The following is a 54,544-nucleotide window of genomic DNA, read 5'->3' as shown; positions in this document are numbered from 1 at the left end:
GCCGGACTTTCCGGCTTTCACGCTGCCGCTGTTCAAGGATTTGAAGAAGGCGTTCAAGACCGAGAAGGGCCAGGTCTTCCTGTTCCCCGGCTCCGGCACCGGTGGCTGGGAAGCCGCAATCACCAACACGCTGTCGCCCGGCGACAAGGTGCTGATCGCGGTGTTCGGCCAGTTCTCGCATCTGTGGGCCGACCTCGTCACGCGCCACGGCCTCACCGCTGAAGCCGTGCAGTGCGAATGGGGCGAAGGCGTTCCGCTCGATGCCTACGAGCAGCGTCTGCGTGAGGACAAGGCGCACGAGATCAAGGCCGTGCTGGTCTGCCACAACGAAACGGCGACCGGCGTGACGAGCGACGTCGGCGGCGTGCGCAAGGCGATGGACGCGGCGAACCACCCGGCCCTGCTGATGGTCGACGGCGTCAGTTCGATCGCCAGCATCGACTTCCGCATGGACGAATGGGGCGTCGATGTCGCGGTGTCCGGCTCGCAAAAGGGCTTCATGCTGCCGACCGGCCTCGCCATCGTCGCGGTCAGCCCGAAGGCGCTCGAGGCGCACAAGACCGCGAAGTGCCCGCGCTGCTTCTATGACTTCGCGGACATGATCCGCACCAACAAGGACGGCTACTTCCCCTATACGCCGGCGACGACGCTGATGCGCGGCCTGCGCGCTTCGCTCGACATGCTGCTCGCCGAGGGCCTCGACAACGTGTTCGCCCGGCATCACCGCATGGCGGAGAGCGTGCGCAAGGGCGTTGCCGCGTGGGGTCTGACGCTCTGCGCCAAACATCCGAAATGGTATTCCGACACGGTTTCGGCGGTCTGCGTGCCGAAGGGCTTCAACAGCGACGACGTGGTGAAGGCCGCCTATCACCGCTATCGCCTGTCGCTCGGCGTTGGCCTGTCGAAGGTCGCCGTCCGCGTGTTCCGCATTGGGCACCTCGGCCACATGAACGAAATCATGATCCTGTCGGCGCTCGCAGGTTGTGAGATGGCGCTCCGCGATGTCGGCGTGCCGGTCGAAGCGGGCTCCGGCGTCGCGGCGGCGGAAGAGTTCTTCCGCGCCACCGCGCCGCAGCTCCAGCTCGATCGTGTCGCATAACCGCATCGGGGAACGCTCATGAAGATATGCATCTATGGCGCAGGCGCCATCGGCGGTTATCTCGCCGCCGGCCTGAGCAAAGTGGACGGCGTCGAGTTGTCGCTCGTCGCGCGCGGCGTGCATCTCCAGGCGATCCGCGCTCGCGGCCTCACGCTGCAGATCGGCGGCGAGGAGCGCGTCTGCCACCCGCGGGCGACCAACAATCCCGCAGAACTTGGGCCGCAGGACTACGTCATCGTTTGCGTCAAGGCGCATCAGGCGTGGGAAGCGGCCGAGCAGATGACGCCGCTGCTTGGCGACGGCACAGCTGTCGTTACCGGGCAGAATGGCGTGCCGTGGTGGTACACCTACGGCCTCGACAAGCGGTTCGAAAAGCTGCGGCTCGAAAGCGTCGATCCCGGCGCGCGCCAGTGGAACACCATCGGCCCGCAACGCGCGCTCGGTTGCATCGTTTATCCGGCGACCGAGATCGTCGGCCCCGGCGTCATCCGTCATACCTACGGCGACCGCTTCTCGCTCGGCGAGCCGGACGGCAGCGACTCGGAGCGTTGCCGGCGGCTGTCGCAGGCGCTCAAGACGGCGGGTTTCGACGCGCCGATCGTCGACAACATCCGCAACGAGCTGTGGCTGAAGCTGTGGGGCAACCTGTGCTTCAACCCGATCAGCGCGCTGACGCGGGCGACGCTTGACGTCGTCACCACGCAGCCCGACCTGCGCGCGCTTTGCGTGCATGTGATGACGGAAGCGCAGGAGGTCGCGACGGCCTTCGGCGTGTCGTTCCGCGTCGATCTTGAGAAGCGCATCCGCGGCGCGTCGCGTGTCGGCGCACACCGCACCTCGATGCTGCAGGATCTCGAAAACGGCCGCCCGCTCGAGTTGGACGCGCTGCTCACCGCCGTCAGCGAGATGGCCCGCTTCGCCCGGATCGAGACGCCTTACATCGACGTCATTCTGACGCTGACGCAGCAACTCGGCCGTGCGCTCCGGATTTATCCGGTCTACCCGCAGCAGCGCTCCGCCGCCGAACCGGCGCGTGCCGAGGCGCGCCTGGAGGTTCCCGCATGACGGCAAAGCCGCTCATCGTCTTCCTCGACCGCGAAACCATCGGGCCGTCCGTCGAACTGGCGCGGCCGCGTTTCCAGCATGACTGGGTCGAGCACGGCAGGACAGCGCCGGATGAGGTCGTCGCGCGGCTCGCCGGCGCGACCATCGCGATCACCAACAAGGTCTGCATCCGCGAAGATCATCTGGCGCGCCTGCCGCAACTGCGCATGATCGCGGTTGCGGCCACCGGCTATGACGTGATCGACCACGAAGTCTGCCGCCGCCGTGGCATCGTGGTCTCGAACGTGCGCGGCTATGCCGTCAATACGGTGCCGGAGCACACGTTCGGTCTTATTCTCGCGCTTCGCCGCAACATCGTCGGCTACCGGCAAGCGGTGATCGACGGCGAATGGCAGAAGGCGAAGCAGTTCTGCTTCTTCAGCCATCCGATCGGCGAACTCGCCGGCGCAACGCTCGGCATCATGGGCGAAGGCGCGATCGGCCAGGCGGTCGCGCGGCTCGGCCAGGCGTTCGGCATGACGACGCTGTTCGCCGCGCACAAGGGTGTCGAAGGGCTGGGTCCGCTTTATACGCCGTTCGATGAGGTGCTCGCGCGCAGCGACATCATCACGCTGCATTGCCCGCTGACGCCGAAGACGCGCGACATGATCGGCATGGCGGAATTTCGCAAGATGAGGAGGAAGCCGCTGCTCATCAACACGGCGCGTGGCGGGCTCGTGGTCGAGCGCGACGCCGTCCGTGCGCTGGACGAAGGGCTGGTGTCCGGCCTCGGCTTCGATTGCCTGACGTCCGAGCCGTTCGTCGCCGATCACCCGTTCGCCGCGACCCTCGAACGGCCGAACGTGATCGTCACGCCGCATGTCGGCTGGGCCGGGCAGGGCGCGATGGAAACGCTGTGGGCGCAACTCGTCGGCCACATCGAGAATTTTCAGGCCGGGCAGCCGAGCAACGTCGTCGCTGCGTGATCCTCAGCGTGCACGCTTTCTGATCCGGAATGTGAGTACGCCGTCGGCGGTCTCCGAGCCTTCGAGCGTGTCGCCGGTTTCCCGCAGCAGGTTCGGAATGTCGATCGCCGCCAGCGGATCGGTGCATTCGATGGTCAGCGCCTCGCCGGCCGCCATTTGCGACAGCAGCTTGCGGGTGCGCAGCGCCGGCAACGGACACTTCAGGCCGCGCAGGTTGGCGGTCTTGTCGGGCATCGTCTCTGATCGGCTCCGGTCCGGCGGGGCGCCGCTCAGGCGAGCGGCACCATCGAGATCTTGCGGTCGGTCGCCGGAATATGAGTTTCCGGCAGGCCGAGTTCCTTCTTGACCATATTCGTTCCGCGCACCAGCGCCACCATTTTGTAGAAGGCGTGCATGCGGCTGATGCCCTGGCGCCCGAAGCCGCAGTCGCTGGTGAGGATCAGCCGTTCCGGCTCGACATATTTCAGCGCGAGGCGGATCAGGTCGGCGATTTCCTCCGGCCGTTCCACCTGCAGGGTGCGATGGCTGATGACGCCAAGCGCAATCTTCTTGTCTTTCGAAACACCTTTGCCGATCGCCTCGAAATCCATGCCGCGGTTGAATGCGCCTTCGAAGGTCAGCACGTCGACGTCGAGCTGGTCGAGATAAGGCAGCGCGGCCTTGTAGGACTGGTCGCGGCTCGCGACGCGCTGCGCGGCCGGCGAGCCCCAGCAGGTGTGGCACCACACTTCCGTCTTCTTCCGCAGTCCCGCGACCTCGCGGTTGAACGCTTCGACCCACTTGTCGAGCTTGATCGGCTGGTTGGGATCGGAGATCACCTGATGGATCGCTGGCTCCTCGATCTGCACCAGCGGCGCGCCGGCATCGGCGAGCGCGTGATAGTCCTTGTTCAGCGCATCCGACATGTCGTTGAGCAGCGCGAGACGATCCTTGTAGTAGATGTCGGTCAGCATCAGCGCGAGGATCTGCGCGGAAATCGAGCCGACCTTCACCGGCTTGTCCGTCATCGGCGCCATCGCCTTGTAGGCGCGGTCGAGTTCCAGCCAGCTTTTCGTGATCTTGCCTTCGACCGGCGGCGTCATGCGGGTTTCGATCACCTCCCACATGATGTCGCCGGGGCCTTTGTCCTTCATGAAGCCCGCGGGCGGCACCTCGACGCGCGGCTGGCCGACGCCGCTCATGCGCTCGGTCGCATAACTGACCCAGCTGCGTCCGGCGACGTCGTCGTCGAGCCGGGTGTCGCCGTCGACGAAGATGTCGATGCCGGCGCGCTGCTGCGTCGCGCAGTGGCAGGCGAGGCAGTCAAAATGTTGTTCGCGGTAGGCGAGGCGGGAGAAGCCGTGCGACAACGGCGCGCCACGCAGGTTCTCGGTGTACCAGGATGGGCGCGGCAGCGCGCCGGTCGTCGTCGTCACCAGTGACTTGTCCTTGGTCGCGATAAACATGCTAAACCTCTGATTTCATAAGCTGAAACTGGCCGCGCCTCAGGCTAGAATTGGATCGCCCGCTCGTCGCAAGGTCAAGCACACCGTTCAAGAATTCGATGCCGGACTCGAAACAAGTCATCACAAAGCTGACACCGCTCGCGGATGTTTTCGCCATGCTCAACGAAATGGCGAAACCGGTCGCGCCGCACGACATTGCGGTGACCGACGCGATGGGTTGCGTACTTGCCGTTGATGTCATGGCGGCAGCGCGTCCTGCGCGCGCGATAGCTTTGATCGACGGCTGGGCCGTCGTATCCGCGGATGTCGCCGATGCCGGCGGCTACGCGCCCGTGCCGCTCGCGAAAATTCCGCCGCGTGTCGAGACCGGCGACGACATGCCGCCGGGTGCCGATGCGGTGTTGCCACTCGACGCTGTTGTTGTGCGCGGAGCGAGCGCGGAAGCGGTTGCTGCTGCCGCCGGGGGTGAGGGCGTGTTTGCGCCGGGCGGCGATGTCGATGCGACAAAGCCGCTTTATGCTGCGGGCCATCGCTTGCGCGCGACCGATCTCGCAGCGCTCATGGCGGCTGACATCTCGACCGTGAGCGTACGCGCGCCGCGCGTGGCGATCGTCACGGCGCGCGAAGATTTGCGGCTGGTTCCCGCCGCGCAGGTCATCGCGCGCGACTGCGCCGCGCAGGGCGTCGTGGCACAATCGCGCAACGGCGCGGACGTCGCCGACGTGCTGGCGGCGAATGACGCCGATGCGGTCGTGATTGTCGGCGGCACCGGCACCGGCGCGCGCGACAACAGCGTGACTGCGCTTGCTCAAGCTGGCCGTGTCGCCTGTCACGGTATCGGCATCGCGCCGGGCGAAACCTCGGCGGTCGGTGCCGCGATGGGCAAGCCGGTGCTGATCGTGCCGGGGCGGCTCGATGCGGCGCTGGTGGCCTGGCTCACCATCGGCCGTCATCTGACGGGCAGGCTGACGGGCGGGGTCGAAGCATCGCCCGCCGCGCGTGGCCGGTTGACGCGCAAGATCACGTCCACAGTGGGCCTGTGCGATGTCGTGCCGGTACGGCAGGAGGGCGGCAATGTCGAGCCGCTGGCCGGCAAGGTTCTGCCGCTGTCGGTGCTGGCCCGCGCCACCGGCTATGTTGTCGTCCCCGCCGATAGCGAAGGCTATGCCGCAGGCAGCGACGTCGCGGTTCACGGCTGGCCGTAGTAGACATCTGCCATGAATGATCCGCGCACGCCGCAGAAGGTCGAGGCCGATCTGGTCGCCCGCATCCGCGCAGCGGCGCGGCAGGAGCAGTTTCTCGAAGTGGTCGCCGCCGACGAGGCGACGCGGCGCTTCCATGCGAAACTCGATCTCGCGCCGCTCAGCGGGGAGGACGTTTCGCTTGCCGATGCGCTGGGCCGCGTGCTGGCGGACGACGTTGTCGCCGCCGTCGATGCGCCGCCGTTCGACCGCTCGAATGTCGATGGTTTTGCGCTGCGCGCGGTCGATACCAACGGCGCGAGCGACACGGCGCCGAACACGCTGACGCTCAATCATGAAGTAATCGCCTGCGGTCACGCGCCGGCGGTCGAGGTGCGGCCCGGCACTGCGACGGCGATTGCGACCGGCGGCGTGATCCCGCGCGGCGCCGATGCCGTGGTGATGATCGAGCAGACCGAACTGGTCGATGGAGGCGCGCAACATAACCAGCCTGCCATCGAAATCCGCCGTGCGGTGATGCCGGGGCAATTCGTCTCCTATGCCGGATCCGACATCGCGCGCGGCGAGACGCTGCTCCGCCGCGGCGCCAGGATCGGCTCGCGCGAGATCGGCATGCTGGCCGCTTGCGGTCTTGCCTCGGTCGCGGTGGTGCGGCGGCCGAAGGTCGCGGTGCTGTCGACCGGCGACGAACTTGTCGCGCCCGGCAAGCCACTGCCACCTGCCGGTGTCTATGACAGCAATGGCGCCATCGTCGCCGCCGCTGTCGCCGAAGCGGGCGGTAAGGCCGTGTCGTTCGGCGCTTTCGCCGACGATCAGGCCGCGCTCGAGCAGGCGGTGCGTGCGGCGCTTGCGGACTGCGACATGGTCGTACTGTCCGGCGGCACCTCGAAAGGCGCCGGCGACCTGTCGCACCGCGTGGTGTCGCAGCTCGGGCAACCCGGCATCGTCGTGCACGGTGTTGCGCTGAAGCCCGGCAAGCCGCTGTGCCTTGCCGTGATCGGCGACAAGCCGGTGATCGTGCTGCCGGGCTTTCCGACTTCTGCGATCTTCACCTTCCACACTTTCGTTGCGCCGGTGATCCGCGCCCGCGCCGGCCTGCCAGCCGACACGGTGGAAACCGTGACCGCGCGCGTGCCGGTGCGCATCGCCTCCGAACTCGGCCGCAAGGAATTCGCGCTGGTCGCCTTGGTGCGCGGCGAGGACGGCGCGGTGGCGTTCCCGACCGCGAAGGGCTCCGGCTCGGTGACGAGCTTCTCGCAGGCCGATGGCTTCATCGAGATCGACGCGCTCGCCTCATCGCTCGATGCCGGCACCGAAACGGAAGTGACGCTGATCGGCGGCGCGGCGCGCGCGCCCGATCTCGTCGTGATGGGCAGCCACGACATCGCGCTCGACGTGGTGACTGGTGCGCTGTCCGAGCGGGGCTTTCTCGCGCGGGTCATCGCGGTTGGCAGCCAGGGTGGCGTCGCGGCGGTGCGGCGCGGCGAATGCGACGTCGCGCCGGCGCATCTCGTCGATCCACAGACCGGTATCTACAACAAACACCTTTCCGAAGACGGCATCGACCTCGTGCCGGGCTGGCAGCGCAGCCAGGGCATCATGTTCCGCGCGGGCGACGCGCGGTTCGAAGGCAACAGCGGAACGGAAGCGCTCGCCGCGGCGCTGGCGGACCCGTCCTGCCTGATGGTCAACCGCAATGCCGGCGCCGGCACGCGCGTGCTGATCGACAAGCTGCTCGATGGCGCGCGTCCGCCGGGCTACGCCAACCAGCCGAAATCGCATAACGCCGTCGCCGTCGCGATCGCGCAGGGGCGAGCCGACTGGGGCGTTGGCATCGAGCCGGTGGCACGGCTTTACGGCCTCGGCTTCATTCCGGTCGCGCCGGAGCATTTCGACTTTCTGATTGCCCGCGCGCGGCTGGGGCGGCCGGCGGTGCGGGCTTTCCTCGAAACCCTGCGGAGCGCCCCGGTGCGGGCGAAAATCACCGCGCTCGGCATGCGGTTTGCCGATTAAGACCGCCCCGCTCGACGCCGGACATTTTGCTATAAGGGCGGCATGAACGGGACTATGCGCGTCATCGGACTGGCCGGCTGGAGCGGGTCCGGCAAAACCACTCTCATCAGCAAGGTGCTGCCCTGCCTGATCGGCCGGGGCCTGCGCGTCTCCACCCTGAAGCACGCGCACCACGGCTTCGACCTCGACAAACCGGGCAAGGACTCCTTCGTCCACCGCGCGGCCGGCGCGACCGAGGTCATCATCAGCTCGGCCAAGCGCTGGGCGATCCTCCACGAGCTGCGCGAGGAGGAAGAGTGGGATCTCGGCGCGCTGCTCGCGAAGATGTCTGCGGTCGATCTGGTGCTGGTCGAGGGCTTCAAGCGCGACGCCTTCCCGAAGATCGAGATTCATCGCGCCGAAAACGGCAAGCCGCTGCTGCATCCGGAAGACCCGCACATCGTGGCAATCGCCGCCGACACCGCGCTGCCGCAGGCCAGGGTGCCGGTGATCGACCTCAACGACATCGACGTCATCGCTGACGCGCTGCAGCGTTACGCCATGCCGCTGGCCGAAACGCCGGTGATGCGGAGCGCGCGATGACGCAACTCACCGACGATTGCTTCGCCTTCTCCGGTCCGCTGATGCCGCTGGCGGAGATGGAAAAGCTGATCGTCGAGCGTATCGCGCCGGTGGCCGAGACGGAGCGGGTGGCGCTCGCGAAAGCCGGCGGGCGCATCGCCGCCGCCGATATCGTCGCGCCGCTGCCGCTGCCGCCGTTCGATAATTCCGCTGTCGACGGTTACGCTGTGCGTCACGCCGATCTCAAGCCGGATGGCGACACGCGGCTCAAGATTTCCGGCCGTCTTACGGCAGGCCGCAGCGCGAATGCCACGATCGGCGCCGGCGAGGCGATCCGCATCTTCACCGGGGCGCCGATGCCGCCCGGCGCCGACACCGTGTTCATGCAGGAAGACACCGAGGTCGACGGCGAGATGGTCGTGCTGCCGAGTGGCTTGAAGAAAGGCGCGAACCGCCGGCTTGCCGGCGAGGACACCCGCAAGGGCGAGGTTGTCATCGCGGCGGGAACGCGGTTTGCGGCGCGGCACGTCGCGCTCGCCGCCGCGCTCGGCCTGACCGAACTCGATGTGCGCCGAAAGCTGCGGGTCGCGGTGTTTTCGACCGGCGATGAGGTGGTCGAGCCGGGCGGCATGCTCGGCAAGGCCGGTATTTACGACGCCAATCGGTTCCTGCTTGCCCAGTTGCTCGGTCAGTTCGGCGCCGAGGTGACCGATCTCGGCATCCTGCGCGACGAGCCTGAAGTCCTGTCGCACGCCATTCAAAAAGCTGCGGCGGACCACGATCTCGTTCTCACGTCCGGCGGCGTCTCGACCGGGGAGGCCGATCACGTCCGCGACGCGGTGGAGCGGGTCGGTCGGCTGGTGTTCTGGCGCGTCGGCATCAAGCCGGGCCGGCCGGTGGCGATGGGCGTGATCCGCAACGGCGAGAACAGCGCGGCTTTCGCGGGCCTTCCCGGCAATCCTGTCGCGGTGTTCGTCACCTTCGTGCGCGTGGTGCGTCCGCTGCTGATGCGGCTGTCAGGCGCGGCGTTGCAGCCGATCATCGCGGTGCCGGTGCGCGCCGCCTTCGCCTACAGGAAAAAGAAAGGCCGCCGTGAATATGTCCGCGTTTCGTTGCGCAAGGCGGCGGACGGCGAACTCGAGGCGGTGAAGTTTCCGCAGGACGGCGCGGGCGTCTTGACCTCGCTCACGGCGACCGACGGCCTGCTCGAATTCCCGGAGGACGTCACGGAAATCGAAGCAGGCGCGCGCGTCGGCTTTCTATCCTACGCGGTGCTCGCGAGTTAAAGCCCCGGGTTCTGCGCCGCAACCTTCTCGGCCGCCGCTGCATCCTCCGGGGTGTTCACATTGAAGAAGGGATCGACCGGCTTGTCCGGCCAGTCCGCGATGGCGATGCCGTGCCGCGCGGTCCACACCTCGATCTTGCGCAGGTCGTCGACGGTCAGCGCCTTGCGCAGGTCGCCGCGCAGCGCGACCGGCCACAGGCCGACGACAGGATGACGCCACTCGCCGGAGCGCGCGCAGGCGAGCGGCTTGCCTTCGGCGCGGCGCGCTTCGTGCAGCCGCTCGGCCAGATCGTCGGGGAGGAACGGGCAATCGCCCGGCACACTGAGCATCCATGCGACGTCGGGACGGTTCTCCGCCAGCCAGTCGAGCCCCGCGAGGATGCCGGCGAGCGGGCCGACGAAGCCCGGCACATTGTCCGCCACCACCGGCGCGCCGGTGTCGGCAAAGCGCGCGGGATCGCCGTTCGCGTTGATGACGATGCCGGCGCATTGCGCGGAGAGGCACGACAGTACGCGGTCGAGAATGGTCGAGCCGCCGACCGTGAGCCGCGCCTTGTCGCCGCCGCCCATGCGCCGCGCGAGACCTCCCGCCAGAACGAGGCCGAATGTCGGCGGCAGCTCAGTCGTCATGCATCGCCGCTTTGCGCCGGTGCTTGGCGCTCTCGTCTTCGACGTAAGCGAGATCCTGATCGAACACGATGCGCTGCTCGCCGGCGAGTGCGATGAAGCGCTTGCCGCGCGCGCGGCCGATCAGCGTCAGGTTCGCCTTGCGCGCCAGCTCGACGCCCCAGGCGGTGAAGCCGGAGCGCGAGATCAAAATCGGAATGCCCATCCGCACCGTCTTGATGACCATTTCCGAGGTGAGGCGGCCGGTGGTGTAGAAGATCTTGTCGTGCGCCGGCACCTTATCCTTGAACATCCAGCCGGCGATCTTGTCGACCGCGTTGTGGCGGCCGACGTCTTCCATATAGACCAGCGGCTTGTCCTCGCGTGCCAGCACGCAGCCGTGAATCGCGCCGGCCTCGAGATAAAGCGACGGCGTGGTGTTGATCGACTGCGTCAGGCTGTAGAGCCACGAGGTGCGCAGTTCGGCGTCCGGCAGCGTGACGTTCTCCAGCGCTTCCATCAGATCGCCGAACACGGTGCCCTGCGCGCAGCCGGAGGTCTGCACTTTCTTCTTGAGCTTCTTTTCGTAGTCGGTCTTGCGCTCGGTGCGCACCACGACGACGGCAAGTTCCTCGTCGTAGTCGACGCCGGTGACCACGTCGTCCGGCATCAGCATGTTCTGGTTGAGCAGATAACCGATCGCCAGATAGTCCGGGTAATCGTTGATGGTCATCGCGGTGACGATCTCCTGCGAATTCAGGTAGATCGTCAACGCGCGCTCGACCGTCACCGAAGTCTCGATGCGCTGCCCGGTCTGGTCCACGCCGGTCACGCACTCGGTCAGCCGCGGATCGTGCGGATCCGGCTTGATGATGTAGCCGTCGTTGTTGGAGTCTTGGTTCGCATCTTGGCTCATGAGCCTAATCTATAGTGGTGGCAGCGGAATTTCACCCCGGCAGGAACGCGGTTCTGCCCCCGGCGGCGAGCGTTTCGACCGGCGCGCCATAGAGGCTTTCCAGCATCGTTTTGGTGAGGACGTCGCCCACCGGTCCGTCGGCAAGCGTCTCGCCGCCGCGCAGCAGGCAGGCGCGGTCGGCGGCTCGCAGCGCGTGGTTGGGGTCGTGGGTGGTGAACAGTACGCCGTGGCCGGCGGCGGCGAGCGCTCGGATTTCGTTCATCACCTTGCCCTGGTTGCCGAAGTCGAGGCTCGCGGTCGGCTCGTCGAGCACGACGAATTGCGGCTCCTGCGCCAGCGCACGGGCGAGCAGAACGAGTTGCCGTTCGCCGCCAGAGATCATCGTGTAGGGACGGGCCGCGAGTCCGGCGATGCCGAAGCGTTCCATCGCGCGGCCGGCGACCGCGCGGTCATGCGCGCTCGGCCGGCTGAACAGGTTGCCATGCGCGGTGCGCCCCATCAGCACCACGGTTTCGACGGAGAAGGCGAAGGTGGCCTGATGCGTCTGCGGCACATAAGCGATGGCGCGTGCCCGTTCGCGGTCGGCAAGTCGCGTGAGATCGCGCGCTCCGAGTTGCACGGCGCCGGCCTTCGGCGCGAGCAGGCCGAGCAACGTCTTCAGCAGCGTCGTCTTGCCGCTGCCGTTCGGTCCGAGCAGGGCCAGCACTTCGCCGGTTCCAAGCGCGACATTGATCCCGCTGCCGACGAGGTGGCCGGGATAGCCGATGGCGAGGTCGCGTGTTTCGATCCGCATGGCTTACGACCAGCTTTTCGACATGCTGGCGAGCAGCCAGATGAAGAATGGCGTGCCGATCACAGCGGTGAGGATGCCAAGCGGCACTTCGACCGGGGCGACGGTGCGCGCCAGCGTGTCGATCATGAGCAGGAAGCCGCCGCCGAGAATGGCTGACGCGGGCAGAAGCCGGGCGAAATCCGGCCCGACCAGCGAGCGCGCCATGTGCGGCACGATCAGGCCGACCCAGCCGACGATACCGGCGGTCGCGACGCTTGCGGAGGTGACGAGCGTTGCCGCCGCGACGATGGCGATGCGCAAGCGGACGGTGGCGACGCCGAGCGAGCGGGCTTCCTCCTCCGGCAGCGACATCACGTTCATGCGCCAGCGCAGCGCGATCAGCACCGCCGCGCCGATGGCGAGCGGGCCGAACAGCGGCACGAGGTCGGCCACCGTCGTCGCGGCAAGGCTGCCCAGCAGCCAGAACGTCATCGCCGGAAGCTGGTTGTAGGGGTCCGCCAGATATTTCACGAGGCCGACGCCGGCGCCGAGCAGCGCGCCGACCACGACGCCGGTGAGCACCAGCACGAGGATCGGGTCGCGCGAGCGCACCGCGGAGCCGATCATGTAGACGGCGGCGACGGCGACAAGTCCGCCCGCAAAAGCGAAAACCTGGATGAAGACGACGCTCAGCGAAAAGAAGATGCCGATCACCGCGCCGAGCGCGGCGCCCGACGATGCGCCGAGAATATCCGGCGATACCAGCGGGTTTCTGAACAGGCCCTGGAATGCCGTGCCGGCGATAGCGAGCGCGCCGCCGGTCATCGCCGCCGCGAGCACGCGCGGCCCGCGCACCTGCAGGATGACGCTTTCGACATTCGCCGGCACGTCGGCGGGGGTGCCGGCGAGTTTCGCGGTCAGGACGTGAAACAGATCGCCAAGGCCGACCGGATAGCGCCCGACCGTGAAAGCGAGCGCGAGGCCGGCAGCGAGCACGCCGAACGCGATGGCGAAGCCGGGCAAAGCGGAACGGCGCGTCGCGTCCATCGGTCAGCCGCGGCCCGCCAGCACATGATCGATCTGCGCGTCGGTCGGCGTCACATGGTAGAATTTATCGTAGAAGCCGCGCGTGATCTCGCGCAGGTCCTCGTTGAAACGCTCTGGATAGAGAATCTTGCCGAGCCACCACAGGCCGATCAGCCGGTTGACCGATGGCGGGAAATCGACCCAGCCGAACGGCATCTTCGGCGACAGATGAACGCGGCCGTCCTTCACCGCTTTGACGCCGGCCCAGGCCGGGTCGCTGCGCACCGTCTCGGCGAACTGCCGGTCGATGGTGACGATGACGTCCGGGTTCCAGAGCAGCACCTGCTCGAGCGACACATTGGCGAGGCCGCCCGGCGTGCCGCCCGCGACGTTGCGCGCCAGCAGTTCGATGGTCTCGACATTGATCGAGCCGCCGAGGCCGGTGACGAGGCCGCGCGGCCCGCGCGCGTAATAAACGCGCGGGCGGTTTTCCGCCGTCACGCCGGCGATGCGGTTGGTGATGACGCCGAGCGTCTGGAAGCAGTAGTCGGAGAAATCGAGGCCGTCATTGTCGCGGTGGATCAGCGCGCCGAGCTTCTCGTAGCAATCCGACATATAGAGAAATTCGCCGTTCAGCAGCGCATAGGGGATGCCGGTCTGCTCCTGCGTGCGCACCGCGAGCGACTTGTAGGTGTCGTTGACCGAGCCGACGTCGAGGATGAGGTCCGGTTTCAGCGCGAGCACGGTTTCGAGATTCGCGGTGTTGCCGCGGCCGGTGATGCGGCCGACCTCGGGGCGTCTGCAGATGTCCGGTAGCATGTAGACGCATTCTTCCGGCCGGTTGGCGCGCGGCCAGCCGAGCAGCAGGTCGGGTGCCAGCGTGTAGAGCAGGATCGCGGCCGGCGGTCCGGCCGGAAACACGCGCGTCACCTTGGCGGGGATCGGCAGCTCGCGGCCGGTCGCGTCTTTCACGGTCGCGGCGCAGGCGAGCCGTGGCGCGGCGAGGGCCGCCGCCAACCCGCTTACCACCGCTCGGCGGCTCGGTGTCATGAAGTGTTTCTTGTTTTGCCGCGTTTTCTTCACGCGAACCGGTTTCCACTTCGCTCGAAAACGCTCTAATCGACGCCGACCATCACGCTGCTGGCCTTGACGATCGCATAGGCGGTCTTGCCGGGCGCGAGGCCGAGTTCTTCCGCCGACTCGTTGGTGATCGCGGCAGTGACGACCTGCCCGCCGATGTCGATGCGGACATGCGCGGTGGTCGCGCCCTTTTTCACATCGACGACCTTGCCCTTGAGAGCGTTGCGGGCGCTGATCCTCATGTTGCTGCTCCTGTTGCTGCGGGCGCTATTTCGGCGAAGCGAATCCGTGACGCGTCAAAATCGCCTGTCCCTGTGGCGACAGGATAAACTGCGTAAGCTTGCCCGTCTCCGCCGAAGCGCCGTTGATGATAGTCAACCCGTAATCGGCGCCCACCGACAATTGCGCCGGTAATTCAACGATTTGCTGTCCGGTATTCTGCTTCTGCGCGGCCAGTGCGTTGGTGCAATAAGTGAGGAATATGTCGGCGCGGCCTTCCGCGACATGCCAGCCGTAGACGCTTTTGCCCGCAGGAGGTTTGGCGCTGTCGGCGGCGCCGGTGAGTTTTTGCGCCTTGGCTTCGAGCGCGGCCTTCGCGCCCGGCTTCACGCTCTCCGCCTTGGCAAATGCCTCGAAGGCGTAGTCGCCCGAAGGGTCCGCTTTCGGCGTCGAGGTGCCGAGCTTTACGCCCGGATCGAGCATGCGCGCGAGCAGGCTGGCGCTGTCGACCTGCAGGCCCGGTTTTACCAGCGCACAGAGTTTGTTGCGGGCGAACATCGTCACCGGTCCGCTTTTCCCCGCATCCGCGAGCGACCGCGGATGCTCCATGTTGGCCGAGGCGAACAGGCCCGGCTTCGCCCCGTCGGCGATCTCCTTGCGCAGAAGACCCGATGGGCCGAATTTCGTCGTCACCGTGTTTCCGGTCGCCGTCTCGAATGCCCTGGCGGCTTCGCTCAGGGCGGTGTTGAGACTGCCCGCCGCGTAGAGCATCACGGTCTCGGCGCGCGCGGGCGTTCCCGACATGATGGCGGCTCCCAGAACGAGGGTGGCGGCGAGCCCGCGCATCACGCGCTCGGGTCGTTGGCGTTCGGATAGAAAAGCTGCTGGCCGTCGATCTTGTAGTCCGAGATCGTCTTCTGGCCTTCCGGCGAGATCAGCCAGTCGATGAACTGCTGGCCGAGGTCCTTCTTCACGTTCGGATGCTTGGCCGGGTTCACCAGCATGACGCCATACTGGTTGAACATGCGCTTGTCGCCCTCGACAACGATCTCGAGGTCGCCCTTGTTCTTGAAGTGGATCCAGGTCGCGCGGTCCGATAGCACATAGGCATTGCTCGCCTTGGCGGTGTTGAGCGCGGCGCCCATGCCCTGGCCGATCGCCTTGTACCAGGGGCCTTTGTCTTTCTCGATGTCGACGCCGGAGGCCTTCCAGAGTTTCAGCTCGGCGCTGTGCGTGCCGGAGCGGTCGCCGCGCGAGATGAAGTCCTTGCCCTTGTCCTTGATGGCGACGAGCGCCTTGCTGACGTCCTTCATGCCCTTGATGCCGGCGGGATCGCTCTTGGGCCCGATCAGCACGAAGTCGTTGTACATCACCGGATAGCGCTTCACGCCGAAGCCTTCGGCGAGGAACTTCTCTTCCTGCGCTTTCGCGTGGACGAACACCACGTCGGCATCGCCGCGGCGTGCAGTATCGAGCGCCTTGCCGGTGCCTTGCGCGACCACCTTCACGGTGATGCCGGTCTTGTCCTTGAACTTCGGCAGCAGGAAGCCGAACAGGCCGGAGTCCTGCGTCGATGTCGTCGAGGCGACGACGATCGATTTGTCCTGCGCGACTGCGGCCGGCGCGCCCAGCATGGCGACGGCGAGAGAAGCAGCGACAATAAAACGACGGGTGTGCATAAAACCCTCCTCTTTTTTTGTGTCGTTCAGATCAGCAACTCGCCGGAGACGAACGCCTTCGCCTCCGGTGTCTTCGGATTGTCGAGCAGCGTGGCGGCGGGTCCGCTTTCGACGACGCGGCCGCGATGCATGAAGACGATGTCGCCGCCAAGCCGGCGGGCCTGGCCGAGATTGTGGGTCGACATCACGACCTTGACGCCACGTGCCGAGACGGCGCGGATGACGTCCTCGATCGCCTTGGTGGCGGCGGGATCGAGGCTTGCCGCCGGCTCGTCGAGCATCAGCACCGCGGGATCGCGCGCCAGCGCACGCGCCAGCGCGAGGCGCTGCTGCTCGCCGCCGGACAGGCGTCGCGCCGGACGGCGGCCGAAATTCTCCAGCCCGACCAGGTGCAGCAACTCGCCGATGCGCGTCTCGTGTCCGTCGCGCGGAATCCCGGCGGCGTTCAGCGCGTAGCGGAGATTGGCGCCCGCGCTTCGCCGCAGCATGGTCGGACGCTGGAACACCAGCGCGCGCTTCTCCGGGGCTGCGTCGCTGCGGCCGCCCCATGTAATGTGGCCGGTGCTCGGCGGCTGCAGTCCCATCAGGACCCGCAGCAGTGTCGTTTTGCCGGAGCCGTTGGGGCCGATCAGGATCGTCGGCGTGCCCGGATCGATCGTCAGCGACATCCGGTCGAGGATCGTCACCGCGCCAACCTTGACGGTGAGGTCGCTGAGAACGATCGGCAGATCGGCGGTCGGCGCGCGCATGGTCATCCCGCGTAGCGTTCGCCGGCCCGGCGCGCTCCCCAGGCGAGCGCGTTGACGACGACGACGATGGAGATGAGCACCATGCCGAGTCCAAGCGCGAGCGGCAGGTCGCCTTTGGAGGTTTCGAGCGCGATCGTCGTGGTCATGGTGCGGGTGAAGCCGTCGATGTTACCGCCGACGATGATGATGGCGCCGACCTCCGCCGCCGCGCGGCCGAAGCCGGCGAGCAGCGTAGTCACCAGGCTGAAGCGGGCGTCCCAGATCAGCGTGACGATGCGGCGGGCCGGGCCGACATTCATCGCCGCGAGTTCTTCGCGGTACTCGGCCCAGAGATCCTCGACGGTCTGCCGCGTCAGTGCGGCGATGATCGGTGTTACCAGCACGGTCTGCGCGACGACCATCGCCTGCGGCGTGAACAGCAGGCCGAGCGGGCCCAGCAGTCCGGATCGCGACAGCAGGAGATAGACGAGGAGGCCGACGACGACCGGCGGCAGGCCCATCAGGGCATTCAGGATGACGATGACGGTCTCGCGTCCCGGAAATCGTGTCAGCGCGATCAGGGCGCCGAGCGGGATGCCGATAACGGCCGACAACACAACGGCGCTGCCGCTGACCACCAAGGACAGCCAGACGATGGCCATCAAGGTCGGGTCGCCCGTCAGCACGAGCTGTAAGGCAGAGGTACTGTCCGACATGGTGCCCTGGCGCGTCTGAGCCCGAAATCTCTGAAAATTCAGGACTTTTCCAATTCCTGCATTAATTTCCCAAAAGGGTCAATATTGGTAAATTATGCAAATAAAAACATATATATGCGCAACTCGCGGCGCGGATCGCTTGCGGGAGGCGGGGCCGGAAAAACAAGCCGGGGCGTTTTGCAAAATCCGGATTGCGCCTTTAGGAAGACGCTCCGGTGCGAACAGCAAGCCTGTTCGGCCTGGATGGAGAGGTGGCCGAGTGGCTGAAGGCGCACGCTTGGAAAGCGTGTATACGGGAAACCGTATCGAGGGTTCGAATCCCTCTCTCTCCGCCAAAACAAAGTCCCGCCGGTTGGCGGGATTTTGTTTTGGTGATGAGGGATATCGAACCCTCGATCTTTGTCCGCGCGCCGCCGCGCCGCCGGCGCGCCGGCTCGCGTGAAGACGGCCCTGCGCGCAGGGCCTTTGGGTTCGAATCTCTCTCTCTCTCTCTCTCTCTCTGCCAAACCAAAGCCCCGCACCCGGAGCCTATTCCCGGATGGACCGCAAGTAATTGGTGATGGCGCGGGCTCTCGCGCGGTCGAGCCGGAAAGTCGGCATGTCGGGATGCGTCGGGATCAGCCGCCCCGATTCAAGAATGCTGGCGAACTCGTCGAGATCGTAAAAGTCGCCGATGCGTCTGAGCGGAGGTGCGGCAGGGTGCGGGCTTTTGTCTGTCGATCCGACCGCGTGGCAGCCGCTGCAGTAGTCCTTGACCAGTGCTTGACCGTTTTGCGCAGATGCATTGTCCGCGCCGGCCGTGATCCACAGAAGCGCTATGATCAGTGTTCCGCCTTTAAGCATGAAAATGCGATCTGCGGCTTGTACTAACCGAGCACTTCGATCGAGGTGACGGCGTATGTCGTCAGCTTTCCGTCTGTGCCACGCACCGAGACGTATTCGCCCGGACGGAAGCGGTGCGAGCCAAACAGAAAGCCGGCCTCATCGTCGTCGGAGCTCGAAACGTCGTAGTCGAATACCCATTGGACGTGCTCGCGCCCGCCCGGTTTATGGATCAGCATACCTGTGATGTCGTCATGGCCCGCGGCGAAGTGACGAACGACGCAATCGGCACGCTTCTGCTTCCACGCCGAAACATCAATGCGGTCATTCACGTCGAGCGGCGCGATAAACTCGTAGCCGTACTCGCGCGAGCCTTCGGGAAATTCCTTGCAACGCGCCAGCGTCAGGATAACGCGCTTGAGGGGGGCTTGATTGCTTCTCGGCATCGGGTGCTCCGTGGCTTTAAGCACCATGATATAGCGACCGGCAGGAGCGGACTTTGATGGAAATCAACCGCGCTGGAACTAGTCGTTGCGCGGAGTTTCGAGGAGCCCCGCCGTCAGCGCCATCCGGACGAGATCGGACAGGCTGGCCGCACCCATCTTGGTCATCGTGTTGGCGCGATAAATCTCGACCGTGCGCGGGCTGATCTTCAGGTCATAGGCGATCGTCTTGTTCGGCAATCCGGCCACAAGGCCGTCCAGAACCTGTCGCTCCCGCGCCGACAGCGTGGCGAGTTTCTCGAGAATCTCGGCGCGATCCGCGTCGCGTTTCGAATTGACCTTCAGAAGCTCCAGCGCGTGGCGGACCGATTTGAGCAAAACCTCATCGTCAAAGGGCTTTTCGATGAAGTCGAAGGCGCCGTACCTCATGGCTTCGACGGCAAGCGGAACGTCGCCGTGGCCGGTAATGACGATCACCGGCGTCGGGCTGGGCTGCTTTTTCAAATGCTTGAGTAATTCGATACCGCTCATTCCGGGCATGCGAACATCGGTAATCACGCAACAGTTTTCGTGCCTTCCGGGGTTCTTGATGAATTCAGACGCGGATTCGTGAATCTCGACGGCCATGCGCGCGCTTTTGAGAAGAAATGCGAGAGAGTCCCGCGCGGCGTCATCGTCATCGATGACGTGAACGATCGGCCGGTCAGTTACCATTGAGGTCCTGCTCCGTGACTTGCGGCAGGGTAAACCAGAACACGGTTCCGCCGCCGGCGTTCGGCTCGATGCCGATTTTACCGCCGTGCGACTCGATGATGGTGCGGCATATCGAAAGTCCGACGCCCATGCCGTGGGCTTTCGTCGTGAAGAACGGTCGGAACAGCTGTTGGGCGGTCTCCGCGGAAATGCCGACGCCGGTGTCGGCAACGCGAACCGTGACCATGCCGCTTTCGCTGCCGGCGGACGACACGGTGAGAGTCCGCTGAGGGCTTTCCGCCATCGCCTCGACGGCGTTGCGCAGCAGATTGACCAGCACCTGCTGGATCTGGACCTTGTCGGCCATCACATAGTCTGCCGATGGGTCGAGTTCCATCCGTACACGAACGTCGTAGTCCTTGACGCCAACCAGGGCGAGGGCGCTCGCCTCTTCGACAAGCTTGATGACGCTTTCGACCCGACGCTCGCTTTCGCCGCGCGCGACGAAGTCGCGCAGCCGACGGATGATTTGCCCCGCGCGGACAGCCTGATCGCTCGCTTTTCCGAGAGCGTCACGCAGCATCACCGAATCCTCGTCGGTGCGCTCGGCAATCAACCGGCTCGCGCCATTGAGGTAATTGGAAATCGCTGAAAGGGGCTGGTTGAGCTCATGCGCCAATGTCGACGCCATTTCGCCCATCGCGGTGAGGCGGGAGATATGCACCAGCTCGGTTTGCAGCTCCTGAAGGCGCGCTTCGGTGTTCTGACGTTCGGTGAGGTCGCGGACGAAACCGGTGAAATAGGTTCTTTCATCCGACCGCATTTCGCCGACCGACAACTCCATCGGAAAGGTGGAGCCATCCTTGCGTGCGCCGACGACGACGCGGCCGATGCCGATGATGCGGCGTTCGCCGGTTTTTCCGTAGCGCCTCAGATACCCGTCATGGCTGTCGCGGTAGGGCTGCGGCATCAGCATTTTGACGTTCTGGCCGATCACCTCGTCTTCGCCATAGCCGAACAGGCGTTGTGCGGTAATGCTGAACGACTGAACGATGCCGTTCGGATCGATGACGATCATCGCATCGGGAACCGTCTCGAGTATGGAGCGCAGGTGTGCTTCGCGGGCAAGCACGTTGCGTGTGACGGTCGCTGCGGCGGCACGCGCGAGCAGCAGCCGATCGCCCAGCCATGCCACGCCGGTGCCGATGATGAGAAAGACGCCGAAGCCGAACATCTCGGTCGGCGTCGGACTCAGTCCGGATGGAAACGGGTAAAGGCCGAGAACGGCGCTGATGCAGGTCGCCAGCAGGCCCGGTCCGAGCCCTCCGAGCCCGCTGGCGATCAGGACGGCCGGAACGTAAAGCAGAAACGGATTTTGCGAGCCGATTCCCTCCAGCGCGAATAACCGCGCCAGAAAAGCAATGCTGATCAGGAGGATGGCCGTAAGATAGGCTATCGGGAGATTGATCGGCCGGTGCCTGGCTGCTTTGAGTTCAGCCTGCTGCCTGAGCCACGCCGTCTGCATTCGAGCCTCTCCCGCCACGAACATTAGCTTCGGAACGGCTCGGAGAGAACTAGGGGATTTCCCTTAGGGAGCTTATCTGAATTTTCTCCGGGGTCAGCCGCCGGCAATCTGGGCGCAACGGTCAAGCAGGGGAGAGAGCCCATGACCCAGATTCAAGCCGCTCATGCCGCCAGCCAGAAAACCGGTTTCTCGGACGGATCCTCGCTGGACAGCTCGCTCGAAATGATCGGTGCGGTAATGAATTTCCGCCGCAACGAGGAAATTTATGGAGAAGGCGAAGCAGCCGAGTATCTCTACCTGGTCAAGACCGGCTGTGTGCGCGCCTACAAGATTCTCAGCGACGGCCGCCGCCAGGTCGGCGCGTTTTATCTGCCGGGCGATGTTTTCGGCATCGAGGCTGACGCGGAGCACACTCATTCGACCGAAGCGGTCGGCTCCTGCGCAGTGGTGGTCTTCAAGCGTTCGGCGCTCGCGTCCCGCGCCACAGGAAACTCGAAGTTGTCGCAGCTGCTGCTCGATCTCACGATCAATGAGCTGAAGCGCGCGCAGAATCACATCCTGCTTCTCATTCAGAGCGCGCAGGAGCGCGTGGCGGGTTTCCTTCTCGAGATGGCGGCAAGGGAGCGCAAGTCCGGCGAAATCAATCTTCCGATGTCGCGCCAGGATATCGCCGATTATCTCGGCCTCACCATCGAAACGGTGTCGCGGACACTCACGCAGCTTGAGAACAATCGCGCGATCGCGTTGCCGAGCTCGCGCCGCGTGGTGCTTCGTAACTACGGAGCTCTCGCTCGACTGAATGCGTGACGCGTTTCACTCCCATCGCGATCAACGCCGAGCGAAGCGAGCGATCCGGACTCTCGGATCGCTCGTTTTTTATAAAGTGCCGTTCAGAGTACAGCGACCACTGAGAAAGCAGGCAGCGCGGGCTTTTTCCGAATGCGGATGCGCTCAGCCCCAGCGCTCCCACCCCCAGCGGCGGGGCCCGGCGCGATCGAGCTGACGCTTCTGCTCGGCATTTAATGTGCCATAAAACGCGTCGAACGCGGGGCGCACGGTCTTGATGGCCTGCAGCATCGCCTCCATGCGATTCTCCATCGCCGTCAGCCGCTCCGCCGCGTTGGCCGGAAACGTCTTCGGGCAGGCCTGCGCGATCTGGCTCGCGGCTTTGGCGGATGTCGCGCGAACCTCGTCCAGCGCCTTTTTCTGCGTGTCATCGAGTTTCACGATGCGCTCGATGCGGTCGATGCGCCATTCGGCCAAACCCGCAGCGCGAGGATTGCAAAGGCCACGGCCATAACGGCCGCCCATCATGCCCGGTCCCATCATCCGGCCGGGTCCCATCATTCCTGGTCCGTATCCGGGACCATAGCCTCGGCCATAGGCCGGCGGTTCCGAGTCCGGAGCTTTCGACGCTTGCTGCGCATAGGCGCCGCTCACCACAACGGCCAAGGCCAGTGCGGCGACGACCGGCACCTTGAATTTGTGAGAGGTCGTCATCTTGCTTCCTTTCTCGCCTCGCGGCGATCAGTCGTTAAGTTGCCCGGCATTGATGCGCGCGGGCGCGAATGGATGTGTTGATTCTCATCAAGCCAAAGTCATTTCGTCACGCCGCCAGTAGGAGCTTGATTCACGTCAAGGCCATCCCTCGATCGCCCCTTCAGAATATTTTGAAACAAGGAGGCGACCGATGGCGAATGCTCTGGACGTTCGAAGCCATGCCAGTGCTCCTTTAAGTTGGTTCCGCACCAACTGGGGTCTTCTCGCCGCCATCGCGGCGCTCGTGATCGTGCTGCTTCTTCCGACTCCTGAGAGGTTGCCCGTCGCGGGCCACCGGATGCTTGCCATATTGGCTTTCGCCGTCATCGTCTGGATGACCGAAGCCATCGACTATGCGGTGTCGGCATTCGTCATCGCGGCGCTGATCGCGTTCCTGATCGGCCTTGCTCCGAACGTCGCCAATCCAAAGGTGCTGCTTGGCACCAGCGGCGCGATGAGCCTCGCCTTCAGCGGCTTCACGACGACCGGTCTCGTGCTCGTCATGTCGGCTTTGTTTCTTGCCGCCGCGATGACGCAGACCGGTCTCGACAAGCGTATCGCCCTGACAATCCTCTCCCGTGTTGGCACCGGCACCCGCAGCGTAGTCATCGGCACCATTCTCGTCGGTTTCGTGATTGCTTTCATGGTGCCCTCGACCACGGCGCGTGTTGCCTGTCTCGTGCCTATTACTCTCGGCATTATCTCTGCCTTCGGCGCCGACAAGCGCGGCGCATTCGCCAGCATGCTGATGATCGTGACGGTGCAGACGGCGAGTATCTGGAATGTCGGCATCAAAACCGCCGCCGCGCAAAACATGATCGCGATCGGGTTTATCGAGAAAGCTTTCAATCAGACGATTACCTGGGGCGAATGGCTCATGGCGGCCGCCCCCTTCGGCATTCTGATGTCGATCGCGCTTTACTTCGTGATGACCCGCATGATGCCGCCGGAGATCGAGCAGGCGCCCGGCGGTATCGAAGGCATTCGCAAATCCCTCGCATCGCTCGGCCCGATGAAAGCGGCCGAGAAGAAGCTGCTGGCGATCTCGCTGACATTGATCGCGTTCTGGGCGACCGAGGGCATTTTGCACAAGTTCGACACGAGTTCGACGACAGTCGTCGCCGTCGCGTTGATGTTCATGCCGGGCATCGGAATTCTCACCTGGAAAGAAGCGCAGCCGAAAATCCCGTGGGGAACGGTGCTTCTGTTCGGAATTGGCATCAGCCTCGGCACGGCTCTCCTTCAGACGAAGGGCGCGACCTGGCTGGCGGATATCGTGGTTGCGGAGTTCGGGCTCAAGAATGCGACCGCGCTGTTCATCCTGGGTGTGATGACGCTCTTCCTGGTTGTCATCCATCTTGGATTTGCCAGCGCCACCGCGCTTGCTTCGGCGATGATCCCGATCGTGATCGCGGTGCTGAAAGGGGTGGCGACGCCTGGCATCAATGTCATCGGCATGACCATGCTGCTGCAATTCGTGGTGAGTTTCGGGTTCATCCTCGTCGTCAACGCGCCGCAAAACATGGTTGCTTATGGCACGGAGACCTTCACGGCGCGGGATTTCGTTCGCACCGGGCTGGTGCTGACGTTGATCGCCATCGCGCTTGTAATGTTGCTCGGCGCGACCTACTGGCGCTGGCTCGGCTACGTCTAAGCTGCCATACGGTTGGTGCGCTGGTGTTACTCGGCGCCTGTCAGGAAATTCTGTCCGGCGCTGCCTTCCGCATCCTTTGTCGTCATCTCCGCCGGCTCCCAAATCTTCTTCGCAATCTGCTCGTCGGCAATCTCGCGCAACACGCGCGCGAGCTGCAGCGCGGCGAAACTGAGCGGACGCGATTTCGGCTGGGCGATCAGCCATGTGATGTAGAATCCCTCAACCGGGCAGGCGCTCACCAGCTTCTTCTTGAGGAGTTCGCGTACACCGCAACTCGGCAGTACGGTGTGGCCGAGGCGCGCCATGACGAGGTCGGTCATCAGCGGCAGCGTATTGGCTTCGATGCAGATTTTTGTCTTTCTGCCGATCCGCGCGAGACGCGTCTCGACGAACAGGCGCAGGCTGTTCGGCCGCGTGGTCAGAATGAGCGGAACGTCGCCCAGGTCCTCGATCGCAATCGACGCGCGCCGGGTCAGCTTGCTGTCGGGCGGGCCGATCAAAAGCATCTGCTCGCGGCCGAGCGGCTCGGCTGTGACGCCGCGGACCGGCTCGTGAATATTCGTCACCGCGAGATCGAGCATCCCGCCCGCGATCTGATCGCTGACCTGGCCGCTGGTTTCCTCGGTGACGCGCACCGTGACGTTCGGAAAGGCTTCCGCGAAGCGGCCAATCAGCGGCACCGCGAGCAGCGTGCGCGGGGAGGGCGGAATGCCGAACGCGACTTCGCCGCTCGGCTGGTCGGAGGCGGAGGCGACCTCGCTTTTCAGCGAGCGTAGCTGACGCTCGAGGCCTTTGAATCCCTCGCTGAGACGTTTTGCCGCTTCGGTCGGCTCGATGCCGCGCCCCGCCCGCACGAACAGCGGCGTGCCGAACTCGCGCTCGAGCGCGCGCATCTGCCGGCTCAGCGTCGGCTGCGACACCCGCAGCAACTGCGCGGCGGTGCTGAGGTTCTGGTGCTCCATCACCGCGAGAAAATAATGCAAACGCTGGAGATCCATGACGCGGCCTTCGGCGGCAAATACTTCACGGCTTGAAATTATACGGAAAGTGCATCGCTTGTATAGAAACAATGCGATTGCTGCATGTTGAGGCTGTTGCTAGCGTTATTCGTCGGACCAAAAGGGTCGGCCGGGGATCTATTCAAGGAGAGACGTTATGAAAACGTGGCTGCGCCTCAGCGTGGTTGCCATCGGGGCGTTAATCGGCGTCGTCGCTGCGAATTTTGCCCAAGCCCAGGAGCCCATCCGGATCGGCGTGCTGCTGCCGCTGACCGGGCCGTTCGCCAAGAACGGCATCGAGAACTGGGAAGCCATGCAAATCGCCCGCGACATGATCAACGAGCGCGGCGGCATCAACGGCCGCAAGATCGAATATGTCAGCGGCGACGCGACGTCGCCGGCTGCCGGCATCAGCGAGACCGAGCGCCTCATCACCAAGGAAGGCATCAAGATCACCACCGGCTCGTTCGCCTCGCCGCTCGCCATCGCGGTGAGCCAGGCGGCCGAGCGTCACGGCGTGTTCCACTGGGAGACGACCGGCGCGGCCGAGATCATCACCCGCCGCGGCTTCAAGCACACCTTCCAGGTCGGCGCGCCCGCGCGCCTCTACGGCCAGGTTGCGGTCGACTTCATCATCGAAGATCTCACCAAGCGCCTGAAGAAGCCGCTCAACGAGCTTCGCATCGCGCTGCTGTGGGAAAACCGCGCCTTCGGCAAGTCGGTGGGCGACGGCATTCGCGCCTACGCGACCACCAAGAACATCAAGCTGGTCTACGACGAAGGCTACGACCAGTTCGCGACCGACATGACGCCGATCGTCCAGAAGCTGAAGGACACCAAGCCGGACATTCTTGTCGCGATCTCGTTCCCGAACGACGCCATCCTGTTCCAGCGCAAGGCGAAGGAACTGGATTTCAACGTCGCGGCCTTCATCGGCGTCAGCGCCGGCTATTCCTCGCCGGATCTGCGCAACTCGATCGGCAGCACGGTGAACGGCCTGTTCGTTTCCGACTTCCCGCCGAAGGTCAATCCGAACGTGCTGAAGCCGGAAGTCCGCAAGGTCGCCGACGAGTTTTACAAGCGCTACGAAGCGAAGATGAAGCGTCCGCCGGCGGGTCATGCCGCGGCCGGCTTCTCGGCGATCTGGGCGCTGTTCACCGAAGTGCTGCCGAAGGCCAAGACGTTCCAGCCGGATGAGCTGCGCGACATCGCGTTGAAGCTCGACCTGCCGGAAGGCTCGCTGGTGAACGGCTCCGGCATCAAGTTCACCAACTTCGACTGGAAGGACAATCCGAAGGACGCCGGGCAGAACCTGCGCGCCTCGATCGGCGTGTGGCAGTGGACGGCGCAGGGCAACGAGGAAGTCTTCCCGGCCAAGCTCGCGACCCACGAGCCGGTCATGGTGCCGCTGCCCGACTGGAGCAAGCGCTAAGGTCTGGACGCCCCGCGGAGCGCACACCTCCGCGGGGCGCGCGACCCGCTTTGCCTTGATCCTCGTGTCGATCGGTCCTTTGCAATGAGCACCTTTGGCCAGCTCGTGCTGTCCGGCATCTTTCTCGGCGGCATCTATGCTCTCATGAGCATGGGGCTGACGCTGGTGTTCGGCGTGCTGCGCGTCGTCAACTTCGCCCACGGCGAATTCCTGATGATGGCGATGTACGGCGCGTGGGCGATCACCTTCTATCTCGGCCTCAATCCCTACGTCGCGGCGATCGCGGTAGTGCCGGCGATGTTCCTTTTCGGCGCGCTGATGCATCGCATCATCATCGCGCCAGCGCTCGACAAGCCGCATCTCGTCGTGGTGTTTGCGACGATGGGCCTGTCGATCTTCATGCAGAACGTCGCACTCATGATGATGACGGCGGACCTGTGGGACGTGCGGCCGATGTTCGCTCGTTCGATCGAGATCGGGCCGTTCTATTTCAAGGCCGAGCTGCTGATCGGCTTCGGCGTCACCATCGCCTGCACGATACTGCTGCAGTGGCTGATCCGCGCCACCTATCTCGGCAAAGCGATCCGCGCCACGGTGCAGGATGGCGAGGCGGCGATGCTGATGGGCGTGCCGATCCCGCGCATCTTCCTCATCACCTTCGCCGGCGGCTCCGCGCTGGTCGGCATCGCGGCTTGCGTGATGATGCCGCTGTTCTCGGTGTTCCCGACGGTGGGCCTCAATTTCGTGCTGATCGCCTTCGTGATCGTGGTGCTCGGCGGCATGGGCAGCATCGAAGGCGCGCTGCTCGGCGGCATCTGCATCGGCGTCGTGCAGTCGCTGAGCGGCTATTACATCGCGCCGGCTTATGGGCAGATGTTCTATTTCATCCTGTTCCTGCTGGTGATGATCTTTCGGCCCAATGGCTTCCTCGGCCAGAAGGGCGCGGCGAATATCGGCATCAACGAGTAAATCATGTCCGTATCGCCCGTCTCATCGTCGAAGCAAAGTTGGCTGCTGATGCCGCGGCGGGGCAGTCGCGTTTCGGTATTCGAGCTTGCGCTGCTGGTCGTCTGCGGCGTGCTGGCGGTCACCGTGCTGCCGCCAACGATGCAGGACATCGCGGTGCTGACGTTTCTCTGGGCCGGCCTCGCGCTCGCCTGGAATCTCGCCGGCGGCTATGCGGGCCTGATTTCATTCGGCCACGCGGCTTTCTTCGGGATCGGCGCTTACGCCTCGACCATCCTGTTCGTGAATGTCGGCCTGACGCCGTGGATCGGTATTTGGATCGGCGGCCTGATCGCGGCTGCGACCGGCGCGATCCTCGCCATGATCTGCGCGCGGTTGCGCGGCCCGTTCTTCATCCTGTCGACGCTGGCTGCCTCCGAGGTCGTGCGCATCGCCGCGCTGAACTGGGCGACGCTGACCGGCGGTCCCGAGGGCCTGTCGATTCCGCCGGTGAACGGCCTCGCCAACATGGTGTTCGCGTCGAAGGGCGCCTACGTCGTCGTGATGCTGGTGTTTCTGGTCGCGGTGTTCGCCTTCACCAAATGGCTCGAGGGCTCACGCTACGGTTATTACCTGTTCGCGGTGCGCGACGACGCGGACGCCGCCAGCGCTGCGGGCGTCAATCCGCTGCTTGTGCGGACCGTGGCGATGGCGCTGAGCGCCGGCATCACCGGCATTGGCGGTTCGCTGTTTGCGCAATACTTCCTTTATCTCGATCCGACCTTCGTGATTTCGCCGGAACTGTCGTTCCAGTTCGCGCTGCTGGCCGCTGTCGGCGGACTGGGCACCGCGATCGGGCCGGTGCTCGGCTCGTTCCTCATCACGCCGATGTCCGAGTTGCTGCGCGCCTATCTCGGCAACCAGGCCGCCGGCCTGCATCTCGTCATCTACAGCGGGCTGCTGATCGTGGTGATGCTGTATTTCCCCGGCGGTATCGCCGGGGCGCTGATGCGCCTGACCGGCCGGACGGGCGAGCGATGACCGCGCTCCTCAAGCTCGACACAGTCAGCCGGCGCTTCGACGCGCTGTGGGCCGTCCGCAACGTCAATCTGACGGTGGAGAAGGGCGAACTGCTCGGCCTGATCGGCCCAAACGGCGCCGGCAAAAGCACGCTGTTCAACCTGATCGCTGGCGCGCTGCTGCCGAGCGGCGGTGAGATCGTGTTCGACGGCCAGCGCGTGACCACATGGAAGTCGTATCGGATCGCGCGGATCGGCATTGCCCGCACCTTCCAGATCCCGAAGCCTTACCGGCAGCTTTCGGTCGTCGAGAACGTGATGCTGACCGCATTCCAGCATAACCACGCGGTTCGCGCGGCGCGCGAGCTGGCGGTGCGTTCGCTGCACGATGTCGGCCTGCAGGATTACGTCGACGCCCCGGTGACGACGCTAACCGTTGGCCTGCTGAAGCGCCTCGAAGTGGCGCGGGCGCTGGCGTTGCAGCCCAAATTGGTGCTGTTCGACGAGATCATGGCCGGCCTGACGCCGACCGAGGTCGGCGTCATGACGAAGTTCATCGCAGAACTGCCGGCCCGCGGCATCACGGTCGTGTGGGTCGAGCACGTGCTGCACGCCATCATGCGCACCGCGACCCGCATCGTCGTGCTCAACCGTGGCGAGCTGATCGCCAACGGCAAGCCCGCCGACATCGCCAAGGATCCCGCCGTCATCAAGGCATATCTCGGCGAGGAGATGAGCCTTGCTTAAGGTCGAGAAGCTCAACGCCTTTTACGGGCAGATCCAGGTGCTGCACGGTATCGATCTGACCGTCGCGGACGGCGAGATCGTCGGGCTGGTCGGAGCGAATGCCGCCGGCAAGAGCACACTGATGTATTCACTCGCCGGGCTGCGTACGTTCTGCACCGGCAGCATCCGATTCAACGACGCGCCACTGATCGGCCTGCCGGCCTACGACCGGGTGCCGCTCGGTCTCGTGCTGGTGCCGGAGCGCCGCCGCTTGTTCCCCTTCATGAATGTTCTCGAAAACCTCGAGATCGGTGCCTACACCAAGGCCGCGCGGGCGACCGCTGCCAAGACGCTCGATGAGGTCTTCACGCTGCTGCCGGTGCTGGCCGAACGCCGCACCCAGATCGCTGGCACGCTGTCCGGCGGCGAGCAGCAGATGCTGGCGATCGGCCGCGCGCTGATGGCGAAGCCGAAAACGCTGCTGCTGGACGAACCGACCGAGGGGCTTGCGCCGATCTACGTCAAGCTGCTGTTCGACCTGATCGCCGACCTTCGCAACAAGGGCATCACCGTACTGATCGTCGAGCAGAACGTGCATCACGTCCTGCAGGTGTCGGATCGCGCCTATGTGCTGGAGAACGGCCGCATCGTGCTCGAAGGCCGCGGACAGGATTTGCTGAACGACGAGCGCCTGAAGGTTGCCTATCTCGGACTGTAGTCATGATCACCGACATCCATCGGCATTTCGTTCCGCGCCAGTTTTTCGACTTCATGGTGTCGCGGCCGGAATTCGCCATCAGAATCAAGCGCCGCGAGGGCGAGCTGATCGACACCGACATTCGTGGCATTCACTTTGGGCTCAACGAAACCTTTTTCGATCTGCCGCGCCAGCTCGACAGCATGAAAGCGGAGGGCGTCGAGCGCGCGATCTTGTCGCTTGCCACGCCGTTCATCGACTATCATCTCGATGCGAAGCTCGCGGTCGAATCCGCGCGCCGGTTCAACGAGGCGCTCGCCATATCGCTCGCCGGCAAGGACAGGCAGTTCGGCGCTTGGGCTTTTCTGCCGATGCAGGATCCCGCCGCCGCTGCGGCGGAACTCAAGCGTTGCGTCACGGACTATGGCTTCGTCGGCGGTCATGTCGCTTCGAACGTGCGCGGCACCTATCTCAGCGACACGAGCTTCGAGCCGATCTATCGCGTCGCGACCGAGCTTGACGTGCCGCTGTTCGTGCATCCCGCCGATCCGGCCGGCAAGGAGCGCATGCGGGACTATGAGCTGACGGTGGTGGCGGGCTATCTGTTCGACAACACCATCAACATCCTGCGGATGGTCTGTTCCGGCTTTCTCGACCGCTGGCCGAAGCTCAAGCTTGTTTGCGCCCATGCCGGGGCGTTCAGCATGATCTTGCGAGCGCGCATGCAGCGCGAGGTGGATACCAACGCGCAGCTTTCCGCCACATTGAAGGCGCCGGTCGGCGACTATCTGCGCCGGCTCTATTTCGACTCGATCTGCTTCGAGCCGGATATCCTGCGCTATGCGGTCTCGGTCGTGCCGGTCGAGCATGTGCTGATGGGAAGCGATGCGCCGTTCCCGCTGGGCGAGCCGCATCCGGTGTCGTTCGTGCGCAGCGCGCTGCCGGTAGCGCAGGCCGACGCGATCCTGACGAAAAATGCGGCCAGGCTGTTCGGGAGATAAGCGATGGATATCCGCCGGCTTCTCGTCATCAGCGATACGGTGAAGTTCGAGGGCGGGTCGACTGCCATCGTCCCGGTGACGCGGGTGGCCGCCTGCGCGGTGATCGCCAATCCACTCGCCGGTGTCGCTACCGACGATCTCGGCGTGCTGATCCCGCTCGGGGCGGAGTTGGGCGAGCATCTCTCCGCCGAGGCCAGGACGCTGCTGCGCGCGCCGGTCGTCTCCTACGGCAAGGCGGCGCTGATCGGCAGCGCCGGCGACATCGAGCATGCCGCGGCCATCATCCATCCGCGCATGGGCAAGCCGATGCGCGAGGCGATCGGCGGCGGTCAGGCCATCATTCCCTCCAACGTCAAGATCGCGGCGCCCGGTGAATCGATCGACGTGCCGCTCGGCCATAAGGACGACGTCTGGTCGTTCGACCATATCGACACGATGACGATCGCGGTGCCCGGCGCGCCGCGCCCGGACGAGATCGTTGTCGTGGTCGTGCTGGCCGATGGCGGCAGGCCGCGGCCGCGCGTCGCCAAATCGGGCGCGGTGCCGCCCCGCACGGCGTAGGTGCCGGGATGAGCGCAACGGAGCATGTGCGCTGCTCGGTCAACGGCACCGCTTATGAGGCGAATGTCGAGCCGCGCCGGCATCTCGCGGATTTCATCCGCCACGATCTCGGCCTGACCGGAACCCATGTCGGCTGCGAGCACGGCGTCTGCGGGGCCTGCACGGTGATGCTGGATGGCGTGCCCGTGCGATCCTGTCTGATGTTCGCCGGGCAGGCGGACGGCGCGGAAATCGTCACCGTCGAAGGGCTTGCGGCGGACGGCGTGCTGCACCCGCTGCAGGAGGCGCTGTGGAACCGCCACGGCCTGCAATGCGGTTTCTGCACGCCCGGCGTGTTGATGACGCTGGTGGCTTATCTGCGCGACAATCTGCAGGCATCCGAGCACGACATTCGCGATGCGATCTCCGGCAACATCTGCCGCTGCACCGGCTATGAAAACATCGTCGATGCGGCGCTCGATGTGGTGCGCGGCCCGCGGGAGAAAGCCTGATGGGTGTGCGCTATTTCGGCCAGGCGGTCCGCCGCGTCGAAGACCCGAAACTGATCACCGGGCGCGGCCGCTATCTCGACGACATTCGTTTGCCCGGCGCGCTGCATGCCGCCTTCGTGCGCTCGCCGCATGCTCATGCGCGGATCAAGGCGATCCGTTGCGATGCCGCGCGCAAGGCGGCGGGCGTCGCGGCGGTGTTCACTGCGGCGGATTTCGGCGAGCTGGGCCGCAAGGCGATGCCGCACATGGTGCCGGTCGCCGTGGTCAAGCAGCCGATCAATTACCAGCCGCTCGCGCACGATGAAGTGTGCCATGTCGGCGTGCCGGTCGCGGTGGTGCTCGGTGCGAGCCGCGCTGCGGCCGAGGATGCCGCCGCGCTGGTCGAGGTCGATTACGAGGTGCTGCCGGCAGTGACCGACTGGCGGCGGTCGCTCGACGCGGAAACGCCGCGCGTTCACACCGGCACGCCGAACAATCTCGTCGCGGCGATGCGCGGCCAGTTCGGCGAGGTCGACAAGGTTTTCGCGGCGGCGAAGCATGTGTTCCGTGAAAGCTTCGAGACGCATCGCGGCGGTTGTCATTCGATGGAAACGCGGGGCGTCGCGGCGTCGGTCGATCCCAACACCGGCGATTTGACGCTGTGGAGTTCGACGCAGGCGCCGCACATGGTCCGCCGGCTGGTGGCCGATCATCTTGGCATTACAGAGCGCAGCGTGCGGGTGATTGCGCCGGATGTCGGCGGGGGCTTCGGGCCGAAATGCTCGCTCTACCCCGAAGAAGTCGCGATCCCGCTCGCCGTGCAGAAATTGCAGCGGCCGGTGAAATGGGTCGAGGATCGCTACGAGCATTTCCTGTCGACCACGCAGCAACGCGATCAGTCGTGGGATGTCGAGGTTGCGGCCGATGCCGACGGCAAGATGCTCGCGGTGCGCGGCCGCTGCATTCACGACAACGGCGCCTATGTGCCTTATGGGCTCGTCGCCGCCGTCACCTCGCTTGCCGCGTTTCCGGGGCCATACGCGCTGCAGGCGGTCGATATCGCGATCGATGTGGTGTTCACCAATCTGCTACCGAATACGCCGGTGCGCGGTGCGGGCCGGCCGACCGCTTGTTTCGTTCTGGAGCGGTTGGCGGATCGCGTTGCGCGCGAGCTGAAGCTCGATCCTGCCGAAGTGCGCCGCCGCAGCTTCGTGCGCAAGGACCAGTTTCCTTATCAAACCGGCATGAAGGCGCGCGATGGTTCGCCGGTCGCCTATGACAGCGGTGATTATCACGCCTGCCTCGAAGCCGTGCTCGACAAGGCCGGCGACGATTTCGCCACCCGGCAGGCTGAGGCGCGAAAGCAGGGCCGTTATATCGGCCGTGGCATCGCGAGCTACGTCGAGGACACCGGATTGGCGCCGTTCGAAGGCGCGACGGTGCGTGTCGAGCCGAGCGGCAGGATCGTGATCCAGACCGGCGCGGCGAGCCAGGGGCAGGGTCATGCCACCATGCTCGCGCAGGTCTGCGCGGAGATTCTTTCGGTGCCGCTCGACAAAATTATCGTCGAGGCCGGCGATACGGCTGCGTTTCCGCTCGGTATCGGCGCAATCGCGAGCCGCACAGCGGTCACCGCCGGCTCATCGGTGCATCAGGCCGCCGTCGATGTGCGCGCCAAGGCGATCAAGGTCGCGAGCGAAATGCTGGAAGCCGCCGAGCACGATCTCGTGCTGGAGGACGGCGCGGTGCGCGTTGCCGGCGCGCCGGGCCTGTCGGTACCGCTCGGCGATATCGCCTTCAAGCTCAACGGCATGTCCGGCATTCCGATGAGCCAGACGCCGGGCCTCGAAGCGACCGCCTATTTCAACGTGCCGGCCGCGACCTTCGCCAACGGTACGCATCTCGCCGAAGTCGAGGTCGATGCCGACACTGGCCGCGTGGCGATCACGCGCTACGTCGTCGGCCACGATTGCGGCAAGCTGATCAATCCGATGCTGGTGGACGGGCAGGTGCGCGGCGGCGTCGTCCACGGCATCGGCAACGCGCTGTTCGAGCGCATGCATTACAACGAAAACGGCGAGCCGCTGACCACCAACTACGCCGACTACCTGCTGCCGACCGCGCCGGAAGTGCCGCGCATCGAGATCGTGCATCTGGAGTCGCCGTCGCCGCGCAACCCGATCGGGGTCAAGGGCGCGGGCGAGGGCGGCACCATTCCGGCCGCCGCCTGCGTCATCGCGGCGATCGAGGATGCCCTGACGCCGTTCGGCGTCCGCATCACGCAGCATCCGGTCTCGCCCCAGATGCTGCGCGCCCTCATTCGCGAACGGTCGTAACCGGGTCTACCACAGCCCTTTCAGGCGGCCGCCGTCGAGATTGAGCGAGACGCCGGTAATGTAGTTGGCACGCTCCGAGCACAGGAACACGGACGCGTTTGCGAGGTCTTCCGGCTTGCCCATCCGGCCCAACGAATTTTTCTTCGCCGCGAGCTTGCGGGCCTCCGCCTCGGTGCCGACGCCGAGTTCCTTCTTCAGCCCCTCGGTGTTGCGCACCCACAGGTCGGTCGCGACCCAGCCGGGGCAGATCGCGTTGACGAGGATGTTGTCCTCGCCGAATTCGGTCGCCAGCGACTTGGTCAGGTTGAGCAACGCGCTGTTGGTCATGCCGCTGCCGAACATATAGGGATCGGGTTCCTTGCCGGCGCCGCCGATGGTGTTGATGATGCGGCCCCACTTCTGCGCCTTCATCATCGGATAAACGGCACGGATCGCGCGCATGAAGCCGAACAGCTTGGTCTCGAGCTGCACCTTCATGTCGTCGTCGTTGAAGGCGGCGAAGCGGCCGGAATACATCTGGCCGGCATTATTGATGAGAATGTCGACGCCGCCCAACTTTTGCTTGGCGGTCTCGACCATTTTCACGATGTCGGATTCCTTGGTCATGTCGGCAACGACGGCGTGAACCTCGCCGCCCGTTCTCGAGGCGAGTTCCTCGCGGGCTTTCTCGAGCTTTGTTGCATTGCGGCCGGTGATCAGGACGCGGACGCCTTCTTCGAGAAACTGTCGCGCGGTCTCGAAACCGATCCCACTGCTACCGCCGGTTACAATCGCGCGACGGCCCTTGATGCCCAAGTCCATTCGTTTCTCCCTCAGCTTGACGCCTGTTGTTGTGGTGGCGAGTATCCTCACTACAGAACAAGAAAAAGACAAGCGGGTGGAGACACAATGCAGCTCGGCTTGCAGGGCAAGACGGCGATTGTCACCGGGGGCTCGCGCGGCATCGGCAAGGCCGTCGCGCATGCATTGCTGTCCGAAGGTTGCGCCGTCGCGATTTGCAGCCGCACGCAATCGACGCTCGATCAAGCCGTCGCCGAACTCACGAAACATGGACGCGTCATCGGCATCGCAACCGATGTCACGGACGTCGCGGCGGTGTCGCGGTTCGTCGATACCGTGCATCGCGGCTTCGGCCGCATCGACATTCTCGTCAACAACGCCGGGACGCATCTGCGCGGCACGGTCGAGACGACGACGATGGATATCCTCGAACGTCAGTTGCGCGACAAGGTGTTCGGCTTCTTCGCGATGATCCAGGCGGTGTTGCCGATCATGAAGAAGCAGCGCGACGGCCGCATCATCAACATCGTCGGGCAGGCGGCGCGGCATCCGCACCCGGATCGCTTCCCCTCCGGCGTCACCAACGCGGCGGTGATGGCGATGAGCAAGTCGGTCGCCGACGCGGTGGCGCGCGACAACATCCGCGTCAACGCCGTATGCCCACAATATATCGAGTCCGACCTGCTGGCGTCGCTGATCGCCAAGGAAATGCGCGAGCGCAATGTCGACCGCGCTACCGCGGCGGCCGGCTTCACGCGCGCCAATCCGCTCGGCCGCACCGGCCGGCCGGACGAGGTCGCCGATCTCGTGGCGTTTCTCGCGTCGGACTGCGCCAATTTCGTCACCGGCAGTTCGGTCAGCATCGATGGCGGCTATCACCGCTATCCTTTCGGGTGAGGCGCGCATGGACCTCGGACTGAAGGGCAAAATCGCGCTGGTGACCGGCGGCACCAGCGGCATCGGCCTTGCCATCGCGCAGAAGCTCGCTGCGGAAGGGGTCGGCGTCGCGATCTGCGGCCGCGACCGGGCCAAGCTCAATGCGGCGGTGGACAGCCTGAAGTCGGCGGGCGTTCAGGGTTTTTCCGCGGATGTGCGCGATCCCGTTTCGGTGAAAGGGCTGGTGACGGATGTCGTCCGGTCGCTCGGCGGCATCGACATCGTGGTGAGCAATGCCGGCACCCACATCGCCGGCCGGGTGTCGGACCTCTCCAGCGCCGAGTTGCTCAACCATTTCACCACCAAGGTTGCCGGGCCCTGGGAGCTTGCGCGCGCGGCAGCGCCCCATATGAAATCCCGCGGCGGTGGCCGTTTCATCGTCATCGTCGGGCAGACCGGCAAGGTGCCGCAGGCCAACGGCATCGTCTCGACGGTTGTCAACGCCGCGCAACATGCCTTCGTGAAGTCGCTGTCCGACGATCTCGCGCCCTCCGGCATTCTGGTGAATGCGGTGTGTCCGAGCCGGATCGAAAGCCCGCTGACGCACGGTCTGACCCTGTTCAACGAGGTCCATCTCGGCCGCAGCCTTGAGCAACAGGAGTCGAAGTGGGGCGCGGAGGTTCCGCTCGGCCGTTGGGGCACGCCCGAGGATATCGCCAACGCCGTCGCCTTTCTGGCGTCGGAGCGAGCCGGCTTCATCTGTGGCGCCAACATCGATGTCGATGGTGGCCACCAGCGCATGATCTTCTAGGGCGGTGCGGCATGATCGAGCTTCGCCACGTCTCCAAGACTTTCAGCAAGGGCGATGAAACGGTCGATGCCGTACGCGATATCAACCTGACGATCGCGCGGCGTGAGATCATCGCGGTCATCGGGCCGAGCGGCTGCGGCAAGTCGACCTTGCTGAACATGATCGCCGGTCTTTATGCGCCGACCGGCGGGCAGGTCGTCTACAAGGGCAAGCCCGTTTCCGACATCAACACCGATGTCGGCTACATGACGCAGAAGGACAATCTGCTGCCGTGGCGCAACGTCCGCGACAACATCGCGTTTCCGCTGGAGCTTGCCGGCGTCGGTCAGCCGGAGCGCGCCGATCGTGCGCAGGAGGTCATCCGGCATGTCGGTCTCGACGGTTTCGAGACGCGCTTTCCGCATGAGCTGTCCGGCGGCATGCGCAAGCGCGCCTGCCTCGCGCGGATGCTGCTCTACGGTGCGGAGACGGCGCTGCTCGATGAGCCTTTCGCGGCGCTCGATGCGCAGCTGAAGCTGACGATGCACGACCTGTTGCTGCAGCTCGCCGCGGAAATGGGACAGACGGTGCTGCTCGTCACCCACGACCTGATGGAAGCGGTGACGCTTGCCGACCGGGTCATCGTCTGCACGCGGCGGCCGGCGACGCTGGCGCTCGAGCAGCGCATCGATCTGAAACGCCCGCGAGACGTGCTGAACGTGCGCTTCACCAACGAATTCAAGGAATACTACGACGCGCTGTGGGACCGCCTGCGCGTGGAATACCAGGAGGAGCGGGTATGAGCGCCTCCGAGGCCGACAAAGCCGCGCCCGCCGATGCTGCGCCGGTGACGCGGATCGGGCCGAAGGAAACCGGCACCGTGATGATGACGCTCTATCAGGTCATCCTCGGCATCGTCATTCTGCTCGCGTGGCAGGGGGCGTCGGACCGGCTGATCGACAGCTTCTTCGTCTCCAATCCGGTCGAGGTCGGCGAGCGATTGTGGCAGTGGACGGCGGATGGCTCGATCTTTCTCCATCTCTGGGCGACGGTTTACGCGACGCTGATGGGCTTTCTGGTCGGCGCGATCGGCGGCGTCGTGCTCGGCATCTGGCTCGGCGTCTCGCCTTTCATGGGCAGGCTGCTCGGTCCTTACCTCAACGCGCTCAATGCGTTGCCGAAGGTGGCGCTGGCGCCGCTGTTTGTGTTGTGGTTCGGCCTCGGCGTCGAATCGAAGATTGCGCTCGCCGCCGCGCTGGTGCTGTTTCTCGTTTTCCTCAACACCATCGCCGGCGTCCGCGAGGTCGATCAGGATCTGATCGACGGCGCGCGGCTGATGCGCGCGACCCGCACGCAGGTCATCTTCAAGGTCATCATCCCCTCGGCGCTGTCCTGGGTGTTCGCCGGTCTCAAGATTTCGGTGCCCTATGCGCTGATCGGCGCGGTGATCGGCGAGATGATCGCCGCCAATCGCGGCCTCGGCTATCTCGTGCAATTTTCCGGCGCGCAGTTCGATACGGCGGGGGTTTTCGCGGTGCTGATCGTGATCGCCCTGCTGGCGGTCGCGCTGAATTATTCCGTCGATGTCATCCAGAGCCGCATGCAGCGCTGGCGGGCGGTCGGCAATTAGTCACAACGACAAGAGCAACGGGAGGAAACGCCATGAAACTGCTGAAGGTTGCGGCGCTTGCCGCGTTCACTGTCATGTCCGCGACGGCCTCGGCCGAAACGGTCAAGATCACCAATATCGGTCACGGCTATTTCTCCGGGCCGCTTTACGTCGCCAAGCAGCTCAAGCTGTTCGAGAAACACGGGCTGACGCCGGAAATCAGCATCGTGCAGGGCGGCGCGCTGGCGCTGCAGTCGGTTCTGACCAAGCAGGCCGACGTCGGCATCCTGTCCTACGAGCATGTTCTCACCGTCGCCGGTCAGGGCAAGCGCATCGTCTCGTTCTTCAACGTCGCCAACCGGCCGGTCAACAACGTGATCGGAGACGATGAGCTGGTGAAGGGCTCGGAGAAGATGTCGGTCGAGGAGAAAGTGAAACGGCTCAAGGGCGCCCGCGTCGCGCTGCCGTCCGCCAATGGCTCCGGCGAAAAGATGCTGCGCACGCTCGCCAAGAAATACGGCCTCAGCCTGCCGGGCGATATCTCCTCCGTCTATGTCGGCGCGGAAGCCGGCGCCTATGTGGCGGCGTTCGAGAAGGGGCTGGTTGACGCCGCGTTGCCGTTCGAACCGGCCGGCGTGCTGGTGCAGCAGGCCGGCAAGGGCAAGATCTATCTCAATGTGATGAACGGCGAGATCCCGGAATTCCGCGATCTGATCTTCATGACGCTTGCGGCGCATCCGGACATCATTAAGGAAAAACCGGACCTGCTGCGCAAGGTCGCGGCGGCCTTTCTCGAAGCGCAGCAGATCCTCAAGAAGGACCCCAAGCGCGGCAAGGAGCTGATGGCCAAGGAGTATCCCAACATGAAGCCGGAGACCAACGATCAGGCCTACGACACGGTCAGCCAGATCTGGACGATGGACGGCCGGATGACCGAGGATCAGGCCAAGGCGACCCTGCATTATCTCCAGCCGAAGGGCGGCGAGAGTATCGTGTTGAAGGATACTTTCACCAACGACTTCCTGCCGAAATAGCGAGACTGAAGATTGGCCGCCCGGTCCGCCGGGCGGCCCTTTGCATGGAGGTGAGCGGTGCTGAAAATCGGCGACGCGACGATCACACGGATCGAGGAATTCTACGGGCCGACCTATCCGCTGACGAAGATCTTTCCGGAATGCACGGCCGACCAGGTCGAGGAGCACAAATCCTGGCTCGCACCGGGCCACTACGAGGCCGAGACCGGCAAGATCAAACTCAGCGTGCATAGCTGGCTGTTGCAGGTCGGGGCTAAGAAAATCCTGATCGACTGCTGCTGCGGCAACAACAAGGTGAAGCCCGACCGGCCGTTCTGGCACATGCTCAACACGCCGTATCTCGAGAAGCTCGCGGCGGCCGGTGCGAAGCCAGACGAGATCGACCTCGTGATGTGCACCCATCTGCATCACGATCATGTCGGCTGGAATACGCTGCAGAAGGACGGCAAATGGGTGCCGACCTTCCCGAACGCCCGCTATGTTTTCTCAAAGCCTGACGTCGATTATTTCGCAAAGCTCGACGCCGATCCGGCCACAGCGCCGGCGGAGCTTGGCACCTTTCGCGAATGTGTGGTGCCGGTGATCGAGGCCGGCCGCGCCGATCTCGTCAGCGGCGGGGCGATGCGGCTCAATGACTTTCTCGAGATCGATTCGGCGCCGGGCCACTCGCCGGGCCACGTCTTCTTCAAGCTCGAAAGCAAGGGCGAGAAGGGCGTCTTCACCGGCGATGTCCTGCATCACCTGCTACAGGTCTATTATCCCGACTGGAACTTCCCGAAGAACTCCGACGCCGCGCAGGCCCGCGTCAGCCGCCGCAAGGTGCTCGACTATTGCGCCGGCTCCGGCGCGCTGATGCTGCCGGGCCATATCGGTGCGCCGTTTTCCGGCCGCATCGAGGCCTCCGCGAACGGCTACCGGCCGGATTTCGGCGGCTAGACTTCCGCGGCGGAACGGCCATGATTGCGGCCCGCCGGACGTGCCGGCTTCGTGAGTGACATATGTGGACCGGGCTGAGCCGCGACGAGACCGAGCTTGCCGGGCGGGCGCGCGAGCTGGCGCAGGGCGTGATCGCGCCGCGCGCCGCCGAAACCGACCGTAACGGCGAATACCCTTGGGAGACCGTGAAGGCGCTCAACGGCGCGGGCTTCATGGGCATGACGATCCCGCTCGAATATGGCGGCAAGGCCGCGTCGTTCCTCGATGCCGTGCTGGTGGTCGAGGAAATGTCGAAGGCCTGCACGGTGGCCGGCCGGATCGCGGTCGAGGCCAATATGGGCGCGATTTCCGCGATCATGGCCTATGGCAGCGAGAAGCAGAAGAAGCTTGCGGCCGAGCTGGTGCTCGGCGGCGACAAGCCGGCGATCTGCATCACCGAGCCGGAGGCCGGCAGCGACGCGATGGCGATGACGACGCGCGCCGACCGGCGTGGCGACAAATATGTCCTCAACGGCAGGAAGCACTGGATCACCGGCGCCGGCGTCTCGAAGCTGCACCTGATCTTTGCCCGCGTGTTCGACGAGGTGGGCGAGGAGCAGGGCATCGGCGCGTTCATCGCCTTGCAGGGCGGCACCGGCCTGACGGTGACGAAGCGCGAACGGACCATGGGCCTGCGCGGCATGCCGGAAGGCGAGCTGACTTTCGACAATCTCGAAGTGCCGCAGGACATGGCGCTGGTGCCGCCGTCCGGCTTTCGCCGCGGCTTCGCAGATTTGATGAACGCCTATAACAGCCAGCGCGTCGGCGCCGGCACGGTGGCGATGGGCATCGCCGCCGGCGCCTTCGACCATGCCCGCGCCTGGGTCAAGGAGCGCAAGCAATTCGGCCGGCCGATCGGCGAGTTCCAGGGTTTGCAATGGATGCTGGCCGACATGCAGACGCAGCTCACCGCTTCGCGGCTGATGCTGCAGACGGCGGCGCGCTCGCGCGGCTCCGGCAACAGCCCGTTCCCGGACCCCGAACTCGCGGCGCAGGCGAAGCTGATCGCCTCGGAAGCCGCCATCAGGATCGTCAACGACGCGCTGCAGATGTTCGGCGCGCGCGGCTATTCGCAGGATCTGCCGCTGGAGCGCATGGCGCGCGACGTACGGATGTTCACCATCGGCGGCGGCACCGCGCAGGTGCTGCGCACGCTGATCGCCTCCAAGGCGCTTGGCTGGAAGCTGCCGCAGACCCGCCACGGTTACGGTGCTGGCGAATGAGACCCCGGCACGCCATATAGGGCATAGCGATGACAGGCAGGGACAGACCATGACCAAGCAATATCCCGTCACCCATACCAACGCCGAATGGCGCAAGATTTTGACCCCCGAGCAGTTCATGATCATGCGCCAGCACGGCACCGAGCGGCCGGGCAGCTGCGCGCTGCTGCACGAGAAGCGCGCTGGCACTTTTCATTGCGCCGCCTGCGATCAGCCGCTGTTTCCATCCAAGCTGAAATTCGAAAGCGGCACCGGCTGGCCGAGCTTCAACGATCCGTTACCGGGATCGGTCGAGACCGAGAGCGACACCAGCCTCGGCATGGTGCGTGAGGAGGTGCATTGCAGCCGTTGCGGCAGCCACCTCGGCCACGTTTTTCCGGACGGGCCGCCGCCGACCGGCCTGCGCTACTGCATCAACGGCGTGGCGCTGAAATTTCAGCCGGAAAAGGCGTGACACAAACACGCGGCGCCGAAATCCGGCGCTGCGTCTCGTTCGTCTGACGACAGTTTTCGTATCGGGAAATCCTGCTGCATTGTTGCTGTGCCGGCAACGAAGTAAAATTTGTCCGCAATAAAGCTCGGCGCGTCAAAACGGGGGCGGGCATGGCGGACTACGATGGCATCGTGATCGGCGCGGGCCACAACGGCCTGACGACCGCGGCTTACCTTTCGCGCGCCGGCCTGAAGATCGCGGTGCTCGAGCGAAACGCCCGCGTTGGTGGCGGCACCAGCACGGAGGACCGCGCGCTGCCGGGCCATCGGCTCAATCTCCACGCCAATTTCTTCATGGGCTGGGAGTTCTGCCCGCTGGTCGAGGATCTCGAACTTTATCGTTACGGCTATTCCTATATCGATCCGCCGGTGCAGCAGGCTGCGGTTTTTCGCGACAACACCTGCATCACGATCCACAAGGATCTCGACCGCAGCTGCGCGTCGCTGGCGCGTTTCTCGAAACAGGACGCGGCGACGTTCCGCGAGTTGTGGAACACCTATTGCGTCGAGATGCGGCCGCTGCTCGTCTCGCTGCTCTACAACGCGCCGATGCCGCGCGAGCAACTGCTCGATCGGTTGAGCGGACCCAACGCGAAGGAACTGCTGTCCCACGCGCAGCACGATCTGTTCAGCGTGGTGCGCAAGCATTTCGTCGACGAGCGCATCCGCACGCTGTTCACGTCCTACATGCATGTCATCACCACCGAGAACGTGCCGGGCGCCGGCATCGTGTTCCCGGCGATCTTCGCCAATATCGCCGGCTTCACCCTGCCGGTCGGCGGCGCGCAGGCGTTGCCGCTCGCGCTCGCGCGCATCGTCGAGGCGGGCGGCGGCAAGGTGGTGATGAACGCGGACGTCAAGGAGATCGTCGTCGCGAATGGTCGCGCCACCGGCGTCAGGCTTGCGGACGGCACGGCCGTCACCGCGAAGCGCTTCGTCGCCAGCGCCATCGACTTCCCAACGACCCTCGACATGGCGGGCGCGGAGCTTTTCCCGGAGGCCGTGCAAGACAAGGCGAAGCGCTGGCACTGGGGCAATCACAGCCTCGTCACGCTGCATCTCGCGCTGAAAAGTCCGCCGATCTATCGCGCGGAGAGTTTCGATCCCGCGATGAAGAACGCCTTCAATATCTTCTTCGGCATGGACGACATCGGGCAGGTCGAAAGCTGCTTCGCCGACTGCGCCAACAAAAAATTCCCCGACGTATTGATGGGCAACGGCGCCTGCAACAGCGAGTTCGATCCGAGTTATGCGCCGCAGGGCCGCCATACCGCGTTCTGGTGGCCGTTCGCGCCCTATGCGGTCGATGGCGCTTCGGACAACTGGGACAAGAACCGCGAGGACTACACGAAGCGTATTCTCGATTACTGGCGCGTCTATGCCTCGAACCTCGAGGGCGACAATCTGCTTGGCAGCTATCTGTTCACGCCGCGCGATATCGAGCGGCTGAATCGCAACATGGTGCAGGGCGCGGTGCGCATGGGCGCTTACATCCCCGATCAGCTCGGCATCAACCGGCCGCATCCGCTGCTGCCCGGCTCGCGCACGCCGGTCGAGGCGCTTTATCTGTGTGGCTCGTCATCGGGCAATGGCGGCGGCGCCAATGGAGCGACCGGCTATATCGCGGCGAACGCGATCGTCGACGATCTCGGCCTCAAGCGCAGCTGGACGCCGGTTCCCGCGCCGGAGTGGAAGCACTAGGGCGCTCTACTTCGGGAGCGTCACCGTGTCGAAATCGGCCGGCAGGATGATCTCGAGCAATTCGCAGTCGTCGGAATAACCGGTGACAGTGTGCCTGATCTTCGGGGGCTGCGTCCATGACGAGCCGGCCTGCATCCGCACCGGGCCGCGGCCGTCGAGATCGGTCTCGAACCAGCCCTTGAGCACATAGACCATCTGGAACTCGACATCGTGATAGTGCGGTACCGCGACCTCGCCGCCGTCGAACGGCTTGGTCATGCGAATGACATGAGCGCGCACCTTGCCGTTCGTCGCGCCGGCGACGCCGAGATCGCGATAGGCCGAATAGGCGCGCAGGCCGGCGTCGAAATCCTTCTCGTCGTAGTGACTGATGGCGACGGCTTGCTTCGCCGCCGCGCGGCTGGCGGACGCTCGCGCGCGCGCTTTGGCGCGCCGCGTACCGCGCTTTCGGGCGGGCGTTTTCTTCCGCGGCTGGACTTTCTTGCGGGCCTTGGCCATTGATGCCTCCCTTGTCGGTCACGGCATAAACGCGATTGGACCACGGGAACCGCAGCCTTGGAAGCGCCTCAGGAATCCGCCGCCATCCGCATTTTTGTCGATGCCGATGCCTGTCCGGTGAAGCAGGAGGTTTACCGGGTCGCGGAGCGTTACGGTCTCAAGGTTTACATCGTCGCCAATGCCTTCATGGCGGTGCCGCGCAGCGACCTGATCGAGCGGGTGATCGTGGCCGAGGGGCCGGCCGCTGCGTCCGCAACAAGGCGACGGTGATCGGTCCGACCGGAAAAGCGTTCACCGACGATTCGATCGGCATGGCGCTGGCGACCCGTAACCTCATGACCGACCTGCGTTCGGCCGGCGCCGTCACGCGCGGGCCGCCGCCGTTGTCGCGCGCGGACATTTCGCGCTTTCTGTCGGCACTCGACCTTGCCGTCACGCGGCTGGAACGCAAGCTCGCGCCGGGCTAGCGGTGGCTCAGGCAGCCACACTCACGCAGCCAAACTCACGCGGCCATGCCGCAGTGGCGCGAGAGCACATAGGCCAGATCGAGCAGCGCTTCGTCGCCGCCTTCCCAGCCGATGAACGAAAGCCCAACCGGGCAGCCGTCCACGGTTCCGGCGGGAATGCTGACCTGCGGCAGGCCGGAGATGCTGGAGATGCAGGCCAGCCGCATCACGCGGACACGAAAATCCTCGAGTCCCGCGGCGGAGGTATCGGTCCGCGGCGCGATGGACGGCGCACTGGGCAGGGCGAGCACGGTGCCGAGCGTGACGATGCTGCGGATATGGTCGCTGGCCGCGGCGCGAATGGCCGCCGCGGCCGCCGCGGCGTCGCCGGTAATGGAAGCCGCGAACGCCATGCGCTCGCGGACGCCGGGGCCGAATTCGGGATTTTCCCGGGTCACGAACTCACCATAGGCCTGCCACACCTCATAGGCCTGCACGATCCGCATCGCCTCGCGCCATGCATCGAAGCCGTCGGGGGCGATATGCGAATGGGTGAAGGGCGGCAGGTCGTCGGCCATGAACTCCAGCAGCGTGCGCAGCAGTTCGTTGACCGCCGGATCGGCCTGCTCGAACGTGTCTTCGGCCATCACCACGCGCTGGATTGCGGAGGAGGCGCGGCGGCCATCGAGCAGCACCGCTCCGACATTGCGGAAGATGCCCGGCGTTGCGGCGAACCAGCCGGGCACGTCGAGCGAAGCCGCCATATCCTGCACGCCGGAGAGGTCGATGCGGCCGTGCGTCGGCCGTAATCCGTAGATGCCGTTGAACGATGCGGGCACGCGCACCGAGCCGGCCGTGTCGCTGCCGAGCGCGAAGTCGCACAAGCCGGCGCCGACGGCGGCGGCCGATCCCGCCGACGAGCCGCCGGGCAGGCGGCCCGGCGCGCGCGCGTTGATCGGTGTTCCATAGTGATGGTTGGCGCCCGTGCCGCTGTAAAACAGTTCGTCGCAGATCGTCTTCCCGATAATCGCCGCGCCGGCGTCGAGGATCGCCTGGACTGCGCCGGCGTTGCTGGCCGCCGGCTGATGCGTCGCAAGCCAGGTCGGATTGCCGCAACCGGCGACGTAGCCGGCGATGTCGTACATGTCCTTCACGGCGGCCGTCAGTCCGGCCAGCGGGCCGGACGCTGCGCCATAGATCGGTGCGGCGATATCGTGCGGAACGAAAGCCGAGCGGTAGGTCGAGCGCAGCATGGGACGCAAATGCCTTCTCAGGCTTGAGGTTTGGTCTTGAGATGCCAGTCGAGGATCTGCTCGCCGGTCCAGGACACCACACCATCGTGGGCGAGGATGTCCCTGAACGTCCGCTGCACGTGGCCGATGCGGTGCGGCACGCCGGAGAGGTAAGGATGACAGGCGATCGCCATGATCTTCGGCCGTTCCGCCGACTCGGCATAAAGCCAGTTGAAGTGGTCCATCGCGCGTGAATAGAGCACCTCGGAGGGGTGCTGCTGTAGCGCCATCATGACGATGTCGTGGATCTCGAAATTATAGGGCAGCGCGACGACGGGCTTGTGGCTCGTCTTCAGCGTCACCGGCTCGTCGTCGAGCACCCAGTCGCCGATATATTCGACGCCGGATTCCGACAGGTAATCGAGCGTGTCGAAGGTCTGCGTCAGGCCGGGGCCGAACCAGCCGCGCGGCCGCTTGCCGCAGAACTTTTCGATGATGTCCATCGACTTCATGATGACGGCGCGCTGGTCGTCGAGCTTGTGCATCGGCACCTGATCGTAGCCGTGCGCGTTCATTTCCCAGCCGGCCTCGACGCAGGCGCGCGCGACTTCCGGATAGGTCTCGCAGACCCGCGCATTCAGCGTCACCGTCGGCGTGACGCCGAGCTGCCGGAACATCTTGCGCATCCGCCAGAAGCCGACGCGCATGCCGTATTCGTGCCAGGACCAGTTGGGGTGGTCGGGCTGTTGCGGCTGCCCTTGCGGCGGTGAGATCACCATGCGCGCCATCGGCCGCGCCATGTCCCATTCTTCCAGCGCCAGCACCGGCCAGACGACGAGCCTCACGCCGTCCGGGAATTTCAGTGGCGGCCGGTTCTCGATGCCGGAATAAGCCAGACGTTCGCGCGGGTGCATCGCCATGACGATCGCTGCCTTACTCGGGGGCCTTCGGCCCGGCTTTCATGAACCAGTCGCAGATTTGCTCGCCGGTCCAGAACAGCACGCCGGGCTTCTTGCGGATTTTCTCGAAGATCCTGCGGAAGTATTTCACGCGATGCGGCGCGCCCATGATGTAGGGGTGCACCGAGATCGCCATGACGCGGGCGTGGTCCTTCGAGGAGTCCTTGTAGATCTGCTCGAACTGGTCCATCGCGCGGTCGTAGAACTCCGACGCCTTGTGATGCTGGATCAGCATCATGGCGACGTCGTTGCATTCCTGCGTATAGGGAATGTTGAGGATCGGCTTGTGGCGGGTCTTCAGCCACACCGGCTGGTCGTCGATCACCCAGTCCGCGACGTAGCGATAGCCGGCTTCGGACAGAACGTCCGGCGTTTCCCAGGTCTCGGTCAGCCCCGGCCCGAGCCAGCCGCCCGGCCGCTTGCCGGTCACCTTCTCCAGCACCTCGGCGCTCTTGCGAATGTCGTCGCGCTCGTTCTCGACCTTCTGCATGTTGCGCTGGGTGTAGCCGTGGCCGACGAATTCCCATTTACGCTCGACGCAGGCCTTCACCAGTTCGGGGAATGCCTGCGCCGCGGTGGCGTTGATGTTCATCACGCCGGGGATCTTGAACTTGTCGTAGACGTCCAGGAGCCGCCAGAAGCCGACGCGGTTGCCGTATTCGTGCCAGCACCAGTTCGGAATGTCCGGCATCGGCGCGCCGCCGGCGGGCGGCGTAATGACGGTGCGCGGCATGGTCTGGGTCGGATCCCATTCCTCGACATTGGTGATGGTCCACACCACCATCCGCGCGCCTTTCGGCAGCCGCAGCGGCTTGCGCTGTGTGATCGGTGAATAGGCGATGCGGTCGTTCGGCAGCATGCCGACCGGCGGTTTCGGAAAGTTCATGATGCGGCCTTGATCTTGTCGGCGGCGAGGCCCTTGTACCAGTCGTAGATCTGCTCGCCGTTCCAGTGCAGCACGCCTTCGTGCTTGTTCACGTAGTCGTAGATCTGTTCGAGATACTTGATGCGGTGCGGCTGGCCGCTGATATAGGGGTGGATCGCAAGCGCGCAGAATTTCGCGCGTTTTTCGCTTTCGGCATAGAGCCGGTCGAACTGGTCGATCATCCGCTTGAGCAGGTAATCGCTCTCGTGGTGCTGGATGATCATCATCGGGATGTCGTTCAGCTCGATGGTGTAGGGCAGCGTGACGAGCGGCCCCTTTTGCGTGCGGATCACCGTCGGTTCGTCGTCATAGGCCCAGTCGCCGATATATTTGACGCCGGCTTCCGCGAGGTGTTCCGGCGTGTCGAGCGTCTGCGTCAGGCCCGGCCCGAGCCAGCCGACAGGGCGCTTGCCGGTGAACTTCTCGATGACGTCCATCGAGCGCTTGATCATCGCCGGCTGGTTTTCTTCCTTGTGAATAGGGCCCTGCTCGTAGGCGTGGCCCATGAATTCCCAGCCAGCCTTTTTCGCCTGCTCGGCGACGCGCGGGTAATCCTCGCAGATGCGGGCATTGGCGGAGAGCGTCGGCTTGATGCCGAGTTTTTCGTACAGCTCGAAGAAGCGCCAGCAGCCGACGCGCATGCCGTATTCGTGCCAGCCCCAGTGCACGACGTCCGGCATCAGCGGTGCGCCGGTCGGTGCCGGCAACAGCTGCCGCGCCATCGGCTTGCCGATATCCCAGACTTCGTAGTTGACGATGGTCCAGAAAACGATCCGGGCGTTGCCCGGCAGCTTCAGCGGTGGCCGGTCGACGATCGCGGAAAAATCGCAACGCTCGCCCGGCTTCATCGGATTGGACATTGTGAATACGTCTCCCGGCCTGGATAAGACCGGTAGAATGTCACGCCGTCCCGCTGACGCGCAACCCGACGAGCCGCTCCAGCGTTGCATGGTCGGTCGACAGTTCTGCGGATTTTGCACGATGTGCAATTGCGCCGCGTTCGAGCACAATAGCGTCGGTCGTCAACTCCAGCGCGATGTCGGTGTGCTGCTCGACCAGAATGATCGCGATGCCGCGCCCGTCGAGCATTTGGCGGATCGCCGCGATCAATTCGTCGACGATCACCGGCGCAAGACCTTCCAGCGGCTCGTCGAGCAGCAACAGTGACGGATTCGTCATCAACGCGCGGGCGATGGCGAGCATTTGTTGTTCGCCACCTGAAAGTTGGTTGCCCATGTTGCGGCGGCGCTCGTGCAGGCGCGGAAACAGCCTGTAGACCTCCTCGAGTGTCCAGTCGCCGGGCCGCGCGGTCGTGGTGAGGTTTTCCTCCACCGACAGCGAGGGGAAAATCTCGCGCTCCTGCGCCACCCAGCCGATGCCGTCGCGGGCGCGGCGATTGGGCGCAAGCCTAGTGATGTCGCGCCCCCGCCAGGCCACCGTGCCGCTGCGCATCTGCGTCAGGCCCATGATGGTCAAAAGCAGCGTCGATTTACCGACGCCGTTGCGGCCGAGCAGCGCCAGGCTGCCGTTGGCCGGCAGGTCGAAGGAAATGTCGTGCAGCACCAGCGCGTCGCCATAGCCGGCATGGACGTTCTTCAGGGAGAGCAGCGGCTCAGACATGTTTGCGGTTCCCCAGATAAACCTCACGCACGCCGGGATGCGACGAAATCTCGGCCGGCGAGCCTTCGGCGAAGATCGCCCCGCCGACAAGCACGATGATGTGGGTGGCGAAGCGGAACACCACATGCATGTCGTGCTCGATGAACAACAGCGTCAGGTCGTCGGACAGGCCCGCGACGACTTCGAAGATTTCGCCGCTTTCCTCGTGCGGCACGCCGGCCGCCGGCTCGTCGAGCAGCAGCACTTTCGGCTTCGTCGCGAGCGCCAGCGCGATCTCCAACAGCCGCTGGCGGCCGTAGGGCAGTTCGCGGGTGATCCGGTAGCAGCTGTCGCCGAGCTTGAGCCGCGACAGGATGTCATAGGCTTCGTCGACCGACTCGCGGTGCGCAGACAGGTTGCGCCAGAACTCACCGGCGATGCCGCGCCGCTCCGCCACCGCCAGCGTGACGGCTTCCAGCGCGTTGAGGCCGGGGAACAGCGTGTTGATCTGGAAGGTGCGCGCGAGCCCGCGGCGGACGCGGCTCTGCGGTTCGAGCGCGGTGATGTCCTCGCCTTCGAGCGTGATCTCGCCGCCGTCGGGAAACAGCATGCCGGTCATCAGATTGATGAGCGTCGTCTTGCCGGCGCCGTTCGGCCCGATCAGCGCGTAACGCGCACCTTTCGGCAGCGCGATGTTGATGTCGTTGGCGACGACCAGGGAGCCGAACCGCTTTTCGAGACGGCGCGTGGACAGTGCTATGTTGCCGGTAGGCGCAGTCACTTGCGTCTCCACCGCGCCAGCAGCGCCGATGCGCCGCCGAGAATGCCGTTCGGCAGAAACATCACGACCACGACCAGCAGGATGCCGATCCAGAAATACCAGAACTGCGGCGCGATGCCGGAGAACTGGTCGCGCGCGATCATGAATACCGCGGCGCCGACGAGGCCGCCGTAAAGGCGCCCCGCGCCGCCGAGCACCAGCATGACCAGCACGTCGGCCGAGCGTTCGAAGCTCAGCGTTTCGAGCGACACCGTCTCGGTCGTTTGCGCGATCAGCGCGCCGGCAAGGCCCGCCATCGCGGCTGAGATCGTGTAGATCTTGCGGATATGGGCGCGGCTCGGCGCGCCGATCGCCGGCATGCGGGTCCAGTTCTCGCGGATGCCGCGCAGCGCCAGCCCGAACGGCGAGTGGATGATGCGCCGCGCGAACAGGAACACCAGGAACAGCATCGCCAGCGAATAGCCGTAGGCGGTCTTGCCGTAGAGATCGAACTTGAAGACGCCGAGCAGCGGCCACACCTGCACGCCCTGCAGGCCGTCGGAGCCGCCGGTGAGCCAGCTCGCGCTGTTGGCCGCCTCGTGCAGCAACAGGCCGAGGCCGAGCGTGATCATGATGAGCGTCAGGTGGCGGAACCGGGCGATCACGAAGCTCGACACATAGCCGACCGCCGCCGCGAGCGCGGTCGCCACGATCAGTCCGGTGAACAGCTCGCCCCAGACGAATTTCGAGAAGATGCCGGCGGTGTAGGCGCCGATGCCGAAAAACGCGGCGTGGCCGAGCGACACCACGCCGGCATAGCCGAGGATGAGATCGAGCGAGAGCGCGAACATCGCCGTGATGGCGATCTGGCTCGCGAGCGACAGGTAATTCGGGAACAGCACATAAGGCAGCAGCAGCGACAGCCAGAACACGATTTCGATCGGCCGCCAGCGACTGAGCGACTGGACGTAGGCGTGCGGCGACGGCGCGGTTTCGACGGAGGCCATGATCAGCGTCTCCCGAACAGGCCGGCCGGCCGCCACATCAGGATGACCAGCATCACGAGATAGATCAGGAACGCGCCGAGTTCTGGCACGTAGTACTTGCCGGCAATGTCGCTGACGCCGATCAGGATCGCGGCGAGGAAGGAGCCGACGATCGAGCCGAGTCCGCCGACCGAGACGATGATGAGCACGTACACGAGATAGGTGAAGGCGAACACCGGATCGAGGCCGACGATCTCGATGGCGAGCGCGCCGCCGAGACCGGCAAGCCCGGAGCCGAGCGCGAAGGTGAAGGCAAAGGTCCGGTCGACGTCGATGCCGAGGCCCCGCGCCATGCGCTGGTTATCGACCGCCGCGCGGACCTGCGCGCCGAAGCGGGTGTATTCAAGGCCGAACACCAGAAGCAGCGTCACGACCACGCCGACGCCGATCAGGAACAGCCGGTACACCGCGATATTGAGGCCGAGGAAGGCGAACGAGCCGCGCATATAGGACGGCACGTTGATCGGCTGCTGGGTGGTTCCGTAGAACCAGGCGAACACCGCGACCGAGATGAAGGCGAGGCCGATCGTCAGCAGCACCTGGTCGAGATCGGTGGCGCGGTAGAGCCGGCGATACAGCGTGCGCTCGAACAGCACGCTGGTGAAGGCGGAGGCGAGAAAGGCCATCGGCAGCGTGGCGAAAAACGGCCAGCCGAAGCTGTTCATCAGCGTGACGGTGGTGTAGCCGCCGATCATCGCAAAGGCGCAGTGCGCCAGATTGACGAAATTCATCAGGCCGAGCGTGACAGAGAGGCCGACCGACAGAACGAACAGCAACATTCCGTAGGCTATGCCGTCGAACAGAACGCCGAAGACGGGAGGCAGCATGGGCAGAGTCCGATCAGGTCACGTCGGATGCGACAGCCATCAGACGTGAGCGATGGGGCGACCGTCAAGATCGCCCCATCGACGTTGGACGGTCAAATCGGGCCGGGCGATTACTTCTTCTTCATCGCCTCTTTGACCGGATCCTTCACATTCGGGACGCTGTCGACCTCGACATTCGTATAACGGCCGCCGACCTTGTCGACACGGCGGATATAGATGGTCTCCACCGCATCGTTGGTCTCGGGATCGATCATCATCGGGCCGCGCGGGCTGTCCCACTTCATGCCCTTGACCGCACCAATCAACTGATCGGCGTCGCCGTTGGCCTTGGTCTTTTTCAGCGCCTCGTAGATCAGGTGCATGCCGTCATAGCCGCCGACCGACAGGAAGCTCGGGTTCTCGCCCTTGTTGTCCTTCTTGTAGGCCGCCACGAAGTCCTGGTTCATCTTGGACTTGTGATTGTGGTCGTAGTTCCACGCGGTGATGATGCCCTTGGCGGCGTCGCCCATCTGCTTCAGGGCGGTGTCGTCGGTCAGCTCGCCGGTGCCGAGGATGCGGGTCGTCGCCGTGCTCATGCCGCGCTCGGCGAACGCCTTGCCGAACGCCGCCGGCTGCGCGCCGGCCGGGACGAACACGAAGATCGACTGCGGGTTGAGGTCCTTGGCACGCTGCAGATAGGCCGAGAAGTCGGGATTGCCGACCGCCATGCGGACGGAGCCGACAATCTCGCCGCCGTTCGCCTTGAACGCGCGGATGAAGCCCTGTTCGGCGTCGTGACCCGGCGCATAGTCCGAGGCGAGCGTATAGGCCTTCTTGATGCCGTTCTTGGCCGCCCAGGCGCCGAGCGTCTCCGTAACCATCGGCAGCGTGAACGATGTGCGGGTGCAGTAGGGTGACTTGGTGGTGATGATCGAGGTCGCCGCGTTCATGATGACCATGAGCTTCTTGGCTTCGGCGGAGACGCCGCAGGCCGCGATCGCATTCGGGGTCAGCACGAAACCGGCCAGGATGTCGACCTTGTCGCGCACCACGAGTTCTTCGGCGAGCCGCTTGGCGACCGGCGGTGCGATGCCGCCGACGTCCTTGCGGATCATCTCGATCTTCTTGCCGCCGACGGTGTCGCCGTGCTGCTTCATGTAGAGCTTGATGCCGGCGTCGATTTCGGTCGCGGTATGCGCGAACTGGCCCGAATAGGGCAGAATGACGCCGATTTTGATGGTGCCCTGAGCGTTTGCGGCCGATGACATCACGGCCGCTGCAAGCAGGCTGGCGCCTGCCACAACGTATTTCTTCATCAGATCCTCCCCTTCGTTATTTTTATGCGGGGAGCATGCCTCACTGTGAAAACAAAGAAAAGCGCCGCAGGCTTTGGCCTGCGGCGCGACAAAGTGACCGGCCAAGGCGAGGTGGGTGGGCGGCTGCTTCACCGCGCTGCCCACTCCGCCGGCATCGTCAGCGGACCGAAACGGTCGCTTGCTCGTAGCCCCCGGTGCCGAGATTGCCGTCCGGGAAGATGCCATGCGAGGCGATCCAATCCCGTGATTCTTCAAAGACTTCCTTGGAGTAGGGCTCGAACACCAGCCGCTCGCCGGGGCCCCAGCGGCGCACGTCCATCTGGGCGTGATACTTCTCCGGGAATTCCTTGAGGTAGTAGTGCGTGTACTTCTCCGGCCGCAGGTCGAGGTCGCGCTGGGCGCGGCGCAGCGCGGCATAATATTTGCGGAGATCCTCCGGATCGGGGCTGCCGTGGATCATCATGCCGATCATGAAGGTCGTATCGAGGATCTTCCGGTAGCCGAGCTGCTCGGCGAGATAGTACGGGCCGTTGAACAGGTTGGCCGCCGGGGCGGAGCCGTCGAGCAGCTTGTCCATGCGCGCGAACAGCATGCCGGTCGAATAGACCAGGTTGATCTTGTCCTGCGGGATGAACTGCTCGAGCGCCTGGATCGTCGCGTAATGGCTGCCTGACTGGTAGCCGACCGAGATCGGCACGCCGGCAAGGTCTTCCGGCCTTTTGATCTTGCTGTCGGGCTGCACGAAGATGCCGGCCGGTGCGACCGAATAAACCTCCGCCGCCATGCGGCCGTGGCCCTTGGCCGCCGCGACGTTGATGGTCCAGTGACAGGCGCAGCTCACGTCGGCGGTGCGGCCTTTCTCGAAGGACTGGAAGGCGCCCTGCTTGTCGCCCTTGTCGTGGTGCTTGCCTTCGCTCGAGCGGATCAGCTCGCGGAACTCGTAGTCGAGCCCTTCGTCGGTGAAATAGCCCTTCTCGTGCGCGATCCACTCCTGCAAGCGGAAATGCGCCTCAATCACGAACTTTCCCATTGTCTCCTCCTTGTTCGTTCCGTGGTTTTCGTTGCGTCTTGTCAGCAGCAGGAATGGCCTGCGGCATCGGCGTTTCCGCGCTCGGCAACGCGCCGCGCGCGGATCATCTTCACGTGGTCGTCCATCAGTGCGCGTGCCGCCGCGGCGTCGCGCAGTTCGATCAGGTCGGTGAGCCGGGTGTGAATCTCGATGACGCGCTTCGCCAGCGC

General features: G+C 64.8%; 58 protein-coding genes, 1 tRNA gene and 1 pseudogene (2 of these 60 cut by a window edge). 29 read left to right on the top strand and 31 right to left on the bottom strand.

All coding sequences use genetic code 11. From position 1 onward, the window contains the following. The 3 genes in view from AB7F10_RS10775 to AB7F10_RS10765 are tightly spaced (at most 18 nt apart) and all read left to right on the top strand, a layout consistent with a single transcriptional unit that may run on beyond the window. A protein-coding gene (locus AB7F10_RS10775) for an aminotransferase class V-fold PLP-dependent enzyme (RefSeq protein WP_428560637.1) crosses the window boundary here: on the top strand, positions 1 to 1,099 show its 3' portion. Its footprint begins 95 nt before the window's first position; only the last 1,099 of its 1,194 coding nucleotides appear in the window; its start codon lies off the left edge, out of view; its stop codon occupies positions 1,097 to 1,099. 18 nt (positions 1,100 to 1,117) lie between these two features. After that, positions 1,118 to 2,164, top strand: a complete 1,047-nt coding sequence (locus tag AB7F10_RS10770) for a 2-dehydropantoate 2-reductase (RefSeq protein ID WP_428560635.1) — start codon at positions 1,118 to 1,120, stop codon at positions 2,162 to 2,164. Further along, complete coding sequence (locus tag AB7F10_RS10765) at positions 2,161 to 3,129, top strand: D-2-hydroxyacid dehydrogenase (protein ID WP_428560632.1); 969 nt, start codon at positions 2,161 to 2,163, stop codon at positions 3,127 to 3,129. Before AB7F10_RS10770 ends, AB7F10_RS10765 begins: the two co-directional genes overlap by 4 nt. Before the next feature lie 3 nt (positions 3,130 to 3,132). On the opposite strand, the gene AB7F10_RS10760 is transcribed toward AB7F10_RS10765, so the two are convergent. Both AB7F10_RS10760 and AB7F10_RS10755 read right to left on the bottom strand, forming a co-directional pair. Next, positions 3,133 to 3,363 carry a sulfurtransferase TusA family protein gene (locus tag AB7F10_RS10760; RefSeq protein ID WP_428560629.1) on the bottom strand — a complete coding sequence of 77 codons (231 nt, stop codon included), beginning with the start codon at positions 3,361 to 3,363 and terminating at the stop codon, positions 3,133 to 3,135. A 35-nt stretch (positions 3,364 to 3,398) separates the two neighbouring features. Beyond that, positions 3,399 to 4,574 (bottom strand): hypothetical protein, encoded by a 1,176-nt coding sequence (locus AB7F10_RS10755; RefSeq protein WP_428560627.1) that lies wholly within the window; start codon positions 4,572 to 4,574, stop codon positions 3,399 to 3,401. Between the two features lie 98 nt (positions 4,575 to 4,672). Here AB7F10_RS10755 and AB7F10_RS10750 point away from each other — a divergent pair, with 98 nt between their 5' ends. From AB7F10_RS10750 to AB7F10_RS10735, 4 genes are read left to right on the top strand one after another with little or no spacing between them, the layout of a single operon-like run. Next, the gene (locus AB7F10_RS10750; protein ID WP_428560625.1) at positions 4,673 to 5,779 is read left to right on the top strand and encodes a molybdopterin-binding protein; all 1,107 of its coding nucleotides are present in this window, start codon (positions 4,673 to 4,675) and stop codon (positions 5,777 to 5,779) included. Between the two features lie 12 nt (positions 5,780 to 5,791). Continuing rightward, complete coding sequence (locus tag AB7F10_RS10745; protein ID WP_428560623.1) at positions 5,792 to 7,789, top strand: molybdopterin biosynthesis protein; 1,998 nt, start codon at positions 5,792 to 5,794, stop codon at positions 7,787 to 7,789. A 54-nt stretch (positions 7,790 to 7,843) separates the two neighbouring features. Further along, entirely contained in the window at positions 7,844 to 8,371 is a 528-nt protein-coding gene (gene mobB, locus AB7F10_RS10740) for a molybdopterin-guanine dinucleotide biosynthesis protein B (RefSeq protein ID WP_428561558.1), read from the top strand. After that, entirely contained in the window at positions 8,368 to 9,636 is a 1,269-nt protein-coding gene (locus AB7F10_RS10735; protein WP_428560620.1) for a molybdopterin molybdotransferase MoeA, read from the top strand. Before mobB ends, AB7F10_RS10735 begins: the two co-directional genes overlap by 4 nt. Here the strand turns inward: AB7F10_RS10735 and mobA are convergent. From mobA to AB7F10_RS10685, 10 genes are all read right to left on the bottom strand, one after another. Beyond that, a complete protein-coding gene (mobA, locus tag AB7F10_RS10730; protein WP_428560617.1) occupies positions 9,633 to 10,265 on the bottom strand; it encodes a molybdenum cofactor guanylyltransferase MobA in 633 nt (210 codons plus the stop codon). The two genes, AB7F10_RS10735 and mobA, sit on opposite strands and share 4 nt — an antisense overlap. Then, positions 10,255 to 11,157: a formate dehydrogenase accessory sulfurtransferase FdhD gene (locus tag AB7F10_RS10725; RefSeq protein ID WP_428560615.1), complete on the bottom strand. Its 903-nt coding sequence runs from the start codon at positions 11,155 to 11,157 to the stop codon at positions 10,255 to 10,257. The genes mobA and AB7F10_RS10725 overlap by 11 nt, the downstream gene beginning before the upstream one ends. Positions 11,158 to 11,188: 31 nt before the next feature. Beyond that, on the bottom strand, positions 11,189 to 11,950 hold the full coding sequence (locus AB7F10_RS10720; RefSeq protein WP_428560613.1) for an ABC transporter ATP-binding protein: 762 nt from the start codon (positions 11,948 to 11,950) through the stop codon (positions 11,189 to 11,191). A 3-nt stretch (positions 11,951 to 11,953) separates the two neighbouring features. Beyond that, positions 11,954 to 12,976 (bottom strand): FecCD family ABC transporter permease, encoded by a 1,023-nt coding sequence (locus tag AB7F10_RS10715; protein ID WP_428560611.1) that lies wholly within the window; start codon positions 12,974 to 12,976, stop codon positions 11,954 to 11,956. A gap of 3 nt (positions 12,977 to 12,979) precedes the next feature. Then, positions 12,980 to 14,005, bottom strand: coding sequence for an iron ABC transporter substrate-binding protein (locus AB7F10_RS10710; protein ID WP_428560609.1), 1,026 nt, complete (start codon positions 14,003 to 14,005; stop codon positions 12,980 to 12,982). 65 nt (positions 14,006 to 14,070) lie between these two features. Then, entirely contained in the window at positions 14,071 to 14,277 is a 207-nt protein-coding gene (locus tag AB7F10_RS10705; RefSeq protein WP_428560606.1) for a TOBE domain-containing protein, read from the bottom strand. A 25-nt stretch (positions 14,278 to 14,302) separates the two neighbouring features. After that, the gene (locus tag AB7F10_RS10700; RefSeq protein ID WP_428560604.1) at positions 14,303 to 15,100 is read right to left on the bottom strand and encodes a molybdate ABC transporter substrate-binding protein; all 798 of its coding nucleotides are present in this window, start codon (positions 15,098 to 15,100) and stop codon (positions 14,303 to 14,305) included. Then, positions 15,100 to 15,888 carry an extracellular solute-binding protein gene (locus tag AB7F10_RS10695; protein WP_428561555.1) on the bottom strand — a complete coding sequence of 263 codons (789 nt, stop codon included), beginning with the start codon at positions 15,886 to 15,888 and terminating at the stop codon, positions 15,100 to 15,102. Before AB7F10_RS10695 ends, AB7F10_RS10700 begins: the two co-directional genes overlap by 1 nt. A 71-nt stretch (positions 15,889 to 15,959) precedes the next feature. Continuing rightward, entirely contained in the window at positions 15,960 to 16,682 is a 723-nt protein-coding gene (locus AB7F10_RS10690) for an ATP-binding cassette domain-containing protein (RefSeq protein WP_428561553.1), read from the bottom strand. A gap of 2 nt (positions 16,683 to 16,684) precedes the next feature. Next, positions 16,685 to 17,377: an ABC transporter permease gene (locus tag AB7F10_RS10685; RefSeq protein WP_428560602.1), complete on the bottom strand. Its 693-nt coding sequence runs from the start codon at positions 17,375 to 17,377 to the stop codon at positions 16,685 to 16,687. A 245-nt stretch (positions 17,378 to 17,622) separates the two neighbouring features. Here AB7F10_RS10685 and AB7F10_RS10680 point away from each other — a divergent pair. Beyond that, a tRNA-Ser gene (locus tag AB7F10_RS10680) sits at positions 17,623 to 17,712 on the top strand. A 193-nt stretch (positions 17,713 to 17,905) separates the two neighbouring features. On the opposite strand, the gene AB7F10_RS10675 is transcribed toward AB7F10_RS10680, so the two are convergent. The 4 genes from AB7F10_RS10675 to AB7F10_RS10660 are packed head-to-tail and all read right to left on the bottom strand — an operon-like array spanning position 17,906 to position 20,860. Continuing rightward, positions 17,906 to 18,220 carry a c-type cytochrome gene (locus AB7F10_RS10675; protein ID WP_428560599.1) on the bottom strand — a complete coding sequence of 105 codons (315 nt, stop codon included), beginning with the start codon at positions 18,218 to 18,220 and terminating at the stop codon, positions 17,906 to 17,908. A gap of 23 nt (positions 18,221 to 18,243) precedes the next feature. Continuing rightward, positions 18,244 to 18,672 (bottom strand): hypothetical protein, encoded by a 429-nt coding sequence (locus AB7F10_RS10670; protein ID WP_428560597.1) that lies wholly within the window; start codon positions 18,670 to 18,672, stop codon positions 18,244 to 18,246. A 51-nt stretch (positions 18,673 to 18,723) separates the two neighbouring features. Beyond that, positions 18,724 to 19,356, bottom strand: coding sequence for a response regulator FixJ (gene fixJ / locus AB7F10_RS10665; RefSeq protein WP_428560595.1), 633 nt, complete (start codon positions 19,354 to 19,356; stop codon positions 18,724 to 18,726). Continuing rightward, the gene (locus tag AB7F10_RS10660; RefSeq protein WP_428560593.1) at positions 19,346 to 20,860 is read right to left on the bottom strand and encodes a PAS domain S-box protein; all 1,515 of its coding nucleotides are present in this window, start codon (positions 20,858 to 20,860) and stop codon (positions 19,346 to 19,348) included. Before AB7F10_RS10660 ends, fixJ begins: the two co-directional genes overlap by 11 nt. Before the next feature lie 141 nt (positions 20,861 to 21,001). Between AB7F10_RS10660 and AB7F10_RS10655 the strand changes: the two genes are divergently transcribed. Continuing rightward, entirely contained in the window at positions 21,002 to 21,667 is a 666-nt protein-coding gene (locus tag AB7F10_RS10655) for a helix-turn-helix domain-containing protein (RefSeq protein ID WP_428560590.1), read from the top strand. 144 nt (positions 21,668 to 21,811) lie between these two features. Here the strand turns inward: AB7F10_RS10655 and AB7F10_RS10650 are convergent, their stop codons facing one another. Continuing rightward, positions 21,812 to 22,336: a Spy/CpxP family protein refolding chaperone gene (locus AB7F10_RS10650; RefSeq protein WP_428560587.1), complete on the bottom strand. Its 525-nt coding sequence runs from the start codon at positions 22,334 to 22,336 to the stop codon at positions 21,812 to 21,814. A gap of 214 nt (positions 22,337 to 22,550) precedes the next feature. Between AB7F10_RS10650 and AB7F10_RS10645 the strand changes: the two genes are divergently transcribed. Then, positions 22,551 to 24,053, top strand: coding sequence for a DASS family sodium-coupled anion symporter (locus AB7F10_RS10645; RefSeq protein ID WP_428560584.1), 1,503 nt, complete (start codon positions 22,551 to 22,553; stop codon positions 24,051 to 24,053). Positions 24,054 to 24,079: 26 nt separating this feature from the next. Here AB7F10_RS10645 and AB7F10_RS10640 read toward each other — a convergent pair whose 3' ends face one another. Next, entirely contained in the window at positions 24,080 to 25,051 is a 972-nt protein-coding gene (locus AB7F10_RS10640; RefSeq protein WP_428560581.1) for a LysR family transcriptional regulator, read from the bottom strand. 157 nt (positions 25,052 to 25,208) lie between these two features. Between AB7F10_RS10640 and AB7F10_RS10635 the strand changes: the two genes are divergently transcribed. The 9 genes from AB7F10_RS10635 (at position 25,209) to AB7F10_RS10595 (ending at position 34,238) form a co-directional block, all read left to right on the top strand. Continuing rightward, positions 25,209 to 26,483: an ABC transporter substrate-binding protein gene (locus AB7F10_RS10635; RefSeq protein ID WP_428560578.1), complete on the top strand. Its 1,275-nt coding sequence runs from the start codon at positions 25,209 to 25,211 to the stop codon at positions 26,481 to 26,483. An 84-nt stretch (positions 26,484 to 26,567) separates the two neighbouring features. Next, entirely contained in the window at positions 26,568 to 27,452 is an 885-nt protein-coding gene (locus tag AB7F10_RS10630; protein WP_428560576.1) for a branched-chain amino acid ABC transporter permease, read from the top strand. 3 nt (positions 27,453 to 27,455) lie between these two features. Continuing rightward, entirely contained in the window at positions 27,456 to 28,469 is a 1,014-nt protein-coding gene (locus AB7F10_RS10625; protein ID WP_428560573.1) for a branched-chain amino acid ABC transporter permease, read from the top strand. Beyond that, the gene (locus tag AB7F10_RS10620) at positions 28,466 to 29,194 is read left to right on the top strand and encodes an ABC transporter ATP-binding protein (protein ID WP_428560571.1); all 729 of its coding nucleotides are present in this window, start codon (positions 28,466 to 28,468) and stop codon (positions 29,192 to 29,194) included. The genes AB7F10_RS10625 and AB7F10_RS10620 overlap by 4 nt, the downstream gene beginning before the upstream one ends. Beyond that, positions 29,187 to 29,891, top strand: coding sequence for an ABC transporter ATP-binding protein (locus tag AB7F10_RS10615; protein WP_428560569.1), 705 nt, complete (start codon positions 29,187 to 29,189; stop codon positions 29,889 to 29,891). The genes AB7F10_RS10620 and AB7F10_RS10615 overlap by 8 nt, the downstream gene beginning before the upstream one ends. A gap of 2 nt (positions 29,892 to 29,893) precedes the next feature. Beyond that, positions 29,894 to 30,871: an amidohydrolase family protein gene (locus AB7F10_RS10610; RefSeq protein WP_428560567.1), complete on the top strand. Its 978-nt coding sequence runs from the start codon at positions 29,894 to 29,896 to the stop codon at positions 30,869 to 30,871. 3 nt (positions 30,872 to 30,874) lie between these two features. Then, positions 30,875 to 31,432: an amino acid synthesis family protein gene (locus AB7F10_RS10605; RefSeq protein WP_428560565.1), complete on the top strand. Its 558-nt coding sequence runs from the start codon at positions 30,875 to 30,877 to the stop codon at positions 31,430 to 31,432. A gap of 8 nt (positions 31,433 to 31,440) precedes the next feature. After that, positions 31,441 to 31,923: a (2Fe-2S)-binding protein gene (locus AB7F10_RS10600; RefSeq protein ID WP_428560563.1), complete on the top strand. Its 483-nt coding sequence runs from the start codon at positions 31,441 to 31,443 to the stop codon at positions 31,921 to 31,923. Next, positions 31,923 to 34,238, top strand: a complete 2,316-nt coding sequence (locus AB7F10_RS10595) for a xanthine dehydrogenase family protein molybdopterin-binding subunit (RefSeq protein WP_428560561.1) — start codon at positions 31,923 to 31,925, stop codon at positions 34,236 to 34,238. Before AB7F10_RS10600 ends, AB7F10_RS10595 begins: the two co-directional genes overlap by 1 nt. Positions 34,239 to 34,244: 6 nt before the next feature. On the opposite strand, the gene AB7F10_RS10590 is transcribed toward AB7F10_RS10595, so the two are convergent. After that, positions 34,245 to 35,039 carry an SDR family NAD(P)-dependent oxidoreductase gene (locus AB7F10_RS10590; protein WP_428560558.1) on the bottom strand — a complete coding sequence of 265 codons (795 nt, stop codon included), beginning with the start codon at positions 35,037 to 35,039 and terminating at the stop codon, positions 34,245 to 34,247. Positions 35,040 to 35,126: 87 nt separating this feature from the next. On the opposite strand from AB7F10_RS10590, the gene AB7F10_RS10585 reads away from it, so the two are divergent. The 9 genes from AB7F10_RS10585 to AB7F10_RS10545 all read left to right on the top strand — a co-directional run bounded on the left by AB7F10_RS10585 (position 35,127) and on the right by AB7F10_RS10545 (position 43,718). Next, a complete protein-coding gene (locus tag AB7F10_RS10585) occupies positions 35,127 to 35,915 on the top strand; it encodes an SDR family NAD(P)-dependent oxidoreductase (protein WP_428560556.1) in 789 nt (262 codons plus the stop codon). 7 nt (positions 35,916 to 35,922) lie between these two features. Beyond that, positions 35,923 to 36,705 (top strand): SDR family NAD(P)-dependent oxidoreductase, encoded by a 783-nt coding sequence (locus AB7F10_RS10580; protein WP_428560554.1) that lies wholly within the window; start codon positions 35,923 to 35,925, stop codon positions 36,703 to 36,705. A gap of 11 nt (positions 36,706 to 36,716) precedes the next feature. Then, complete coding sequence (locus AB7F10_RS10575; RefSeq protein WP_428560552.1) at positions 36,717 to 37,487, top strand: ABC transporter ATP-binding protein; 771 nt, start codon at positions 36,717 to 36,719, stop codon at positions 37,485 to 37,487. After that, positions 37,484 to 38,314 (top strand): ABC transporter permease, encoded by an 831-nt coding sequence (locus AB7F10_RS10570; protein ID WP_428560550.1) that lies wholly within the window; start codon positions 37,484 to 37,486, stop codon positions 38,312 to 38,314. The genes AB7F10_RS10575 and AB7F10_RS10570 overlap by 4 nt, the downstream gene beginning before the upstream one ends. Positions 38,315 to 38,346: 32 nt before the next feature. Then, positions 38,347 to 39,327: an ABC transporter substrate-binding protein gene (locus AB7F10_RS10565; RefSeq protein ID WP_428560547.1), complete on the top strand. Its 981-nt coding sequence runs from the start codon at positions 38,347 to 38,349 to the stop codon at positions 39,325 to 39,327. A gap of 57 nt (positions 39,328 to 39,384) precedes the next feature. Beyond that, positions 39,385 to 40,263: an MBL fold metallo-hydrolase gene (locus AB7F10_RS10560; RefSeq protein ID WP_428560545.1), complete on the top strand. Its 879-nt coding sequence runs from the start codon at positions 39,385 to 39,387 to the stop codon at positions 40,261 to 40,263. Between the two features lie 62 nt (positions 40,264 to 40,325). Continuing rightward, a complete protein-coding gene (acdA, locus tag AB7F10_RS10555; protein ID WP_428560542.1) occupies positions 40,326 to 41,525 on the top strand; it encodes a 3-sulfinopropanoyl-CoA desulfinase in 1,200 nt (399 codons plus the stop codon). 49 nt (positions 41,526 to 41,574) lie between these two features. Next, positions 41,575 to 41,979, top strand: a complete 405-nt coding sequence (gene msrB / locus AB7F10_RS10550; RefSeq protein WP_428560540.1) for a peptide-methionine (R)-S-oxide reductase MsrB — start codon at positions 41,575 to 41,577, stop codon at positions 41,977 to 41,979. Between the two features lie 149 nt (positions 41,980 to 42,128). Further along, positions 42,129 to 43,718 carry a phytoene desaturase family protein gene (locus tag AB7F10_RS10545; RefSeq protein ID WP_428560538.1) on the top strand — a complete coding sequence of 530 codons (1,590 nt, stop codon included), beginning with the start codon at positions 42,129 to 42,131 and terminating at the stop codon, positions 43,716 to 43,718. A gap of 6 nt (positions 43,719 to 43,724) precedes the next feature. Here the strand turns inward: AB7F10_RS10545 and AB7F10_RS10540 are convergent, their stop codons facing one another. Further along, complete coding sequence (locus tag AB7F10_RS10540) at positions 43,725 to 44,216, bottom strand: cupin domain-containing protein (protein WP_428560536.1); 492 nt, start codon at positions 44,214 to 44,216, stop codon at positions 43,725 to 43,727. Positions 44,217 to 44,273: 57 nt separating this feature from the next. Between AB7F10_RS10540 and AB7F10_RS10535 the strand changes: the two are divergent. Further along, positions 44,274 to 44,683 (top strand): annotated as a pseudogene (locus tag AB7F10_RS10535) (YaiI/YqxD family protein). Positions 44,684 to 44,718: 35 nt separating this feature from the next. On the opposite strand, the gene AB7F10_RS10530 reads toward AB7F10_RS10535, so the two are convergent. The 11 genes from AB7F10_RS10530 to AB7F10_RS10480 form a co-directional block, all read right to left on the bottom strand. Further along, on the bottom strand, positions 44,719 to 45,915 hold the full coding sequence (locus AB7F10_RS10530; protein ID WP_428560534.1) for an amidase: 1,197 nt from the start codon (positions 45,913 to 45,915) through the stop codon (positions 44,719 to 44,721). A gap of 17 nt (positions 45,916 to 45,932) precedes the next feature. After that, the gene (locus tag AB7F10_RS10525) at positions 45,933 to 46,814 is read right to left on the bottom strand and encodes a polysaccharide deacetylase family protein (RefSeq protein ID WP_428560532.1); all 882 of its coding nucleotides are present in this window, start codon (positions 46,812 to 46,814) and stop codon (positions 45,933 to 45,935) included. Positions 46,815 to 46,827: 13 nt separating this feature from the next. After that, a complete protein-coding gene (locus AB7F10_RS10520; RefSeq protein ID WP_428560530.1) occupies positions 46,828 to 47,739 on the bottom strand; it encodes a polysaccharide deacetylase family protein in 912 nt (303 codons plus the stop codon). Then, a complete protein-coding gene (locus AB7F10_RS10515; protein WP_428560528.1) occupies positions 47,736 to 48,638 on the bottom strand; it encodes a polysaccharide deacetylase family protein in 903 nt (300 codons plus the stop codon). The genes AB7F10_RS10520 and AB7F10_RS10515 overlap by 4 nt, the downstream gene beginning before the upstream one ends. 40 nt (positions 48,639 to 48,678) lie before the next feature. Beyond that, complete coding sequence (locus AB7F10_RS10510; RefSeq protein ID WP_428560526.1) at positions 48,679 to 49,398, bottom strand: ABC transporter ATP-binding protein; 720 nt, start codon at positions 49,396 to 49,398, stop codon at positions 48,679 to 48,681. Beyond that, positions 49,391 to 50,158 carry an ABC transporter ATP-binding protein gene (locus tag AB7F10_RS10505; protein ID WP_428560524.1) on the bottom strand — a complete coding sequence of 256 codons (768 nt, stop codon included), beginning with the start codon at positions 50,156 to 50,158 and terminating at the stop codon, positions 49,391 to 49,393. The genes AB7F10_RS10510 and AB7F10_RS10505 overlap by 8 nt, the downstream gene beginning before the upstream one ends. Further along, positions 50,155 to 51,144 (bottom strand): branched-chain amino acid ABC transporter permease, encoded by a 990-nt coding sequence (locus AB7F10_RS10500; RefSeq protein WP_428560522.1) that lies wholly within the window; start codon positions 51,142 to 51,144, stop codon positions 50,155 to 50,157. Before AB7F10_RS10500 ends, AB7F10_RS10505 begins: the two co-directional genes overlap by 4 nt. Positions 51,145 to 51,146: 2 nt before the next feature. Then, the gene (locus AB7F10_RS10495) at positions 51,147 to 52,007 is read right to left on the bottom strand and encodes a branched-chain amino acid ABC transporter permease (protein WP_428561551.1); all 861 of its coding nucleotides are present in this window, start codon (positions 52,005 to 52,007) and stop codon (positions 51,147 to 51,149) included. 113 nt (positions 52,008 to 52,120) lie between these two features. Beyond that, positions 52,121 to 53,305, bottom strand: a complete 1,185-nt coding sequence (locus tag AB7F10_RS10490; RefSeq protein ID WP_428560520.1) for an ABC transporter substrate-binding protein — start codon at positions 53,303 to 53,305, stop codon at positions 52,121 to 52,123. A gap of 157 nt (positions 53,306 to 53,462) precedes the next feature. Next, the gene (locus AB7F10_RS10485; RefSeq protein WP_428560518.1) at positions 53,463 to 54,335 is read right to left on the bottom strand and encodes an ABC transporter substrate-binding protein; all 873 of its coding nucleotides are present in this window, start codon (positions 54,333 to 54,335) and stop codon (positions 53,463 to 53,465) included. Between the two features lie 41 nt (positions 54,336 to 54,376). Continuing rightward, a protein-coding gene (locus AB7F10_RS10480; RefSeq protein WP_428560516.1) for a FadR/GntR family transcriptional regulator crosses the window boundary here: on the bottom strand, positions 54,377 to 54,544 show its final stretch. The gene runs 612 nt beyond the window's last position; 168 of the gene's 780 nt are visible here — the last part of the coding sequence; its start codon lies beyond the right edge, outside the window; the stop codon is at positions 54,377 to 54,379.

This window comes from Pseudolabrys sp. (genome assembly GCF_050250095.1).
Classification (GTDB): Bacteria; Pseudomonadota; Alphaproteobacteria; order Rhizobiales; family Xanthobacteraceae; genus Pseudolabrys.
This window is presented reverse-complemented; position numbering and strand designations above follow the sequence as displayed.

Coding starts and splice junctions, on each gene's coding strand:
- AB7F10_RS10695 (WP_428561555.1), bottom strand. CDS start 15,888: ATGCTGGGCGCGCCGGCCGCAGTCGCGCAGGACAAATCGATCGTCGTC.
- AB7F10_RS10720 (WP_428560613.1), bottom strand. CDS start 11,950: ATGCGGATCGAAACACGCGACCTCGCCATCGGCTATCCCGGCCACCTC.
- AB7F10_RS10735 (WP_428560620.1), top strand. CDS start 8,368: ATGACGCAACTCACCGACGATTGCTTCGCCTTCTCCGGTCCGCTGATG.
- AB7F10_RS10750 (WP_428560625.1), top strand. CDS start 4,673: ATGCCGGACTCGAAACAAGTCATCACAAAGCTGACACCGCTCGCGGAT.
- AB7F10_RS10580 (WP_428560554.1), top strand. CDS start 35,923: ATGGACCTCGGACTGAAGGGCAAAATCGCGCTGGTGACCGGCGGCACC.
- AB7F10_RS10755 (WP_428560627.1), bottom strand. CDS start 4,574: ATGTTTATCGCGACCAAGGACAAGTCACTGGTGACGACGACGACCGGC.
- AB7F10_RS10770 (WP_428560635.1), top strand. CDS start 1,118: ATGAAGATATGCATCTATGGCGCAGGCGCCATCGGCGGTTATCTCGCC.
- AB7F10_RS10705 (WP_428560606.1), bottom strand. CDS start 14,277: ATGAGGATCAGCGCCCGCAACGCTCTCAAGGGCAAGGTCGTCGATGTG.
- AB7F10_RS10490 (WP_428560520.1), bottom strand. CDS start 53,305: ATGAAGAAATACGTTGTGGCAGGCGCCAGCCTGCTTGCAGCGGCCGTG.
- AB7F10_RS10765 (WP_428560632.1), top strand. CDS start 2,161: ATGACGGCAAAGCCGCTCATCGTCTTCCTCGACCGCGAAACCATCGGG.
- AB7F10_RS10645 (WP_428560584.1), top strand. CDS start 22,551: ATGGCGAATGCTCTGGACGTTCGAAGCCATGCCAGTGCTCCTTTAAGT.
- AB7F10_RS10520 (WP_428560530.1), bottom strand. CDS start 47,739: ATGAACTTTCCGAAACCGCCGGTCGGCATGCTGCCGAACGACCGCATC.
- AB7F10_RS10565 (WP_428560547.1), top strand. CDS start 38,347: ATGAAACTGCTGAAGGTTGCGGCGCTTGCCGCGTTCACTGTCATGTCC.
- AB7F10_RS10685 (WP_428560602.1), bottom strand. CDS start 17,377: ATGTCGGACAGTACCTCTGCCTTACAGCTCGTGCTGACGGGCGACCCG.
- AB7F10_RS10690 (WP_428561553.1), bottom strand. CDS start 16,682: ATGCGCGCGCCGACCGCCGATCTGCCGATCGTTCTCAGCGACCTCACC.
- AB7F10_RS10500 (WP_428560522.1), bottom strand. CDS start 51,144: ATGGCCTCCGTCGAAACCGCGCCGTCGCCGCACGCCTACGTCCAGTCG.
- AB7F10_RS10640 (WP_428560581.1), bottom strand. CDS start 25,051: ATGGATCTCCAGCGTTTGCATTATTTTCTCGCGGTGATGGAGCACCAG.
- AB7F10_RS10660 (WP_428560593.1), bottom strand. CDS start 20,860: ATGCAGACGGCGTGGCTCAGGCAGCAGGCTGAACTCAAAGCAGCCAGG.
- AB7F10_RS10540 (WP_428560536.1), bottom strand. CDS start 44,216: ATGGCCAAGGCCCGCAAGAAAGTCCAGCCGCGGAAGAAAACGCCCGCC.
- AB7F10_RS10485 (WP_428560518.1), bottom strand. CDS start 54,335: ATGGGAAAGTTCGTGATTGAGGCGCATTTCCGCTTGCAGGAGTGGATC.
- AB7F10_RS10575 (WP_428560552.1), top strand. CDS start 36,717: ATGATCGAGCTTCGCCACGTCTCCAAGACTTTCAGCAAGGGCGATGAA.
- AB7F10_RS10760 (WP_428560629.1), bottom strand. CDS start 3,363: ATGCCCGACAAGACCGCCAACCTGCGCGGCCTGAAGTGTCCGTTGCCG.
- AB7F10_RS10710 (WP_428560609.1), bottom strand. CDS start 14,005: ATGACACCGAGCCGCCGAGCGGTGGTAAGCGGGTTGGCGGCGGCCCTC.
- AB7F10_RS10530 (WP_428560534.1), bottom strand. CDS start 45,915: ATGCTGCGCTCGACCTACCGCTCGGCTTTCGTTCCGCACGATATCGCC.
- AB7F10_RS10600 (WP_428560563.1), top strand. CDS start 31,441: ATGAGCGCAACGGAGCATGTGCGCTGCTCGGTCAACGGCACCGCTTAT.
- AB7F10_RS10625 (WP_428560573.1), top strand. CDS start 27,456: ATGTCCGTATCGCCCGTCTCATCGTCGAAGCAAAGTTGGCTGCTGATG.
- AB7F10_RS10545 (WP_428560538.1), top strand. CDS start 42,129: ATGGCGGACTACGATGGCATCGTGATCGGCGCGGGCCACAACGGCCTG.
- mobB (WP_428561558.1), top strand. CDS start 7,844: ATGCGCGTCATCGGACTGGCCGGCTGGAGCGGGTCCGGCAAAACCACT.
- AB7F10_RS10675 (WP_428560599.1), bottom strand. CDS start 18,220: ATGCTTAAAGGCGGAACACTGATCATAGCGCTTCTGTGGATCACGGCC.
- acdA (WP_428560542.1), top strand. CDS start 40,326: ATGTGGACCGGGCTGAGCCGCGACGAGACCGAGCTTGCCGGGCGGGCG.
- mobA (WP_428560617.1), bottom strand. CDS start 10,265: ATGACGACTGAGCTGCCGCCGACATTCGGCCTCGTTCTGGCGGGAGGT.
- AB7F10_RS10605 (WP_428560565.1), top strand. CDS start 30,875: ATGGATATCCGCCGGCTTCTCGTCATCAGCGATACGGTGAAGTTCGAG.
- AB7F10_RS10745 (WP_428560623.1), top strand. CDS start 5,792: ATGAATGATCCGCGCACGCCGCAGAAGGTCGAGGCCGATCTGGTCGCC.
- AB7F10_RS10620 (WP_428560571.1), top strand. CDS start 28,466: ATGACCGCGCTCCTCAAGCTCGACACAGTCAGCCGGCGCTTCGACGCG.
- AB7F10_RS10510 (WP_428560526.1), bottom strand. CDS start 49,398: ATGTCTGAGCCGCTGCTCTCCCTGAAGAACGTCCATGCCGGCTATGGC.
- AB7F10_RS10700 (WP_428560604.1), bottom strand. CDS start 15,100: ATGCGCGGGCTCGCCGCCACCCTCGTTCTGGGAGCCGCCATCATGTCG.
- fixJ (WP_428560595.1), bottom strand. CDS start 19,356: ATGGTAACTGACCGGCCGATCGTTCACGTCATCGATGACGATGACGCC.
- AB7F10_RS10590 (WP_428560558.1), bottom strand. CDS start 35,039: ATGGACTTGGGCATCAAGGGCCGTCGCGCGATTGTAACCGGCGGTAGC.
- AB7F10_RS10570 (WP_428560550.1), top strand. CDS start 37,484: ATGAGCGCCTCCGAGGCCGACAAAGCCGCGCCCGCCGATGCTGCGCCG.
- AB7F10_RS10630 (WP_428560576.1), top strand. CDS start 26,568: ATGAGCACCTTTGGCCAGCTCGTGCTGTCCGGCATCTTTCTCGGCGGC.
- AB7F10_RS10715 (WP_428560611.1), bottom strand. CDS start 12,976: ATGGACGCGACGCGCCGTTCCGCTTTGCCCGGCTTCGCCATCGCGTTC.
- AB7F10_RS10635 (WP_428560578.1), top strand. CDS start 25,209: ATGAAAACGTGGCTGCGCCTCAGCGTGGTTGCCATCGGGGCGTTAATC.
- AB7F10_RS10595 (WP_428560561.1), top strand. CDS start 31,923: ATGGGTGTGCGCTATTTCGGCCAGGCGGTCCGCCGCGTCGAAGACCCG.
- AB7F10_RS10585 (WP_428560556.1), top strand. CDS start 35,127: ATGCAGCTCGGCTTGCAGGGCAAGACGGCGATTGTCACCGGGGGCTCG.
- AB7F10_RS10515 (WP_428560528.1), bottom strand. CDS start 48,638: ATGTCCAATCCGATGAAGCCGGGCGAGCGTTGCGATTTTTCCGCGATC.
- AB7F10_RS10670 (WP_428560597.1), bottom strand. CDS start 18,672: ATGGTGCTTAAAGCCACGGAGCACCCGATGCCGAGAAGCAATCAAGCC.
- AB7F10_RS10655 (WP_428560590.1), top strand. CDS start 21,002: ATGACCCAGATTCAAGCCGCTCATGCCGCCAGCCAGAAAACCGGTTTC.
- AB7F10_RS10610 (WP_428560567.1), top strand. CDS start 29,894: ATGATCACCGACATCCATCGGCATTTCGTTCCGCGCCAGTTTTTCGAC.
- msrB (WP_428560540.1), top strand. CDS start 41,575: ATGACCAAGCAATATCCCGTCACCCATACCAACGCCGAATGGCGCAAG.
- AB7F10_RS10725 (WP_428560615.1), bottom strand. CDS start 11,157: ATGAGCCAAGATGCGAACCAAGACTCCAACAACGACGGCTACATCATC.
- AB7F10_RS10525 (WP_428560532.1), bottom strand. CDS start 46,814: ATGGCGATGCACCCGCGCGAACGTCTGGCTTATTCCGGCATCGAGAAC.